At 68.3% G+C, this 56,757-nt stretch carries 55 protein-coding genes (1 of these 55 only partly in view); 15 read left to right on the top strand and 40 right to left on the bottom strand.

Annotated elements, in window-relative coordinates:
* The 8 genes in view from VXD91_RS06105 to mqo are tightly spaced (at most 55 nt apart) and all read right to left on the bottom strand, a layout consistent with a single transcriptional unit that may run on beyond the window.
* Positions 1-903: the 5' portion of an alpha/beta hydrolase-fold protein gene (locus VXD91_RS06105; protein WP_212811799.1), read on the bottom strand. 465 nt of this gene lie to the left of the window's left edge; the window shows 903 of its 1,368 coding nt (coding positions 1-903); the start codon lies at positions 901-903; its stop codon lies off the left edge, out of view.
* A 33-nt stretch (positions 904-936) separates the two neighbouring features.
* Positions 937-2,472 (bottom strand): MFS transporter, encoded by a 1,536-nt coding sequence (locus VXD91_RS06100; RefSeq protein ID WP_244872949.1) that lies wholly within the window; start codon positions 2,470-2,472, stop codon positions 937-939.
* Between the two features lie 55 nt (positions 2,473-2,527).
* Positions 2,528-3,757, bottom strand: a complete 1,230-nt coding sequence (gene cobA, locus VXD91_RS06095; RefSeq protein WP_346414926.1) for a uroporphyrinogen-III C-methyltransferase — start codon at positions 3,755-3,757, stop codon at positions 2,528-2,530.
* Between the two features lie 22 nt (positions 3,758-3,779).
* On the bottom strand, positions 3,780-5,144 hold the full coding sequence (locus VXD91_RS06090; protein ID WP_346414925.1) for a cobyrinate a,c-diamide synthase: 1,365 nt from the start codon (positions 5,142-5,144) through the stop codon (positions 3,780-3,782).
* Between the two features lie 19 nt (positions 5,145-5,163).
* Positions 5,164-5,778: a cob(I)yrinic acid a,c-diamide adenosyltransferase gene (gene cobO / locus VXD91_RS06085; protein WP_346414924.1), complete on the bottom strand. Its 615-nt coding sequence runs from the start codon at positions 5,776-5,778 to the stop codon at positions 5,164-5,166.
* A gap of 10 nt (positions 5,779-5,788) precedes the next feature.
* Entirely contained in the window at positions 5,789-7,636 is a 1,848-nt protein-coding gene (locus VXD91_RS06080) for a magnesium chelatase subunit D family protein (protein WP_346414923.1), read from the bottom strand.
* A complete protein-coding gene (locus VXD91_RS06075) occupies positions 7,636-8,103 on the bottom strand; it encodes a GNAT family N-acetyltransferase (protein ID WP_346414922.1) in 468 nt (155 codons plus the stop codon). The genes VXD91_RS06080 and VXD91_RS06075 overlap by 1 nt, the downstream gene beginning before the upstream one ends.
* Before the next feature lie 6 nt (positions 8,104-8,109).
* Positions 8,110-9,606, bottom strand: coding sequence for a malate dehydrogenase (quinone) (mqo, locus tag VXD91_RS06070; protein ID WP_346414921.1), 1,497 nt, complete (start codon positions 9,604-9,606; stop codon positions 8,110-8,112).
* Between the two features lie 141 nt (positions 9,607-9,747).
* Between mqo and VXD91_RS06065 the strand changes: the two genes are divergently transcribed.
* Both VXD91_RS06065 and mtr read left to right on the top strand, forming a co-directional pair.
* A complete protein-coding gene (locus VXD91_RS06065) occupies positions 9,748-10,782 on the top strand; it encodes an alpha/beta hydrolase (RefSeq protein WP_244881357.1) in 1,035 nt (344 codons plus the stop codon).
* A gap of 4 nt (positions 10,783-10,786) precedes the next feature.
* Positions 10,787-12,163, top strand: a complete 1,377-nt coding sequence (gene mtr / locus VXD91_RS06060; RefSeq protein ID WP_346414920.1) for a mycothione reductase — start codon at positions 10,787-10,789, stop codon at positions 12,161-12,163.
* Here mtr and VXD91_RS06055 read toward each other — a convergent pair.
* The 5 genes from VXD91_RS06055 to VXD91_RS06035 are packed head-to-tail and all read right to left on the bottom strand — an operon-like array spanning position 12,160 to position 17,698.
* Positions 12,160-13,263 carry a HoxN/HupN/NixA family nickel/cobalt transporter gene (locus tag VXD91_RS06055; protein ID WP_346414919.1) on the bottom strand — a complete coding sequence of 368 codons (1,104 nt, stop codon included), beginning with the start codon at positions 13,261-13,263 and terminating at the stop codon, positions 12,160-12,162. The two genes, mtr and VXD91_RS06055, sit on opposite strands and share 4 nt — an antisense overlap.
* 15 nt (positions 13,264-13,278) lie before the next feature.
* Positions 13,279-16,515, bottom strand: a complete 3,237-nt coding sequence (locus VXD91_RS06050) for a DEAD/DEAH box helicase (RefSeq protein WP_346414918.1) — start codon at positions 16,513-16,515, stop codon at positions 13,279-13,281.
* Positions 16,516-16,570: 55 nt separating this feature from the next.
* A complete protein-coding gene (locus tag VXD91_RS06045) occupies positions 16,571-17,107 on the bottom strand; it encodes an alpha/beta hydrolase (protein ID WP_346414917.1) in 537 nt (178 codons plus the stop codon).
* A 43-nt stretch (positions 17,108-17,150) separates the two neighbouring features.
* A complete protein-coding gene (locus tag VXD91_RS06040; RefSeq protein WP_346414915.1) occupies positions 17,151-17,492 on the bottom strand; it encodes a hypothetical protein in 342 nt (113 codons plus the stop codon).
* Between the two features lie 23 nt (positions 17,493-17,515).
* A complete protein-coding gene (locus VXD91_RS06035; RefSeq protein ID WP_318984332.1) occupies positions 17,516-17,698 on the bottom strand; it encodes a hypothetical protein in 183 nt (60 codons plus the stop codon).
* Positions 17,699-17,851: 153 nt separating this feature from the next.
* Between VXD91_RS06035 and VXD91_RS06030 the strand changes: the two genes are divergently transcribed.
* The 4 genes from VXD91_RS06030 (at position 17,852) to VXD91_RS06015 (ending at position 22,515) form a co-directional block, all read left to right on the top strand.
* A complete protein-coding gene (locus VXD91_RS06030) occupies positions 17,852-18,511 on the top strand; it encodes a response regulator transcription factor (protein WP_212811813.1) in 660 nt (219 codons plus the stop codon).
* 1 nt (position 18,512) lies between these two features.
* The gene (locus VXD91_RS06025; RefSeq protein ID WP_346414914.1) at positions 18,513-19,886 is read left to right on the top strand and encodes a HAMP domain-containing sensor histidine kinase; all 1,374 of its coding nucleotides are present in this window, start codon (positions 18,513-18,515) and stop codon (positions 19,884-19,886) included.
* A complete protein-coding gene (locus VXD91_RS06020; RefSeq protein WP_346414913.1) occupies positions 19,883-20,812 on the top strand; it encodes a TAXI family TRAP transporter solute-binding subunit in 930 nt (309 codons plus the stop codon). The genes VXD91_RS06025 and VXD91_RS06020 overlap by 4 nt, the downstream gene beginning before the upstream one ends.
* A 104-nt stretch (positions 20,813-20,916) precedes the next feature.
* Positions 20,917-22,515 carry an amino acid permease gene (locus VXD91_RS06015; RefSeq protein ID WP_346414912.1) on the top strand — a complete coding sequence of 533 codons (1,599 nt, stop codon included), beginning with the start codon at positions 20,917-20,919 and terminating at the stop codon, positions 22,513-22,515.
* Here VXD91_RS06015 and VXD91_RS06010 read toward each other — a convergent pair whose 3' ends face one another.
* The 10 genes from VXD91_RS06010 to VXD91_RS05965 form a co-directional block, all read right to left on the bottom strand.
* Complete coding sequence (locus VXD91_RS06010; RefSeq protein ID WP_346414911.1) at positions 22,516-24,006, bottom strand: cobyric acid synthase; 1,491 nt, start codon at positions 24,004-24,006, stop codon at positions 22,516-22,518.
* A gap of 1 nt (position 24,007) precedes the next feature.
* The gene (gene map, locus VXD91_RS06005) at positions 24,008-24,865 is read right to left on the bottom strand and encodes a type I methionyl aminopeptidase (protein WP_212811818.1); all 858 of its coding nucleotides are present in this window, start codon (positions 24,863-24,865) and stop codon (positions 24,008-24,010) included.
* A 25-nt stretch (positions 24,866-24,890) separates the two neighbouring features.
* The gene (locus VXD91_RS06000; RefSeq protein WP_212811819.1) at positions 24,891-25,472 is read right to left on the bottom strand and encodes a DUF1707 domain-containing protein; all 582 of its coding nucleotides are present in this window, start codon (positions 25,470-25,472) and stop codon (positions 24,891-24,893) included.
* A gap of 31 nt (positions 25,473-25,503) precedes the next feature.
* The gene (locus VXD91_RS05995) at positions 25,504-27,318 is read right to left on the bottom strand and encodes a penicillin-binding transpeptidase domain-containing protein (RefSeq protein ID WP_212811820.1); all 1,815 of its coding nucleotides are present in this window, start codon (positions 27,316-27,318) and stop codon (positions 25,504-25,506) included.
* Positions 27,319-27,505: 187 nt separating this feature from the next.
* The gene (locus tag VXD91_RS05990; protein WP_212811821.1) at positions 27,506-28,360 is read right to left on the bottom strand and encodes a GNAT family N-acetyltransferase; all 855 of its coding nucleotides are present in this window, start codon (positions 28,358-28,360) and stop codon (positions 27,506-27,508) included.
* A gap of 71 nt (positions 28,361-28,431) precedes the next feature.
* Complete coding sequence (gene ispG / locus VXD91_RS05985) at positions 28,432-29,598, bottom strand: flavodoxin-dependent (E)-4-hydroxy-3-methylbut-2-enyl-diphosphate synthase (protein ID WP_212811822.1); 1,167 nt, start codon at positions 29,596-29,598, stop codon at positions 28,432-28,434.
* Positions 29,599-29,607: 9 nt separating this feature from the next.
* Entirely contained in the window at positions 29,608-30,843 is a 1,236-nt protein-coding gene (locus VXD91_RS05980) for a M50 family metallopeptidase (protein ID WP_212811823.1), read from the bottom strand.
* Positions 30,840-32,000, bottom strand: coding sequence for a 1-deoxy-D-xylulose-5-phosphate reductoisomerase (gene dxr, locus VXD91_RS05975; RefSeq protein ID WP_212811824.1), 1,161 nt, complete (start codon positions 31,998-32,000; stop codon positions 30,840-30,842). Before dxr ends, VXD91_RS05980 begins: the two co-directional genes overlap by 4 nt.
* Before the next feature lie 91 nt (positions 32,001-32,091).
* Positions 32,092-32,892 (bottom strand): DUF4097 family beta strand repeat-containing protein, encoded by an 801-nt coding sequence (locus tag VXD91_RS05970; RefSeq protein ID WP_212811825.1) that lies wholly within the window; start codon positions 32,890-32,892, stop codon positions 32,092-32,094.
* A gap of 44 nt (positions 32,893-32,936) precedes the next feature.
* The gene (locus tag VXD91_RS05965; protein ID WP_212811826.1) at positions 32,937-33,440 is read right to left on the bottom strand and encodes a histidine kinase; all 504 of its coding nucleotides are present in this window, start codon (positions 33,438-33,440) and stop codon (positions 32,937-32,939) included.
* Positions 33,441-33,605: 165 nt separating this feature from the next.
* On the opposite strand from VXD91_RS05965, the gene VXD91_RS05960 reads away from it, so the two are divergent.
* On the top strand, positions 33,606-33,860 hold the full coding sequence (locus VXD91_RS05960; protein WP_212811827.1) for a DUF2631 domain-containing protein: 255 nt from the start codon (positions 33,606-33,608) through the stop codon (positions 33,858-33,860).
* Between the two features lie 65 nt (positions 33,861-33,925).
* Here the strand turns inward: VXD91_RS05960 and VXD91_RS05955 are convergent, their stop codons facing one another.
* The 4 genes from VXD91_RS05955 to VXD91_RS05940 are packed head-to-tail and all read right to left on the bottom strand — an operon-like array spanning position 33,926 to position 37,200.
* A complete protein-coding gene (locus VXD91_RS05955; RefSeq protein ID WP_346414909.1) occupies positions 33,926-34,669 on the bottom strand; it encodes a YoaK family protein in 744 nt (247 codons plus the stop codon).
* A gap of 55 nt (positions 34,670-34,724) precedes the next feature.
* Positions 34,725-35,147 carry an FHA domain-containing protein gene (locus VXD91_RS05950; RefSeq protein WP_318984613.1) on the bottom strand — a complete coding sequence of 141 codons (423 nt, stop codon included), beginning with the start codon at positions 35,145-35,147 and terminating at the stop codon, positions 34,725-34,727.
* Positions 35,148-35,188: 41 nt separating this feature from the next.
* On the bottom strand, positions 35,189-36,826 hold the full coding sequence (locus tag VXD91_RS05945; protein WP_318984325.1) for a SulP family inorganic anion transporter: 1,638 nt from the start codon (positions 36,824-36,826) through the stop codon (positions 35,189-35,191).
* On the bottom strand, positions 36,823-37,200 hold the full coding sequence (locus tag VXD91_RS05940; protein WP_318984324.1) for a metalloregulator ArsR/SmtB family transcription factor: 378 nt from the start codon (positions 37,198-37,200) through the stop codon (positions 36,823-36,825). The genes VXD91_RS05945 and VXD91_RS05940 overlap by 4 nt, the downstream gene beginning before the upstream one ends.
* 147 nt (positions 37,201-37,347) lie before the next feature.
* Between VXD91_RS05940 and VXD91_RS05935 the strand changes: the two genes are divergently transcribed.
* Both VXD91_RS05935 and VXD91_RS05930 read left to right on the top strand, forming a co-directional pair.
* Complete coding sequence (locus tag VXD91_RS05935) at positions 37,348-38,688, top strand: hypothetical protein (RefSeq protein WP_318984323.1); 1,341 nt, start codon at positions 37,348-37,350, stop codon at positions 38,686-38,688.
* 25 nt (positions 38,689-38,713) lie between these two features.
* On the top strand, positions 38,714-39,253 hold the full coding sequence (locus VXD91_RS05930) for a TetR/AcrR family transcriptional regulator (protein ID WP_212811831.1): 540 nt from the start codon (positions 38,714-38,716) through the stop codon (positions 39,251-39,253).
* Between the two features lie 4 nt (positions 39,254-39,257).
* Here VXD91_RS05930 and rlmN read toward each other — a convergent pair whose 3' ends face one another.
* Positions 39,258-40,355, bottom strand: a complete 1,098-nt coding sequence (gene rlmN / locus VXD91_RS05925; protein WP_212811832.1) for a 23S rRNA (adenine(2503)-C(2))-methyltransferase RlmN — start codon at positions 40,353-40,355, stop codon at positions 39,258-39,260.
* 94 nt (positions 40,356-40,449) lie between these two features.
* Here rlmN and VXD91_RS05920 point away from each other — a divergent pair, with 94 nt between their 5' ends.
* A complete protein-coding gene (locus VXD91_RS05920) occupies positions 40,450-41,415 on the top strand; it encodes a DMT family transporter (protein WP_346414908.1) in 966 nt (321 codons plus the stop codon).
* On the opposite strand, the gene VXD91_RS05915 is transcribed toward VXD91_RS05920, so the two are convergent.
* The 4 genes from VXD91_RS05915 to VXD91_RS05900 form a co-directional block, all read right to left on the bottom strand.
* Positions 41,306-42,178, bottom strand: coding sequence for a phosphatidate cytidylyltransferase (locus tag VXD91_RS05915; protein ID WP_020102016.1), 873 nt, complete (start codon positions 42,176-42,178; stop codon positions 41,306-41,308). The two genes, VXD91_RS05920 and VXD91_RS05915, sit on opposite strands and share 110 nt — an antisense overlap.
* Positions 42,179-42,208: 30 nt before the next feature.
* Positions 42,209-42,766: a ribosome recycling factor gene (gene frr / locus VXD91_RS05910; RefSeq protein WP_212811834.1), complete on the bottom strand. Its 558-nt coding sequence runs from the start codon at positions 42,764-42,766 to the stop codon at positions 42,209-42,211.
* A gap of 40 nt (positions 42,767-42,806) precedes the next feature.
* On the bottom strand, positions 42,807-43,562 hold the full coding sequence (gene pyrH, locus VXD91_RS05905) for a UMP kinase (RefSeq protein ID WP_346414907.1): 756 nt from the start codon (positions 43,560-43,562) through the stop codon (positions 42,807-42,809).
* Positions 43,563-43,688: 126 nt separating this feature from the next.
* The gene (locus VXD91_RS05900; RefSeq protein WP_318984321.1) at positions 43,689-44,378 is read right to left on the bottom strand and encodes a class I SAM-dependent methyltransferase; all 690 of its coding nucleotides are present in this window, start codon (positions 44,376-44,378) and stop codon (positions 43,689-43,691) included.
* A 45-nt stretch (positions 44,379-44,423) separates the two neighbouring features.
* On the opposite strand from VXD91_RS05900, the gene VXD91_RS05895 reads away from it, so the two are divergent.
* The gene (locus tag VXD91_RS05895; protein ID WP_318984320.1) at positions 44,424-44,849 is read left to right on the top strand and encodes a MarR family transcriptional regulator; all 426 of its coding nucleotides are present in this window, start codon (positions 44,424-44,426) and stop codon (positions 44,847-44,849) included.
* Here VXD91_RS05895 and VXD91_RS05890 read toward each other — a convergent pair.
* From VXD91_RS05890 to VXD91_RS05875, 4 genes are all read right to left on the bottom strand, one after another.
* Entirely contained in the window at positions 44,846-45,295 is a 450-nt protein-coding gene (locus VXD91_RS05890; RefSeq protein ID WP_318984319.1) for a DUF350 domain-containing protein, read from the bottom strand. The genes VXD91_RS05895 and VXD91_RS05890 overlap by 4 nt on opposite strands.
* A 19-nt stretch (positions 45,296-45,314) precedes the next feature.
* A complete protein-coding gene (locus VXD91_RS05885; protein WP_020102022.1) occupies positions 45,315-46,478 on the bottom strand; it encodes a glutathionylspermidine synthase family protein in 1,164 nt (387 codons plus the stop codon).
* Positions 46,478-47,083 (bottom strand): hypothetical protein, encoded by a 606-nt coding sequence (locus tag VXD91_RS05880; RefSeq protein ID WP_318984612.1) that lies wholly within the window; start codon positions 47,081-47,083, stop codon positions 46,478-46,480. Before VXD91_RS05880 ends, VXD91_RS05885 begins: the two co-directional genes overlap by 1 nt.
* Positions 47,084-47,299: 216 nt before the next feature.
* The gene (locus VXD91_RS05875) at positions 47,300-48,706 is read right to left on the bottom strand and encodes an amidase (RefSeq protein WP_346414906.1); all 1,407 of its coding nucleotides are present in this window, start codon (positions 48,704-48,706) and stop codon (positions 47,300-47,302) included.
* Positions 48,707-48,996: 290 nt separating this feature from the next.
* Here VXD91_RS05875 and VXD91_RS05870 point away from each other — a divergent pair, with 290 nt between their 5' ends.
* Entirely contained in the window at positions 48,997-50,730 is a 1,734-nt protein-coding gene (locus tag VXD91_RS05870) for a hypothetical protein (protein ID WP_226521645.1), read from the top strand.
* 50 nt (positions 50,731-50,780) lie between these two features.
* On the opposite strand, the gene VXD91_RS05865 is transcribed toward VXD91_RS05870, so the two are convergent.
* Positions 50,781-51,875 carry a substrate-binding domain-containing protein gene (locus VXD91_RS05865; RefSeq protein WP_318984316.1) on the bottom strand — a complete coding sequence of 365 codons (1,095 nt, stop codon included), beginning with the start codon at positions 51,873-51,875 and terminating at the stop codon, positions 50,781-50,783.
* Between the two features lie 158 nt (positions 51,876-52,033).
* Between VXD91_RS05865 and VXD91_RS05860 the strand changes: the two genes are divergently transcribed.
* Positions 52,034-52,492 carry a MarR family transcriptional regulator gene (locus VXD91_RS05860; protein WP_318984315.1) on the top strand — a complete coding sequence of 153 codons (459 nt, stop codon included), beginning with the start codon at positions 52,034-52,036 and terminating at the stop codon, positions 52,490-52,492.
* A 64-nt stretch (positions 52,493-52,556) separates the two neighbouring features.
* On the opposite strand, the gene fmdA is transcribed toward VXD91_RS05860, so the two are convergent.
* The gene (gene fmdA, locus VXD91_RS05855; RefSeq protein ID WP_029118377.1) at positions 52,557-53,810 is read right to left on the bottom strand and encodes a formamidase; all 1,254 of its coding nucleotides are present in this window, start codon (positions 53,808-53,810) and stop codon (positions 52,557-52,559) included.
* A gap of 127 nt (positions 53,811-53,937) precedes the next feature.
* Between fmdA and VXD91_RS05850 the strand changes: the two genes are divergently transcribed.
* Complete coding sequence (locus tag VXD91_RS05850) at positions 53,938-54,222, top strand: zinc ribbon domain-containing protein (RefSeq protein ID WP_318984314.1); 285 nt, start codon at positions 53,938-53,940, stop codon at positions 54,220-54,222.
* A gap of 89 nt (positions 54,223-54,311) precedes the next feature.
* Here VXD91_RS05850 and tsf read toward each other — a convergent pair whose 3' ends face one another.
* Positions 54,312-55,127, bottom strand: coding sequence for a translation elongation factor Ts (gene tsf, locus VXD91_RS05845; protein WP_020102030.1), 816 nt, complete (start codon positions 55,125-55,127; stop codon positions 54,312-54,314).
* Position 55,128: 1 nt separating this feature from the next.
* Positions 55,129-55,950, bottom strand: coding sequence for a 30S ribosomal protein S2 (gene rpsB / locus VXD91_RS05840; RefSeq protein ID WP_318984313.1), 822 nt, complete (start codon positions 55,948-55,950; stop codon positions 55,129-55,131).
* Positions 55,951-56,239: 289 nt separating this feature from the next.
* On the opposite strand from rpsB, the gene VXD91_RS05835 reads away from it, so the two are divergent.
* Complete coding sequence (locus VXD91_RS05835) at positions 56,240-56,719, top strand: M23 family metallopeptidase (RefSeq protein ID WP_318984312.1); 480 nt, start codon at positions 56,240-56,242, stop codon at positions 56,717-56,719.
* Positions 56,720-56,757 lie beyond the last annotated feature (38 nt).

The raw sequence follows: 56,757 nt of genomic DNA, 5'->3' as shown, positions 1-56,757 counted from the left end.
CTGCACCGCGCAGGTGCCGCCCATGGACCAGCCGACGATGCCCCACTTCTCCGGCTCGGGACTGACGCCGAAGTTCGAGATGAGATACGGAACGACCTCTTTGGTCAGGTGGACCGACGAATTGCCGTGGCTGCCGTTGACGCATTCGGTGTCGTTGTTGAACGAGCCGGTGGCGTCGGCGAAGACGAACACCGGCGCCTCACCGCCGTGGGCCGCCGCGTAGTTGTCGATCGTGGCCTTGGCGTTGCCCGCCCAGATCCAGTCCGCCGGGGTGTTCAGCTGCGAGCCGATCATCATCACCGTCGGCAGCTGCGGCGGCGGATTGCTCGCGAACCATGCCGGTGGCAGGTAGACGAGTTCGGCGCGGTGCGTGAAGTTCGATTCCTGCGAGGTGGTCACGATGGGCACCACGACACCGCGCGGCGGCCGGATGCCTTTGAGCTGCATGGCCGTGACCGTCCAGCGGTCCACCTCGTCGGGCACCTTGCCGACGGTGAACTTGTGCCACGCCACGTACGCGGTCGGGAAGTACCCGACCCAGACATTCATCATCAGCAGCGCGCAGAGTGCGCACAGGGGCACCGCGAGCAGGGCCACCCCGCGGCGCCGCCAGGGGGATCCGCGCCAGCCGAGGATCAGGACCGTGGCGGCGAACCCGCCGAGCGCCGTCCAGATCCACAGCAGTACCGGGGCCGGGTCGCCGGCGATACCGAGCGAAGTGATGTACCAGTACAGACCGGCCGCGCACGCGACGCCGACCGCGAGTGCCCACGGCAGCCGGCTGATGCTCCACTGCCGCGACCGTCGCCCGACCGCACAGCACAGTGCCGCGAAAGTCAGTAGCTGGATCAGAAACGGAAGCCACCCATGCGTCAGCGACGCATGGGTGACGAACGAAGGCACGCCGATCCTCCAGGAAGCTACGTCGAGATCGAGCTACAGCTCGCCGGCGTCCAGCGCTTCCTTGGTGTCCTGCGCCGCCGCAACCTCGTCGGCGGTGTAGGTGATGAACAGCGACACCACGCCGACGATCACCGCCACCGCAGCGACCCAGAGCAGGCCGTAGGTGTAACCGTGGTCGAGTGCCGTGTGCTGCGCGGCGTTCATCTTGGCGACCGGACCGGTGGTCCCGCCGAGGTACAGCGTGCGCGACGTGATGACGGCCTGGATGACGGCCAGCACGACCGGCCCACCCAGGTTCTGCAGCATCAGCGCGATGGCCGACAGCGGACCGATGTCGCTCAGCGCGACGCCGGCGATGGCCGAGACGGTCAGCGGCACCACGATCATGCCGATACCGAAACCACCGACGGTGATCGGGATGACGAGGTTCGGGAAGTACGGGATACCGCCGTTGAGGGTGGACCCGTAGATCATCGCGGCGAGCACCAGGATGCCGCCGGCGATCACCAGCACGCGCGGCGAGAACATCGCCACCAGCTGCGACGACAGGCCCAGACCGATGCCGAGCGCGATGACGAACGGGATGAAGCCGATGCCGGCCTTCAGCGCGCTGTAGCCCATGATGTCCTGCACGTACAGGCCGATCAGGACGGTCAGCGTGAACATCACGCCACCGGCGAGGAAGACCGCGGCGAAGGTGGCCACGCGGTTGCGGTCCCGGAACAGGCTGAACGGCACGACGGGGTGCTCGGCGCTGCGCTCGACGAACAGGAACGCCAGGAACAGCACGGCCGCCGCGGCGCCGGAGCCCAGCGTCAGCGGGGACAGCCAGCCCTTCTCCGGCCCCATCGAGAAGCCGAACACCGCCGCGGTGCAGGCCAGGGTCGCCAGGATGGCGCCGGCCGCGTCGAGCTTCATGCGCTCGCGGGACGTCTCGGTCAGCGTGGTGCGGGCCAGGTAGATCATGACGAGGCCGATCGGCACGTTCACCAGGAACGCGTAGCGCCACGAGAACACCGTCAGCGCGCCGCCGACGACGAGGCCCATCACCGAGCCGACGCCGGTCATGGCCGCGAAGATCGCGGTGGCGGCGTTTCGGGCCGGACCCTTCGGGAAGGTGGTGGCGACGAGCGCCAGGCCGGTCGGCGAGGCGATCGCCGAACCGACACCCTGCAGCAGCCGGGCGATGACCAGGGTCGTCTCGTCCCACGCGACACCGCACAGGATGGAAGCGATGGTGAAGAGCGCGACACCGACGATGAAGGTGCGCTTGCGGCCGATGGTGTCGCCGAGGCGGCCACCGAGCAGCATCAGACCACCGAACGTCAGCACATAAGCAGTGATCACCCAGCTGCGGCCGGCATCGGAAAGCCCGAGCTCGTCCTGAATCTTAGGAAGGGCAACGATGGCGACGGTGCTGTCCATCGTGGCCAGCAGCTGCATGCCACCGATGGCGATGACCGCGGAAAGAAAGCGGGGGGACGGAAGCCAAGCTGGATACCAGCTCTTTCGTTCGTCCTCGGTCTGCCCCACGTGAATCGTGAGCGGTTCGCGGCGGCTGTGTGCCATGGCGGTGCGCTCAGCGTCGTTGAGAGCCGTCATGGAAAGCTACCTTACAGTAATCTTAAGATTTCTTTAACCCTGCGAAGGCCGCGACGTCCCCGATCACGATGATCGCGGGGGGTCGGATACCCTCGGAACGGATGTCCTCCGCCGCGTCGACGAGCGTGGTCTGCAGCGTCTGCTGTGCCGCCGTCGTCCCGTGTTGAACCACCAGTACCGGTGTTTCCGCAGGTCGGCCGCCTTGCAGCAGAACCTTCGCGAAAAGCTCGATGCGCTCGACGGCCATCAGCAGCACGATCGTGCCGCGCATCGCGGCTAGTGCGTCCCAATTCACTAACGATTCCGGGTGCCCGGGCGCGACGTGGCCGCTGACCACCACGAATTCGTGCGTGACGGCCCGGTGGGTGACGGGAACGCCGGCGAGAGCCGGAACCGCTATGGCGCTGGTCACACCGGGTACGACGGTGACCGGAATGCCGGCGTCGGCGCATGCCAGCACCTCTTCATAGCCGCGCGCGAAGACGAACGGGTCACCGCCTTTGAGCCGGACCACGAACTTGCCTTCCTTGGCCCGGTCGATCAGGACAGCGTTGATCGCGTCCTGGGCCATCGCCCGGCCGTACGGAATCTTGGCGGCGTCGATCACCTCGACGTGCGGGCCGAGTTCGGCGAGCAGCTCCTGCGGGGCCAGCCGGTCGGCCACCACCACGTCGGCGTGGGCCAGCAGCCGGCGACCGCGGACGGTGATCAGCTCGGGGTCCCCCGGGCCACCGCCGACGAGCGCCACACCGCGGTAGCTGTCGGGTTCGGCGGCGTCGCCGATGGCGCCGCGCTGCAGCGCCTCGTGGATGGCGGTACGCAGCGCCGCCGAGCGCCGGTGCTCACCGCCGGCCAGCACACCGACCGTCAGGCCGTCGTACTCGAAGGACGCCGGGGTCACCGCCGACCCTTCCTGGCCGGCGTCGGCGCGGACGCAGAAGATGCGGCGGCGGTCGGCCTCGTCGGCCACCGCGGCGTTGACGGCCTCGTCGTCGGTCGCGGCCAGGACGTACCAGGCGCCGTCGAGATCGTCGGTCTGGAATTCCCGCGAGATAAGGGTGATGCCGGTGCCGTCGGGGTTGTCGACGAGTGCTTCGACCACCGGGGTGGCGGCGGGCGCCACGACGTGGACGTCGGCGCCGCTGGCGATCAGCAGCGGCAGGCGCCGCTGGGCGACGCTGCCGGCACCCACGACCACGACCTTCTTGCCGGACAGATGCAGCCCCACGAGGTAGGCATGCTGGGACGTCATTTTGCTCCTCGCGTGCGCAGTATCACTCGGCGAGTTTAGTTGCCGCCGATACGAACCGACGCACCGAGTGCGGATGCGCGGCCGGATGGGTGTGCAGGTAGCCCGCGTGCACGCCGCCGCGGACGGCCCCGTCGTGCACGGTGGCCTGCCCAGCGCCCCGGAAAACCCAAGCCGGCGGCTGCTGCTCGGCGAATTCGACTGTGGTGCGGTGAAATTCGTGACCGGTGACGCGCTCCCCCGCAGCGTGCATGCTGGAGTCGACCGTTGCCACGGCATCGCGGTAGCCGAGGGTCAGCCGTTCGGTGAAGCGCGCCGAGCCGGACAGCACGCCACACATGGGGTGCCCGTCGAGGTCGTCGACCAGGTACGTGAGCCCGGCACACTCGGCATGCACCGGCGCGCCGACGGCCGCCAGCGCGACAATCTGTTCGCGGACAACGGCATTGGCCGACAGTTCCGCGGTGAACTGCTCGGGGAACCCACCGGGTATGACGAGCGCCTGCGTGCCGTCCGGCAGCGGGTCGGTGAGGGGGTCGAAGGCCACGACCTCGGCGCCGGCCATCTCGAGCAGCTCGGCGTGCTCGGCGTACCCGAAACTGAAGGCCTTGCCGGCGGCGAGCGCGACGGTTGCGGCCGGACCGGACTCCAGCTCGGGAGCCCACTGCGGTTCAAGAGTGCCGATCCCGGCACACCGGGCCACCGCCGCGGTGTCGACGTGGCGGGCGACGAGCTCGGTCATGACCTCGACGGCCTCGTGCGCCCGGCGGCCGTGTTCGACGGCGGTGACCAGGCCGAGATGCCGCGACGGAATCTCCAGTCCGCTGTTGCGCGGGATGGCGCCGAACACCGGGACGCCCGCCTGTTCGCAGGCCTGGCGCAGGACCTCTTCGTGCCGCGGCGAGCCGACCTTGTTGAGGATCACCCCGGCGATCCGCACGGCTCGGTCGAACGTCGAAAAGCCGTGCAGCAGAGCGGCAATGCTCTGGCTCTGTCCCCGGGCATCGACGACCAGCACCACCGGCGCGCCGAGCAGCCCGGCGACGTGGGCGGTCGACCCGGGCGCCGGCGACATCGGCTGCTCGGTGATGCGGCCGTCGAACAGGCCCATGACGCCCTCGATGACGGTGACGTCGGCACCCGCGCTGCCGTGCCGGTAGAGCGGACCGATCAGGTCGGCGCCGACGAGGACCGGGTCGAGGTTGCGGCCCGGCCGGCCGGTGGCCAGTGCGTGATAGCCCGGATCGATGAAGTCGGGGCCGACCTTCGCGGCGCTCACCGTGTGGCCGGCGCGGCGCAGGGCACCCATCAGGCCGGTGGCCACGGTCGTCTTGCCGCTGCCCGACGCCGGCGCCGCGATCACGACCGCTGGGACGGGATTCGTGGTCACTTCGTCCCCGCGGGAGAACTCACCATTCGATGCCGCGCTGGCCCTTGCGGCCCGCGTCCATCGGGTGCTTGACCTTGGTCATCTCGGTCACCAGGTCGGCGGCGTCGAGGAGCTGCGGCGGGGCGTCGCGGCCGGTGATGACGACGTGTTGGGTGCCGGGGCGCTGGGTCAGCGTCGACACCACCTCGTCGATGTCCAGCCAGCCCCACTTGAGCGGGTAGGTGAACTCGTCCAGTACGTAGAAGTCGTGCTGCTCGGCGGCCAGCCGCCGCGAGATCTCGGCCCAGCCTTCGACGGCCGCGGCGGCGTGGTCCTCGTCGGAGCCCTGCCGGCGCGTCCACGACCAGCCCGAGCCCATCTTGTGCCACTGCACCGGTCCCCCGATGCCCTGCTCGTCGTGCAGGCGGCCGAGCGTCTGGAATGCCGCTTCCTCGCCCACCTTCCACTTGGCGCTCTTGACGAACTGGAACACCGCGACGTCGAACCCCTGGTTCCAGGCGCGCAGCGCCATCCCGAAGGCGGCAGTGGACTTTCCCTTGCCCGGCCCGGTGTGCACGGCCAGGATCGGCGCGTTGCGCCGCGCCTTGGTGGTCAGTCCGTCGTTGGGGACGACGAGTGGTTGTCCTTGTGGCATAACAGTTTCCTTACGCGGCGGCTTGCCCGGCCCGGACCACACGGGCCAGGTTGTCGGCGCGCAGCTGCGCCAGTTGCACGGCGGCCGCACCGAGCTGGCCGGCCAACTGCTGCGCCAATCCCAGTCGAATATAAGAGGTTTCGCAATCGACGACGACGGCGGCCGCACCCTCGGCGACGAGGAGGCCCGCTGCGGTCCGGGTCCGGCCGAGTGGATCGGGGCCACCAGTGGCGCGGCCGTCGGTCAGCACGACCACCAGCGGGCGACGGGCCCGGTCCCGGGTCTTCTCGCGCAGCACGACATCCCGCGCGGCCAGGAGCCCCTGCGCCAGCGGCGTTTTCCCGCCGGTGTCGAAACGGGCCAGGCGCCGGCTCGCGATGTGCACCGACGACGTCGGCGGCAACAGCAGGGCGGCCTCGGCGCCGCGGAAGGTGACGACGGCGACCTTGTCGCGGCGTTGGTAGGCATCACGCAGCAGGGACAGCGTCGCGCCGCTGACCGCGGACATGCGGTCCCGCGCGGCCATCGAGCCCGACGCGTCGACCACGAAGATCACCAGATTGCCTTCGCGCCCTTCGCGAATCGCGTGGCGGACGTCGGTGGGGCCCACCTGCAGGCGCCCGGCCTGTGGCCTGCGGTCGGCCGCGGCGAGCAGCGTGCCGAACACATGCACGCCGTGTCCGGCCTGGGCATCGTCGGTCGCCGAGATCGGGGTGCCGGTGCGGTTGCGCGCCCGCGACCGCCGGCCGGGAGCGCCCTCCCCGACGCCGGGCACCACCAGCGCCCGGGTCCGGAACGTCGCCGACGGCGGCGCACTGGGCCGCGACGCACTGCCGGGCCCGGCCGAGTTTCCTTGCGGCGCCGCCTCTTCCGAGCTGTCCGCGGAGACGCCGCCGCCCGGCGGATCGGGTTCGGGATCCGGCTCCGGCTGAGATTGCGCTTCGGCTTCGGCCTGCGCCATGGCGTCGTCGAGCTGCTGCGGGTCCAGGCCCGGGTCGTCGAAGGGGTCGCGACGGCGCCGGTGCGGCAGCGCGAGTTCCGCGGCGACCCGGACGTCTTCCGCATCCACCGCGGACGCGCCGCGCCAGGCGGCGTGGGCGACGGCCGTGCGGGCCACCACCAGGTCGGCACGCATGCCGTCGACGTCGAACGCCGCGCACAGCGCCGCGATCCGGCGCAACTCGTTGTCCGGCAACGACACCGACGCCACCGCGGCACGGGCCTTGGCGATCCGGCCGGCCAGCTCGGCGTCATCGACGGCGTACCGCTCGGCGAAACCGGCCGGGTCGGCCTCGTAGGACATGCGGCGCCGGATCACCTCGACCCGGACGTCGACGTCCCGGGAGGCGTAGACGTCGACGGTCAATCCGAAACGGTCGAGCAGCTGCGGACGCAGCTCGCCCTCCTCCGGATTCATGGTGCCCACCAACATGAATCGGGCCTCGTGCGAATGCGAGACGCCATCACGCTCGATGTGCACGCGACCCATGGCGGCGGCATCCAGCAGCACGTCGACCAGGTGGTCGTGCAGCAGGTTCACCTCGTCGACGTACAGGACGCCGCCGTGCGCGCGGGCCAGCAGGCCCGGTGAGAAGGCGTGTTCGCCGTCGCGCAGCACCTTCTGCAGATCGATCGACCCGACCACGCGGTCCTCGGTCGCCCCGATCGGCAGCTCCACCAGTCGGGCGTCGGCGTCCACGGCGGCAAGTACCTCGGCCAGACCACGCACCGCGGTCGATTTCGCGGTGCCCTTCTCCCCGCGGATCAGCACACCGCCGATGTCGGGACGCAACGCACACAGGATGAGCGCCAGCCGGAGCCGGTCCTGGCCCACCAGCGCGCTGAACGGATAGGTCACTACTGCTGCCCCGCTCCCAGACCTGGTCTGATCATCGGCACATGCGGTATGCCGTCCTCCAGAAATTCCTCACCGTCGCGGACGAATCCGTGGCGGGCGTACATGTCCTCGAGATAGGTCTGGGCGTCGATCCGGCAGGGGTAGGTACCCACCTCGGCCAGGGCCGCCTGCATCAACCGAGTGGTGTGGCCCTGCCCCCGGTCGGCGCGTTTGGTACACACCCGGCCGATGCGGAACACCTTCTCACCGCCGGGATGTTCCTCCATCAGCCGCAGCGTCGAGATGACTTCTCCGTCAGGGCTTTCCAGCCAGAAGTGCCGGGTTTCCGCCAGCAGGTCGCGGCCGTCGAGTTCGGGGTACGGGCACGCCTGCTCGACCACGAAGACCTCGACCCGCAACTTGAGCAGCTCGTAAAGCGTTGCGGCATCGAGATCCTTGGCCCAGCTGCGCCTCGGCGCGACCGTCATGCGCGATCAGGCCGGCTGGTCGAGCTTGAGCACCTTGGTCCCCCAGTCCCACACCTCGCGGTACAGCTTGGGTTCGCCGGACAGGCTCACGCCCAGCGACGGCACCATCTCCTTGAGCTTGGGCAGCCAGGTCTGGTAGCGGTCACCGAAGCAGCGCTCGAGCACCTCGATCATGGCCGGCACCGCGGTGGAGGCGCCCGGCGACGCACCGAGCAGACCGGCGATCCGGCCGTCCTCGGCGGTCAGGACCGTGGTGCCGAACTCCAGCACGCCACCGATGCCCTTGCGGCGGATCACCTGTACCCGCTGACCCGCGACATCCAGCTCCCAGTCGGAATCGACTGCGCTGGGGGCGAATTCGCGCAGCGAATCGACCCGCTCACCCTCGCTGAGGGCCAGCTGCTCGAGCAGGTATTTCACCAGGCCAAGCTCGGTGACGCCGACGCCGAGCATCGACGCGAGGTTGTTGGGCTTGACCGACAACGGCAGGTCGGTGATCGAGCCCTGCTTGAGGAACTTCGGCGACCAGCCGGCGAACGGTCCGAACAGCAGCCAGGACTGGCCGTTGATGATGCGGGTGTCCAAGTGCGGCACCGACATCGGCGGGGCGCCGACCGATGCCTGGCCGTACACCTTGGCCTGGTGCTTGACCGTCAGGTCCTGGTTGTCGGTGCGCAGGAACGCGCCGCCGACCGGGAAACCGCCGAAGCCCTTGGCCTCCGGGATGCCGGCCTTCTGCAGCAGGTGCAGCGCACCGCCACCGGCGCCCAGGAACACGAACTTGGCGTTGATCTTCTGCCGGTCGCCGGTGCGCCGGTTCACGACGCCCAGCTTCCAGCTGCCGTCGGACTGCTTGCTGAGGTTGGTCACCTCGTGCCCGAACAGCGTCTCCATGCCGCGCTGCGCGGTGAACCCGATGAGCTGCTTGGACAGCGAACCGAAGTCGACGTCGGTGCCGTCGGTGGTCCAGTTCAGTGCGACCGGGTCACTGAAGTCGCGCTGCTCGGCCATGAACGGCAGCCGGCGGGCGAACTCGTCCTTGTCGTCGATGTACTCCATGGTGGAGAAGAGCGGGTTGGTCACCAGCGTCTCGCGACGCTTACGCAGGTAGTCGATGTTGTCGGCACCGTGCACGAAGCTGACGTGCGGGATGGGGTTGAGGAAGCTCTTGACGTCCGGCAGCACGCCGTTCTCCACGGCGTACGCCCAGAACTGCCGCGTCACCTGGAACTGCTCGTTGACGGTGACGGCCTTCTTGATGTCGATGGTGCCGTCGGAGTTCTGCGGCGTGTAGTTGAGCTCGCACAGCGCCGAGTGGCCGGTGCCCGCGTTGTTCCACGGATCGCTGCTCTCGGCGGCGGCGCCGTCGAGGCGCTCGATCATGGTGATGGACCACTCCGGCTCGAGCAGCCGGATCAGTGCCCCGAGGGTGGCGCTCATGATCCCCGCGCCCACGAGGACGACGTCGGTCTGTGCGCTCCCAGCTACGTTTGCATTCGACACGTGATCGCTCGTCCTTCGCACTCGGGTTACCCGCCGGTATTGACGGATGCTCGGTGCTCAAGGTTATCGCGACCGCTTTCGCCGCTGACGCGCTATCTCCTCCCATCGACCATGATGTTCGTCGCAGTTAGGGTTGAACACGTGACGCCGCAGGAGCCACAGGGACAACCCGAGTGGCAGCCGGACGTGCTGCCCGGGTACTGGCAGCAGACCATCGCACTGGGTCCCGACCCCGACGGCGAGGGCGACCTGGTCGCCACCGTCGTGCGGCGCGGTCAGCCGGGCCGGGCCGAGCACGCCGTGCTGGTGGTCCACGGCTACACCGACTACTTCTTCCACACCGAGCTCGCCGACCAGTTCGCCGCCCGCGGCATCGCCTTCTACGCCATCGACCTGCACAAATGCGGGCGCTCGCGGCGCCCCGGACAGACCCCGCACTTCACCACCGATCTGGCGTCCTATTACGACGAACTCCGTCGGGCGCTGCAGCTCGTCGGCACGGACACCGCCGGCGCACGGGTGTGCCTGTACGGCCACTCCGCCGGCGGACTGATCGCGACGCTTTTCACCGACCGCCTGCGCCGCGACGGCGCGCTGGCGGCGCACCGGGTGACGGGCCTGATCCTCAACAGCCCGTTCTTCGATCTGCACGGGCCGGCCGCGCTGCGCTCGGCGCCGGTGTCCGGCACGCTGCGGGCCCTGGCCCGGTTCCGCAAACTGGCGGTGATCCGCAAACCGACCGAGGGCGGCTACGGCACGAGCCTGCACCGCGACCACGGCGGGGAATTCGACTACAACCTGGACTGGAAACCGTTGGGGGGCTTCCCGGTCACCGTCGGCTGGATCAACGCCATCCGCCGGGGACAGCTGCAGCTGCATCGCGGCCTCGACGTCGGAGTGCCGAACCTGATCCTGCGGTCGGACCACACCGTCGCCGAGACCACGACCGCCGCCGGCATGGAGCGCGGCGACGCGGTGCTGGACGTCAGCCAGATCGCCCGCTGGGCAGGGTGCGTCGGCAACCGCAGCACCATCGTCCCGGTCACCGACGCCAAACACGACGTGTTCCTGTCACTGCCGGAGCCGCGTGCCGTCGCGTTCGGCGAGCTGAACCACTGGCTGGATTGGTATCTCTCCCAAGCGGTCTCCCGCACCACCCAACACGAACAGGCCTGACGTCATGGAGCACTACGACCTGACCATCATCGGAACCGGCTCGGGCAACAGCGTGCTCGACGAGCGGTACGACGGCCTGAAGGTCGCGATCTGCGAGCAGGGCAAGTTCGGTGGCACCTGCCTGAACGTCGGCTGCATCCCGACCAAGATGTTCGTCTACGCCGCCGACGTGGCCCAGACCATCCGGCACAGCGCCACTTTCGGCGTCGACTCGCACATCGACGGGGTGCGCTGGCCGGACATCGTCGAGCGCGTCTTCGGCCGGATCGACCCGATCGCGGCCGGTGGCGAGGACTACCGCCGCGGCCTGCCGAACGTCACGGTCTATGGCAGCCACACCCGCTTCGGGCCGACGCTGCCCGACGGCACCTACACGTTGCGGACCGCCGACGGCGACGAATTCAGCTCCGACCGGGTGGTCATCGCCGCGGGCTCGCGCAGCTGGATTCCCCCGAACATCGCCGGCTCCGGTGTCCCCTACTTCACCAGCGACGACATCATGCGCATCCCGGCGCTGCCCGACCATCTGGTGATCATCGGCGGCGGCTTCATCTCGGTGGAGTTCGCGCACGTGTTCTCGTCGCTCGGATCGAAGGTGACGATCGTCCTGCGTGGCGACCGGCTGCTGCGGCGCTGCGACGAGGAGATCTGCCGGCGGTTCAGCGCGGTGGTCGGCAAGAAATGGGACCTGCGCACGCAGGAGAACGTCGTCGGCGCCCAGCGCGACGGTGACGGCGTCGTGCTCGAGTTCGACGACGGCGAGACCCTGCGCGCCGACGCCCTGCTGGTTGCCACGGGCCGGGTGCCCAACGGCGACCTGCTCGATGTGCACTTGGCCGGGGTGGGTCTCGACGACGACGGCTACGTCGTCGTCGACGAGTTCCAGCGCACCACGGCGCGTGGGATTTTCGCGCTGGGTGACGTGTCGTCACGCCACCAGCTCAAGCACGTGGCCAACCACGAGGCGCGGACGGTGAAGGAGAACCTGCTGCGCGACTGGGACGGCGAGCTGGTGGCCAGCGACCACCGGTTCGTTCCCGCCGCAGTGTTCACCGATCCGCAGGTCGCGATGGTCGGCATGAACGAAGCCGAGGCGCGGGCAGCGGGTTTCGACGTCGTGGTCAAGGTGCAGGAGTACGGCGACACCGCGTACGGCTGGGCCATGGAAGACACGACGGGCATCGTCAAACTGATCGGCGAGCGCGGCACCGGACGGATCCTGGGCGCGCACCTGATGGGTTATCAGGCGTCGTCGCTGATTCAGCCCCTGATCCAGGCGATGTCGTTCGGGCAGACGGCGCAGGACGTGGCCCGCGGGCAGTACTGGATTCACCCGGCGCTGCCCGAGGTGATCGAAAACGCGCTGCTGGGCTTGAGCTAGCTGTCAGCCGGGCTGAGCCGGGCCGTCCACTTCTCCTCGATCCGGCCCCACCGCCACACCAGCAGTGCCACCACCCAGGTGACGACGAACAGCCCGACGATGCCGAATCCGACGGTGTTCAGGTCGATTCCGCCAATCCACGCCCAGACGCCGCCGGACCAGCCCAGCTCCTCGGCCAGCAGGCCCAGCAATTCGATGGTGCCGATCACCAGGGCCACCATGACCGACAGTCCGGTGATGGTGATGTTGTAGTAGACCTTGCGCACCGGCCGGGCCAGCGCCCAGCCGTACGCGACATTCATGAACGCGCCGTCGATGGTGTCCAGCAGGCTCATCCCCGCCGCGAACAGCACCGGCAGACAAAGGATTGCGTACCACGGCAATCCGGCCGAGGCGCCGGTCCCGGCCAGCACCAGCAGCGCCACCTCGGTCGCCGTGTCGAAGCCGAGGCCGAACAGCGCGCCCAGCGGATACATCTGCCACGGCTTGCTGATGGCGCGGGTGAACCGGCGCAGGATGCGGTTCATGAACCCGCGGTTGTTCAGTTGATGTTCGAGTGCGGCCTCGTCGTACTCACCGCGGCGCATCCGCATGAACACCTGCAGGATGCCCACCAGGACAACGACATTGATGGCCGCGATCAGGTACAGGAAGAAGCCCGAGACGCCGGCGCCGATGAGCCCGGTGTACCGGTGCAGCATCGACGAATCGTCCTGCAGCGGACCGACGATCGACGTGATGCCCAGCGACAGCAGCAGGGCCAGGCCGAACACGATGGTCGAATGCCCGAGCGAGAAGAAGAATCCGACGCTGAGTGGCCGGCTGCCACTGCGGCCGTGGGGGGCAACGGCGTTGTCCGCCATGAGCTTGCGGGTGGTGTTGTCGATGGCGGCGATGTGGTCGGCATCGAACGCGTGCCGCAGGCCCAGGGTGTACGCGGTGAGTCCGATTCCGATGCCGAGCGCCGTCCCGCCGACGGTGTGATGCTCGGGTACGACGACGAGGATCAGGGTCCCCCAGCCGATGACGTGCAGTGCGGCGATGACGCCGAACATCGCCGCCAGTCGCCCCCAATCCTGACCGGACAACGAAAGCCGCATGCGGTTCAGTCTCCCTCAGCCCAGCAGTTCGCGTATGTCGGAGGCGGTAATTGCGGTGCCGAACATGTCACCGTCGTCGATCACGGCGGCGAACAGCGCGCGCTTGCGCTCCTGCAGCGCGATCACTTTTTCCTCGATCGTGTTCTCGGACACCAGCCGATAGACGTTCACCGGGCGCTGCTGGCCGATGCGATGTGCGCGGTCGACGGCCTGCGCTTCGGCGGCCGGGCTCCACCACGGGTCGCACAGGAAGCAGTAGTCGGCGGCGGTGAGATTCAGTCCGAAACCGCCGGCTTTGAGACTGATCAGGAACACCCTGGTCCGGCCGGCGCTGAAGTCGTCGATGGCCTGCGCCCGGGCCCGTGCGTCCACCGACCCGTCCAGGTAGCTGTACTCGATCCCGGCCGCGTCCAGGCGGTCACGCAGGATCGCCAGAAAACCGGTGAACTGGCTGAACACCAGCGCGCTGTGGTTCTCGGCGACCAGCTGGTCCAGTTGTTCGATCAGGAAGTCCACCTTGGTGGACCCGGCTTCCATGGTCTCGGCATCGACGAGCCCGGGATGCAGGCTGAGCTGCCGCAACAGCGTGAGAGACCGGAAGATCTGGAAGCGGTTCTTCTCCCACTCCCCCAGCAGGCCGAGCACCTTCTGCCGCTCGCGCGCCAGGCGGGTGTCGTAGATCTTGCGGTGTCTGGCCGACAGTTCGATGGCCAGCACCTGCTCCTGCTTGGGCGGCAGCTCCTTGACGACCTGATCCTTGGTGCGGCGCAACAACACCGGCTTGATGCGCCGCCGCAGCAGCGCCAGCCGTCCGGGCTCGCCGTCGGACTCGATGGGCTTACGGAAGTAGCGCTCGAAAATCTTCGGGCTGGGGAACAGACCGGGCACCGTGATCGACAGCAGCGACCACAGCTCCATCAGGTTGTTCTCCATCGGCGTGCCGGTGATGGCCAGTTTGAACGGCGCATCGAGACGGCGCGCGCACTGGTGCGTCTTGCTGTGATGATTCTTGACGAATTGCGCCTCGTCGAGAATCATTCCGGCCCAAGCGATTTCCCGATACCTGTCGTTGTCGATCCGCAGCAGCGTGTAGGTCGTGACGACGATGTCGGCCGCGGCGACCTGCTCGGCGATGGGCACCGCGCCGCGGGCCTCGGTACTCGAGACCACGACGGTGGTGAGCCCGGGCGCGAACTTCGCACACTCCGCCGCCCAGTTGGATGCCACGCTGGTCGGCGCGACGACGAGAAACTTGCCCGCGCCCTGCTCGACGGCGCGACAGATCAGGGCCAGGGTCTGCACCGTCTTGCCGAGACCCATGTCGTCGCCCAGCACACCGCCGAGTCCGTTGTCCCACAGGAACGCCAGCCAATTGAGCCCGTCGCGCTGATAGTCGCGCAGCTCGGCCTGCAGTCCGGCCGGCGTGGGCACCGAAACCGGCGGCTGCGCCGCGGCCAGCCGCGCCATGTTGTCGCGCCACTGCGCCAGTTCCCTGTCGACGACGCCGAGGCCCAGCAGCTCGTCCCACAATGTCGCGTTCAGCGATGACGCGTTGACCCGGTCGCCGTCGAGCTCCCCCAGCGCCTGGGCCTCTTCGATCAGGGCCCGGAGCTTGAGCAGTTCGGGGGTGTCGAGCCGGAAGTAGACGCCGTTCGACAGCAGCATGTGGGTGGCACCGGACGCCAGTTCGGCGATGACGGCCGACAGCGCCACGGGGTAACCGTCGACATCGATGGTGATGTGCAGGTCGAACCAGTCCTGCGCCGGCGCCTCGTCGGAGGACGCGGTACCGAACCCCAGTTGCGCCCCGGCGACCGAGCGCCGGAATGCCGCGGCCCGCTCATCGATCTCGACGATCAGCTGCTCGTACCCGGCGAGCTGCGGCAGCACCTCGTGGCACAGCACCGCGATCTGCGGCAGGGACAGCCGGCGCGACAGCAACAGCGAAGCCAGCGGGTCCTCCTGCGCCGACAGTCCCGAAATCAGTTCCAGCGCGGGCGCGATGGCCCGCCACATCGCATCCTCGGCGGCGTTGTCCCGGATGCCGCTCGTGCGGGTAACGCCCGCCGCGTCGAACTCCTGGCGCCGCCCGTTCACCTCGTACCGGGTGCGCCACTTCACGCGGCCGTCAACCTCGTCGACCGTGATGCTCAGCACGGGCAACGGCCCCACGATGTCCGGTTCGGCGAACAGACCCTCCGGCATGTCGACGGGCACCGTCCGGCGCAGCTGCGGCAGCACGTCCGTCGCGAACTCCGAGAGCGCCTCGGGCGGAATCTGTACCTTCTCGTCGTTCGCGATCAACTTGAGCAGCGTGGGACCGGGTACCGGCGCGAAAGCCCCGAGATGCAGGATGCCGTCCACCAATTGATGGACGCCGTGGGGTGTGGGTGCGCCCACGAGTCCGACGCCTTCGGGCGCCCGCGGCTCGCCGTCGACGACGAGCACCGTCGACATCTGCGCACCGCCGGTGTCGGAGACGGTGAAGTCCAGCCGCAACTGGACGTCCTTGGCGAGCTCCACAGCCCGGATGCCCGCTCCCGGAACGAGCGTGACGCCGGCCTCGACCGCCGCGTCGAGATCGTTCCAAAAGCTCTGTCCCACAGCGGAAAGCACCAACTGGTCGCTGCTGTACGGATAGTAGCCGGGGACGGCGAGCACCAGCGCCCGCAGCGCGCTGTACTGCTGCCGGTCGAACTCGCCCGGGTCGGCGGTGTCGAACAGACGCCGCCAGCTGATCCCGCTCTTGATCCAGTTTCCGCGCTTGCCGACCGTCAACGTCCGGAGCGTCGCGATGGGCGTCGTGTGATACCGGCCCGCCGGCAGCATCCCGAACTCGAGCGCCAACGGCTTACCGGCGGCGTCGGTATCGGCATCGGTCATCTCGTGCAACAGCGAACCCAGCACCACTTGCCAGCGTTGCGGGGCCGTCCGGTCAGGTGCGCTCGGGATCGCCGCCAACAGCAGCGCGACGGCATGCTTGCAGTAGCGACCCACCGGGCAGGTGCAGACCGTGTACTCGATCTCCAGGCCGGTGCGGGGACCCGACAACGCCACTTCGACGTCGTAGTACTCGGACTTCGAACCCAGGCACGAGCCGGTGAGCGTCCCGTCGACGGCGTCGTACCGAGCAGCGACCACCCGACCCTGGTTCGCGTAGGTCTCGCCGCGCGCCAGCGTCTGGGCGTTGAAGGCGCGAAGCACCTCGTGGGGCGCGAGCGCCAGCCCGGCCGTCGAGTCCGTGCCTTCCATGTCGTCACGATAACGGCCGGGGCCGACAGGGCGCTTTGCTCGCCCTAGTGGGCGGTCACCAGGTACTGCTGCGCAGCACGATCTCGTTCGCCACCTGGGCGGTGAACTCCTCGGCACTGCGCCGGCCCATCAGCTCCGACAGCCGGAACTCGCCGTAGATGAAGCGTTGTCCGGCCTGCGCCCGCGCCCGGGCATCGGCGCTGGTTACGACGACGGTGGTGTTGATCTCCACCGGCGGGCACCCGTCGCCCGCTGCCCCGTCGGCGCGCGGATGGCTACCGTCGACGGCCACCAGGGCGGTGAACCGGTCCAGCCGCGTGGCCGCCAGCCGCCAGGCCAGCTCGCCCGCGCTGCGGTCGGCGAACAACAACGCCCACTTCACCCCGAGCGTATCCAGTATGCCGACAACCGAATTCACGGTCAGCCGGTCGTCGGCCTCGATCACCACGGTGCGCAGCGAAGCGGTGTGGAGCAACTCGCACAGGGCGCCCGTCGCCTGCTTGGTCGTGAGCATGACGACTGTCGTGGCGGCGTCGGGGCCAGACACGTCGACGGTGGCGCCGAAACCGTCGACGGTCGGGATGATTGGCATGACGCCACCGTAGCGAACGTAACCGGACCGCAGGTACCGATATTCAGCAGCCGCCACCACCGCCGCCTCCGCAGCCACCGCCGCCCCCGCAACCTCCACCACCGCAGCCGCCGCCCCCGCCGCAGCCGCTCGAGCCACCGCTGTCCGAGAACCCGGCGCCCCACCCGCCGTCGAAACCCGCGCCCACGCCATAGGCCGCAGCACCCCGGCGGCCCGCACCACGGCGGCGCGCTGCACGACGACGGCGCGAGCGCCAGACCGCGAAGATGTGCATTCCGAGGATGGACCCGACGACCAAAAGGGACACGATCATCGGCACCCACGAAGAATCACTGTCGGCGGTGTCCGCCATTCCGATTTCGGCTACGACGCTGACAACGTTCATGGTTTCGTCCGCTCTCTTGCCGCTCAGGCCGTCGGCCGCGAGTACAGCGTGTCCGTCATGACGACGACATCGCAGGAATGGCCGGCCAGTGCCACGGCGAACGTGAATTCAGTTGGGCTCCACCCGGACCCGAGGGAACCGAAAGCAACGAGTACGCCGGCCACGACGGCGACCGTCGCCTGGGCGAAATAGGTGTTCGGGTACATCGTGACCTCCTCAGGTCTGTTGGTGAGCACATGGTTTCCGCGCACCGGGTCCACCGGAATACTCCGCGGCGCGCGCCGGGCCTTTCCTTGCACGATCCTCAGATTCACTGCGAAATCAGCGGGTTCACCGAGCCCGCGCCCTACCATCGGCCCATGCGCGTGCTGCTCGTCGAGGACGATCAGGGGGTCGCCGCTGCGCTGGTCGAGCTGCTGGAACAGACGGGGCTCACCGTCACCCACACCACCCGCGGCGACGACGCGCTCAATCGCGTCAAGGGCTGCGACCTGGTGTTACTGGATCTGGGCCTGCCCGACATGGACGGGCTGGACGTCCTTCGCACACTGCGCCGGGCATCGACCGCGCCGGTCATCATCATGACGGCACGCGACAGCGACGGCGCCGTGGTGCTGGGGCTGCGCGCCGGGGCCGACGACTACCTGGTCAAGCCCGTCCGAAAGGCGGTGCTGCTGGCCCGGATCGAGGCCGTTATGCGGCGAGTGCAGCGCAGCACCGGTCCCGTCGCGCGCCCGCCCGTGGTGGCCGGGCCGGTGACCATCGATCGCGACCGGCACGAGGTGACCGTGGCCGGCCAGACACAGGCGCTGACCAAGACCGAGTACCAGATTCTGGCCACGCTGGCTGCCCGTCAGGGTGAGGCGGTCAGCCGTGAAGAGGTGATGCTCGAGTGCTGGGGCACCGCGGTGGTGGGCCGCTCCCGGTCCCTGGATTTCTTCGTGGGCCAGATTCGGTCCAAGCTGGCCGGAATACCGCTGCACACCGTGCGTGGCTTCGGTTACCGGTTGGATCACTGACGTGGGTCTGCGGGTTCGTGCGCTGCTGATGACGCTGCTGCTCATCGCGACGGCGGCGTTGGCGATCCCGCTTGCCCTGAGCCTGGCCGACCACCGCACCAACGTGCTGCACACCGAACGCGAGCGGCAACTGACGACGCTGGCCGACGTCGCTGCCAGCGCGGGCGCACTCGACACCGAACTGGTCGAGCGTTACCACCGGGTGTACGGCGAAGGCGTGCTGATCGTCGACGCGGACGGCCGGACGCTCGCCGCCGCCGGGTTGTCGGTCACCGATCCCGGGGTGACGACGGCCGCCGAGCGCGCGTTGTCCGACGCTCCCGCCGCACCGCGGAGCCGGATCATGCCGTGGGACCGGCGACCGATGCTGCAGGCCAAGGGAATTCGGCGCAACGGCGAGCTGGTCGGAGCGGTGGTCCTGGGCGTCGACCCGGCCACCGCCGCACACGACATCACCGTGGACTGGTTGTGGATCGCGGCGGGCTGCATCGTGTTGCTCGGGGTTGCGGCCGTCACCGCGCAGAGCGTGACCCGGTGGGTGCTGCGGCCGCTGGTCGGGCTGGAGCGGGCCGTCGAGGACATGGCCGGCGGCATCGCCGGCCAGCCGGCTCACGTGTCGGGACCGCCTGAGCTGCGGCGCTTCACGTCGGCGTTCAACGCCATGGCGCAGGCGGTGCACGCCTCGCTCGATCATCAACGCCGGCTGATCGCCGACGCCTCCCACCAGTTGCGCAACCCACTGGCCGCCGTGCGGCTGCGCGCCGACACCCTCGAAGACCACGTCGCCGCATCGGGGCGCCCGACCTACGACTCGATGTCGGCGGAGCTGGACCGGTTGGAGAACCTGCTGGCCCAGTTGCTCCGCCTGGCGCGCGCCGAGGAGGCCAGCCACAGCCACCGTTCCGGTCTGGTTGCGGCAGTGCAGGATTCGACAGATCTGGACAGCGTCGTCGAGCAGCGGCTGGACTTCTGGCAGACCTCCGCAGACGCCAATGGCCAGCGACTGCGCTTCGAGACCGCCCACCCCCACCTCGCCGTCCAGATGCCGCGCCACGATGTCGAGCAACTCTTGGACATCGCACTGGACAACGCCTTGCGCTACTCCGGCACGGGCACCACCGTCACCGTATCGACGGTGCCCACCGACGCCGGCATCGATCTCACCGTCAGCGACAACGGCCCCGGCCTACCCGCCGACACCGTCGCGCAGGCGGCCACTCGGTTCTGGCGCGGGCACGACGACAGCCAGGGCACCGGCCTCGGCCTGGCCATCGCCACCGAAATCGCCGCCGCACACGGCGGATCGGCGTCGGTCGAGCGGTCCCCCGACGGCGGTCTCGCGGTCCGCTATCAACTGCCGGCGAGCACATCATGACCCTGACCCGGCGCGCGTTCCTCGCCTCCTCCGTCGCTGCGGTCGCCGCGGCCTGCCTGCCGAACAACACCAAGGGCACCATCCGGCTGGCCGCCGGGGATCGCGGCGGCCTGTACCTCGCGGTGGGCGAGATCTTCGCCCAGCGCCTACGGGTTCGGTATCCCGGCATCACGGTCACCGTGATGCCCACCGCCGGCAGCGTCGACAATCTCGAGCTCCTGCGGTCGGGCCAGGCGGACATGGCACTCGCGCAGGCCGACGTGGTCGAGCAGCAGTTGCGAACCCGGCCGGCCACCGATGTCCCGCCTGCGGTCGCGCGAGTCTACGAGAACTATCTGCAGCTGGTCGTCCCCGACCACTCCGCCATCCGGCAGGTGAATGACCTTGCCGGACTGACGGTTTCCACCGGACCGTCCGGCTCCGGCGTCGCGGCCATCACCACGGTGCTGTTTCGCGCGGCGAACCTGGCCGACCGGGTCCGGCGGGTCGACCTGCGCCTGAACGATGCGGTGGCCGCCCTCGGCAACCACACCATCGACGCGCTGGTCTGGTCCGGCGGCATCCCCACACCCGCCATCGCCGAGCTCGACAAGACGCTGCCGCTGCGCATCCTGGACCTGACGCCGTGGGTCGCACCCATGACGGAACTGGCGTCCTACCCCTACCTGCTCCTGCGGGCGCCGATCGGCGCCTATGTGCCGTCCAGCGTGTACACCATCGGCTCCCCCGATCTGCTGCTGTGCCGGCCCGGCCTGCCGAACGCGCTGGCGGCGGCCGCGGTCGATGTCTTGGCGAACGACGCGACGCAGCTCATGCCGCCGGAAGTCCGCGGGTTGCAGTACCTGCAGCCGCCGTCGATGATCCAGACCGGCCGAATCCCGTTGCACCCCGGCGCCATCGAGGAATACCGCATCCTGCACGGCTGAGCGCGGGCCGAAACTTCGCCGTAACGCCAGGACCCGTTGGCCAGCGCGAAACCCGGACTGACCCTATTGTTCTTCAACATCCGGGGGCGCCTAAGGAGGCCACAGTGCCAGAAGGACACGAAGCACTTACCGAAGACGAGCTGCTACTGGCCAAGCTCGGATACAGCCAGGAACTGCAGCGCTCCTGGTCCGGGTTCAGCAATTTCGCCATCTCGTTCTCGATCATCTCCATCCTCTCGGGGTGCTTCACCTCGTTCGGGCTGGGCTGGAACAACGGCGGACCGGCCGCGATCGCCTGGGGCTGGCCGATCGTCGCGGCATTCATCCTCGTCATCGGCCTCTGTATGTCCGAACTGGTGTCGGCCTTCCCGACCTCCGGCGGAATCTATTGGTGGGCAGCAAAACTCGGCGGCGCGAAAGCCGGCTTCTACGCCGGCTGGCTCAACCTCATCGGACTGGTGGCCATCCTCGCGTCCGTGGCCTACGGCTGCGCGACGTTCATCGACCTCACCTTGGGCACTCTCAGCGCCGATTGGCTGGCGGGATACAGCCTCACCCGGACCTTCGTCATCTTCGTTGCGATCCTGGGCATCTCGGCGCTGATCAACATCTTCTCCAGCCATCTGCTGGCGATCATCAACAACGTCTCCGTATGGTGGCACGTCTTCGGTGCGGCCGCGGTCATCGGCATCTTGATCTTCGTGCCGAGCCACCACGCGAGTTTCTCGGACGTCTTCGCCAAGACGATCAACAACAGCGGCATGTTCGGCGGCGCCACCTCGGGCGCCGGTTGGCTGTTGGTGGTGCTGCCGATCTCGGTGATCCTCACGCAGTACACGATCACCGGCTACGACGCGTCGGCACACCTGTCGGAGGAAACCAAGAGCGCGGCGGGTGCGGCCGCCAAGGGCATCTGGCGGTCCATCTTCTACTCGGCCGTCGGCGGCTGGATCCTCTTGCTGGCCTTCCTGTTTGCCGTCCAGGATTCCGACGCGGTATCCAAGGGCGGCGGCGCGGTGGCCGCCATCTTCAACCAGGCCATGAGTTCGAACTGGGCGACGGCAGTGCTGTTCATCTCGACAGCCGGCCAGTTCTTCTGCGCCGTCGCCTGCCAGACCAGCGCATCCCGGATGCTGTTCGCCTTCAGCCGGGACCGCGCGGTACCCGGCCATCGGTGGTGGTCGGAGGTCAACAAGCACCGGGTTCCGACACACAGCGTCACGATCACCGCGGTCGTGGCCGCCGCACTCACGCTGCCGGCCCTGGTCAAGGTCGATATCAACGGCACGCCCACTCCGGTGGCGTTCTACGCCGTCGTCTCCATCGGGGTCGTCGGGGTCTACCTGTGCTTCGCGGTGCCGATCTACTACCGCTGGCGTGCCGGCGATGAATTCCAAACGGGCAGTTGGAATCTGCGCGGCCACCATCGCTGGATGGCACCGGTGGCGCTGGCCGAGATCACGATCACCTCGATCATCGCGATGTTCCCGACATCCCTCGGCGGCGTGCCGTGGGACCCGAGCTTCGAGTGGAAGTTCGTGAACTACACGCCGTTGCTGGTCGGTGGTGTCCTGGTCTTGCTCTACATCTACTGGCACGTGTCGGTGAAGAACTGGTTCACCGGCCCCATCAAGCAGGTCGAGGAGCCCATAGAACCGACGGCGCCGACAGCACCGGCCGAGCCCGTGGGCGAGCCGAGCTGATCACGCGAGCAGGCTGCCGGTGATCATCGGCCGGGCCGGCGCACCGGACTCGACGAGCTTCAGCACCGCGTCGACATCCACATGTGCGGCAAGCAGATCGGCCATCACGTCGAGTTGCGCGTCGCGCAGCGCAGCGACGTTCACGTCGTCGGCCACGACGAACCCGTCCTTGCCACAGCCCGTGGCGACCTCGGTGAGCCAGGCCCGCCGCACGGCGTCGTTGTCGAGCAGCCCGTGCCAGTGGGTGCCGTACACCTGACCCCGCCGGATACCGACCCCCAGCCAGTCCAGCTCGGCGCACCGCGCGACCCGGCCATGGTGAATCTCGTAGCCGTACAACGGGGTATCCCAGTGTTTCAGGGTCTTGTCGGCGTCGAACTCGATGTCGGCATCCAGCAGACCCAGTCCGGGCACCCGGCCCGCAGCGGACTCGACGGTGTCGTGGATCGTCGTGCACAGCATCTGGAACCCACCGCAGACGCCGAGCACCGCATGCCCCGACCGGGCATGCGCGACAACGGCTTCGGCGAGTCCACGGTCGCGCAACCAGTTCAGGTCGGAGACCGTCGCCTTGCTGCCGGGCAGCACCACCACATCGGCGCCGGCCAGCTCGGCCGCGGTATCGACCCAGCGGACGTGCACCCCCGGCTCGCACGCAAGGGCCTCGACGTCCGTGGAGTTCGAGATGCGGGGCAGACGCACGGCGGCCACGGTCAGGACATCCCGGCCGCGCGGCGCCGTCGGCCGGCCCAGCTGTCCGCGTGGCGTGACCGACAGCGAGTCCTCGGCGTCGAGCCACAGGTCGTCGGAATACGGGATCACGCCGTAGGTCGGGCGGCCGGTGAGCGACTCCAGTTGCCGCAGGCCGGGTTCCAGCAGCGCCGGGTCGCCCCGGAACTTGTTGACGAGGAATCCGGCGATCAGTTTCTGGTCCGCAGGTTCCAGTACTGCCACCGTGCCGTAAAGGTGCGCCAGCAGCCCGCCGCGGTCGATGTCGCCGACGACGACCGCCGGCAGGTTCGCGGCGCGGGCCAGGCCCATGTTGGCCACGTCGGTGGCCCGCAGGTTGATCTCGGCGGGCGAGCCGGCGCCTTCGCAGATCACCACATCGAATTCGCTTCGCAGCGCGGCCAATTCGTCGGCCACGACGCCGGCCAGCTGCGTCCGGCGGGTGAAGTAGTCCCCCGCCGCCACCGTGCCGGCGACGACGCCGCGCACCACGAGTTGTGACGTCCGGTCCCCGCCCGGCTTGAGCAGGACCGGGTTGAACCGCACGCTCGGCGCCAGCCCGGCCGCCCGGGCCTGCATCGCCTGGGCGCGCCCGATCTCGCCGCCCTCGACCGTGACGGCCGAGTTGTTGGACATGTTCTGGGCCTTGAACGGCGCGACCCGCACGCCCTTGCGGGTCAGCAGCCGGCACAGGCCGGCCACCACCATCGACTTACCGGCGTCCGATGTGGTGCCGGCGACCAGCAGAGCCCCGCCGGTCACATCACGGCAGGGTCAGGATTTCGGCGCCGTCGTCGGTCACCACGAGGGTGTGCTCGAACTGCGCCGTCCACTTCTTGTCCACGGTCGCGACGGTCCAGTCGTCGTCCCAGATCTCGTAGTCCAGCGAGCCGAGGTTGATCATCGGCTCGATGGTGAAGGTCATGCCCGGCTCCAGCACGGTGTCGACCTCGGGCTTGTCGTAGTGCAGCACGATCAGGCCGTTGTGGAACGTCTCGCCGATGCCGTGCCCGGTGAAGTCGCGAACCACGTTGTAGCCGAACCGGTTTGCGTACGACTCGATGACGCGGCCGATCACCGACAGCTGCCGCCCCGGCTTGACGGCCTTGATGGCCCGCATGGTGGCTTCGTGGGTGCGCTCGACCAGCAGGCGGTGCTCCTCGGACACGTCGCCGGCCAGGAAGGTGGCGTTGGTGTCGCCGTGCACGCCGTCCTTGTAGGCGGTGACGTCGATGTTGACGATGTCACCGTCCTCGATCACCGTCGAATCGGGGATGCCGTGGCAGATGATCTCGTTCAGCGAGGTGCAGCAGGACTTGGGAAAACCCTTGTAGCCCAGCGTCGACGGGTACGCGCCGTGGTCGAGCATGTACTCGTGCGCCACCCGGTCCAGGTGGTCGGTCGTGACGCCGGGTGCGACGGCCTTGCCGGCCTCGGCGAGCGCCTGGGCCGCGATGCGGCCGGCGACGCGCATCTTCTCGATCACCTCGGGCGTCTGCACCCAGGGCTCGCTGCCTTCGCGCACCGTCGGCTTCCACGCGTACTCGGGGCGCGGGATCGACTTGGGCACCGGCAGGGTCGGAGACACCTCGCCGGGGCGAAGCGCGGTTCGAACAGACATCGTCCCAGCTTAGCGAGCGCCGGAGTTATCGGTCGCCGCGGCCGAACCACGTCCGGCGCGGCCCGCGGATATCGACCGACCCGAAGACCACCCGCCCGGTGAGGATGACGTGCGGGGTGCCGTCGGCGGGCGCGTCCTTGCGATGGTCGGTGGCACTGCCGACCGCCACCTCGACGTCGTCGATGGAGGCGCTGGCGCCCTCGGGCAGCCGGAGATCCAGAGAGCTGAACTTGAGATCGAGTTCGATGACCACGATGGGCCCGCCGAACCGGGCCCGGGTCAGGTCCAGGTCGATCGAGCCGACGCGGCGGACCAGCGCTAGCCGGGTCGGCACGACCCACTCACCCTGCCGCTTGAGCGACCCCATGACACCGCGCAGCTCGACGCGGTCGGCCGAGCCCGTCACGATCGCGTTGGGCGCGGGCAGGTCGCCGACCAGCACCGCCAGCTCGCCCTGCTGACGGGCAAGAGCGACCAGCGCGGACCGCTCGGAGAACTCGTCCATGTCGATGAGCCCCAGGGCCACCGCGTTGTGCAGCCGCCGGAGCGTGCCGTTGCGGTCGGCGTCGGAGACGCGCAGGACCGCGATCTCGTCGCTGTTGGTCACCCAAACAGGCTACTCATGTCAGGGGCTTCGGTCAGGCCAGGTAATCGGGCGGCAGGCCCTTGAACATGTCCCGGCACATCCGAACCGCCGTCTCCGACCCGCCACCGCCGACGATGAGGGCCGCGAAGGCCATGTCACCGCGGTAGCCGGCGAACCAGGCGTGCGAACCACCCTGGAACTCGGCTTCCCCGGTCTTGCCGCGCACGTCGCCGCTGCCGCGCAGATCCTTGGCTGTGCCGTTGGTCACCACCAGCTGCATCATGGGCCGTAGACCGTCGACCATCTTGGGCGTGATCGGCGCCGTATTGCCGGAGACGGTAGTCGGGCGGCCTTCGATCAGCCGCGGGAGCGGGGTCTTTCCGGCCGCGACCGTCGCCGCCGCCAGTGCCATGCCGAACGGGCTGACCACCACCTTGCCCTGGCCGAAGCCGTCCTCGGTGCGCTCGGCCAGGTTCACGGTGGGCGGCACCTTCCCGGTGACGGTGTCGATGCCGGCGACCTGGTAGTCGGCGCCGATGCCGTACTGCGCGGCCGCGTTCGTCAGGGCGCGCGGCGGCATCCGGCTGGCCAGTTCGGCGAAGGTCGTGTTGCACGAGTTCGCGAAGGCCCTCGACATCGGGACGACGCCGAGGTCGAACCGGTCGTAGTTCGGGATGGTGCGATGCCCGATGTCGATGGTGCCGGGGCAGCCGAGCAGCGTGTTGGGCCCGGCCATGTCGGTCTCGATGGCAGCGCCGGCGGTGACCATCTTGAACGTCGACCCGGGCGGGTAGAGGCCCATGGTGGCGGTGGGGCCGTCGGCGTCGGCGGCCGCGTTCTGGGCCACGGCCAGGATTTCGCCGGTCGACGGCTTGATGGCGACGATCATCGCCTTGCGGCCCACCATGTTCACCGCATCCTGGGCCGCGTTCTGCACGTTGCGGTCCAGGCTGATGGTGATCGACGGGGCCGGCTTACCCGGGACCTCGTTCAGGACGTCGATGTCGGCGCCGTTCTGGTTGACGCTGACGACGCGCCAACCCGGCTGGCCGACCAGCTGATCGGCGACCTGCTTCTTGACCTCGGTGACGATGGCCGGCGCGAATCGGGGATCGGTGGGGACCATCTCCGGCTGCGGGGTGATCACCACACCGGGCAGATGGCCGAGCAACCCCGACACCTTGTCGTTGTCCTCGCGGCGCAGGGTGATCAGGTTGAGCGGTCCGGTGGACGAGCTGGCCTGTTCGGCGAGCCGCTGGGCGTCCATGGTGTTGTCGAACTGCCGCAGCACGTCGGCGACCACGCGGGAGGTCCGCATCAGCTCGCCCGCCGCGGACCGGGCGTTCAGCGCGTAGTTGTAGTGGTACCCCGGTACCAGAACGTTCGTGCCGCCGAGTTCGTTGACCGAGGCGCGGATCGGCTGGTCGGCGCGCAGCTGGAAGCTCTGGTGCTCCCCCAGGTTGGGATGCAAATCCGTGCTGCCCCAACGGACTTGCCACCGGCCGTCCTGCCGGATCATGTTGAGCTGTCCGGTGTAGGCCCAGGTGCGGTCCTTGGGCAGGTGCCAGGTGTACCGGTAGGTGATCTTGCCGGTGTCCTGGGTGTACTTGGAGCCGAGCACCTGCGCGTCGAGCTTGGTCGCCTGCAGGCCGGACCAGGCCTGGTTGATCGCGGTGCGGGCCTCGTTGGGCTTGTCGGACAGGTCGGCGGCGGCACCGGTGTCGCCGCGGCCGAGCGCGGCGAAGAACGCCTGCGCGGTGGGCTCGGGGCCGTTGGGCTTCGGGGTGCAGGCCGTCATCGCTCCTGCGACCGCCACCACCGACAACAACGCGGCCGAGCGTGAAACGGATGATGTGTGCGTTGCCATTGGGGCTGATGTTAGAAGTGTGACCAGCCCGTGGCATGGAGGCACACCGAGATACAACCGTGACAGTTTTGTGAGCTACGCCGGATTGCGAGCCTTGCCGGCCCCCGGCGGGCGACCTCGAGATCGACGTTCCACACCGCCCGCCCGGCGTGTCGCGTGCCCAACGCGCATGTCGGGCGCGAAAACGTCAGTCCAGCAGCACGGTGGCGTACGTACCCAGCTGGCTGAACCCGATACGCCGGTAGATCGCCCGAGCCGGGGCGTTGAAATCGTTGACGTAGAGGCTGGGCGTCCGGCCGCTGCGCAGCACCGCCGACGCCAAGCTTGCCGTGCCGGCGGCACCGAGACCGCGGCCACGCCAGTCCGGGTGTACCCACACACCCTGGATCTGACCGACCCGCGACGTCTGGGCGCCGATCTCCGCCTTGAACACGACCTGGCCGTCCTCGAACCGCGCCCAGGCCCGGCCCGCGGCGATCAGTCCCGCCAGCCGGCGGCGGTAGCCGCGGCCGCCGTCGCCCATCCGCGGGTCGACACCCACCTCACCGATGAACATGTCCACTGCCGCAACGACATACGCGTCCAGCTCGTCCATCCGGACCGGGCGCACCGCGGGGTCGACGGGGCACTGCGGAGCGTCGGACAGAGTCAGCAGCGGCTGGCAGTCGCGGACCTCGCGGGCCGGGCCCCACACCTGGGCCAGCTGCTGCCACATCGGCAGCACCAACTCGGCGCGGCCCACGAGCGACGAACACCGCCGCGGCGCACTCATGACCTTGTCGGCGAACACCATCATGTCGGCCGCGGTACCCCGCATCGGAATCAGGTTCACCCCGGCGAAGCACAGCGACTCGGCGGGCCGGCTACGCGTCCACAGCTCACCGCCGATGGCCACCGGATCGAGGCCGTGGTCGCCGACGCGAGCCGCCACCATGCAGGTGCCGACCGGATCCTCGTCGAAGACCTGCTGCACCTGGGCGACCTCGCGCACCACTGAGATCCGGCGCGCATCTGCGATCCGGAACAGCGGAGGAGCCGACATTCACCGACCTTCTGCGAGTGTGACCTGGTTGCTAGTTGGGGCTGTCCGTGACCGTAGTCACAGAACTGTGCTCAGCTTACGGTTACGACGGGCGAACCGCTCGCATCGGTTCCCGACTCGGCGGCGATTCGCATCGCCTCTTCGATCAGGGTCTCGACGATCTGCGACTCGGGCACGGTCTTGATCACCTCGCCGCGCACGAAAATCTGGCCCTTGCCGTTGCCGGACGCCACGCCGAGGTCCGCCTCGCGTGCCTCGCCCGGCCCGTTGACGACGCAGCCCATGACGGCCACGCGCAGCGGCACGTCGAGCCCGTCGAGGCCGGCCGACACCGCGTTCGCGAGCGTGTAGACGTCCACCTGGGCACGTCCGCAGGACGGGCACGACACGATCTCCAGGCCGCGGGGCCGCAGGTTCAGCGACTCCAGGATCTGGTTACCGACCTTGACCTCTTCCACCGGCGGTGCGGACAGGGACACCCGGATGGTGTCGCCGATGCCCTCGCTCAGCAGCGCCCCGAACGCGACGGCGCTCTTGATGGTCCCCTGGAACGCCGGACCGGCCTCGGTCACGCCGAGGTGCAGCGGGTAGTCGCACTTCGCGGCCAGCTGCCGGTAGGCCTCGACCATGATCACCGGGTCGTTGTGCTTGACGCTGATCTTGATGTCACCGAAGCCGTGTTCCTCGAACAGCGAGGCCTCCCACAGCGCCGACTCGACGAGCGCCTCCGGGGTCGCCTTGCCGTACTTCTCGAGCAGCCGCGGGTCCAGCGAACCGGCGTTGACGCCGATGCGGATCGGGATGCCGGCAGCACCGGCGGCCTTGGCGACCTCCTTGACCCGGCCGTCGAACTCCTTGATGTTGCCCGGGTTCACGCGCACCGCGGCGCAGCCGGCGTCGATCGCCGCGAAGATGTACTTGGGCTGGAAGTGGATGTCGGCGATCACCGGAATCTGGCTGTGGCGAGCGATCTCTGCCAGCGCGTCGGCGTCCTCCTGCCGCGGACAGGCCACGCGCACGATGTCGCAACCGGACGCCGTCAGCTCGGCGATCTGCTGCAGCGTGGCGTTCACGTCGTGGGTCTTCGTGGTGCACATCGACTGCACCGCGATCGGGTAGTCGCTGCCGACGCCGACGTCGCGCACCATCAGCTGACGAGTCTTGCGGCGCGGCGCCAGGGTCGGCGGGGCCGGCGGTTCACTGCCGACACCCGGCATACCCAAACCGATGGAGGTCATCACGGTCTCCTACTGGAAGATTCGAATGGGGTTCACAAGGTCTGCCGTCACGGTCAGCAGCATGTAGCCGCCGATCACCACCAGCACGACGTAGGTGGCAGGCATCAGCTTGAGGTAGTTCACGGGCGCCGCGGCGACTTTGCCACGGGACGCGCGAATCATATTGCGCAGCTTCTCGAAGACCGCGACCGCGATGTGTCCACCGTCGAACGGCAGCAGCGGCAGCAGGTTCACCGCGCCCAGCACGAAGTTCAGCTGCGCCAGGAAGAACCAGAACATCACCCACAGGCCGCGGTCGACGGTGTCGCCGCCGATGATGCTGGCCCCGACGACGCTGATCGGGGTCTCCTTGTCGCGCTCGCCGCCGCCGATCGAGTGAATCAGGGCACCGACCTTGGTCGGGATCTTCGCCAGCGACTTGCCCAGTTCGACGGCCAGATCGCCGGTGAAGGTGAACGTCGCGGGCACTGCGGTCAGCACGTTGTACTGCGTCGGTCCGGGCTGCGGCGCCGCGGTCACGCCGATGGCACCGACCGTTGCAGCGGTGTCGGAGTCCTTGTTCGTGAATCGCTGCGTCTGCTCGACGTTGACGGTGGTGGTGAACGTCTGGCCGCCGCGTTCGTAGACGACGGGGACAGTGCCGCTCAGGCCACGGATGGCCTTCGCCATCTCCTCGAAGGTGCTGACCGGCTTGTCGCCGACCTTGACCACGGTGTCACCGGCCTTCAGGCCCGCCGCCGCGGCGGGGCCGGCGCCCGGGTGCGGGCACGGCCCGAACAGGTTGTCCCCCGTCTTGGTGATCTGCGGTGCCACACAGGCGGTCTCACCGATCACCGCGGTCGTCGTCGGGTGCAGGTTGGGCAGGCCCCACGTGACGGCGATGCCGTAGATCAGCACCAGGCCGATGATGAAGTTCATCGCCGGTCCGGCGAACAGGACGGCGACGCGCTTCCACACCTTCTGCTTGTACATCGCGTAGGGCTCGTCCTGCGGCGCGATCTCGTCGACCGACGTCATGCCCGCGATGTCGCAGAAGCCGCCCAGCGGCACGGCCTTGAGGCCGTATTCGGTGGTGCCGAGCCGGTTGGGCCGGTGCGTGGACCACAGCGTCGGGCCGAAGCCGACGAAGTACCGCCGCACCTTCATCCCGGTGGCCCGGGCGACCCACATGTGACCGCACTCGTGCAGGGCCACCGAGACCAGAATGGCCAGCGCGAAGAGCGCAATACCGATCACGAACATCATCGGGCGGGCACAACCTCCTGTGCGACGATGCGCCGCGCCCGGTCCCGGGCCCAATCCTGCGCATCGAGTACGTCATCCACGGTACTGGGTTCGGCGGCCCATTGATCCGCAGCGCCCAGCACTTCAGCAACGGTCCGCACGATCGCCGGGAACGTGATCCGGCCGTCGAGGAACGCGGCCGCGGCCTCTTCGTTGGCGGCGTTGTAGACCGCGGTCAGGCAACCGCCGCGGGTACCCGCCTCGCGGGCCAGCCGGACCGCCGGGAAGACGTCGTCGTCCAGAGGCTCGAACTCCCAGGTCGACGCCGTGGTCCAGTCGCACGCCGAGGCGGCGCCCGGGACGCGGGCCGGCCAGCCCAGCGCCAGCGCGATGGGCAGCTTCATGTCGGGCGGACTGGCCTGCGCGAGCGTCGAGCCGTCGGTGAACGTGACCATCGAATGCACGATGGACTGCGGGTGCACCACGACGTCGATGCGGTCGTAGTCGATGCCGAACAGCAGGTGGGTCTCGATGAGCTCGAGCCCCTTGTTGACCAGCGACGCCGAGTTCAGGGTGTTCATCGGGCCCATGGACCAGGTCGGGTGGGCACCGGCCTGCTCGGGCGTGACGGCCTCGAGGTCCTTGGCCGCCCAACCGCGGAACGGTCCGCCCGACGCAGTGAGCACCAGGCGGGCCACTTCGTCGGCGGTGCCACCGCGCAGGCACTGGGCCAGCGCCGAATGTTCGGAGTCGACGGGCACGATCTGGCCAGGCTGCGCCGCTTTGAGCACCAGCGGGCCGCCGGCGACCAGCGATTCCTTGTTCGCGAGGGCAAGCCGGGCACCCGAGTGCAGTGCGGCCAGCGTCGGCTTCAAACCGAGCGCGCCGACCAGAGAGTTGAGGACGACGTCGGCCTCGGTGTCCTCGACCAGCCGAGTGGCGGCGTCGTCACCCGCGTAGGTGACGTCGCCGATGCGCCCGGCTGCGGCCGGGTCGGCAACGGCGATGTTGGTGACGCCGGTCTCGGCGCGCTGCCGGGCCAGCAGTTCGGCGTTGCCGCCGCCGGCCGCCAGGCCGACGATCTCGAACCGGTCGGGGTTGGCGGCGATCACCTCCAGCGCCTGGGTACCGATCGACCCGGTACTGCCGAGCACCAGGACTCGTAGCCGCTCACTCACGTCTCTATTGTGCCGCCCCGGCCTGGCTTCGGCGCCGTCGGTGGCACATCCAGATCAGCAATGACGGATCGCCGCGACGAGGCGTACCGCGTCAGGCAGGCACGGTCGTGGCGCGGCGGATGGTGATGTCGCCCGAGGCGGTGCGGGCGTGCACGATCAGCCGCCGGTCGTCGTGCTCGGGGCCCGCGGCGGGAGTCAGGTCGCTGCGCACGGTCCCCGACCGGCTGTCCAGATCGAGGTTCGCGGCGGTCCCCTGGGCCACGCCGACCTCGACGTCACCGCTGGCGGTCGCGGCGGAGATCGATCCCGACTCGGCGCCGGCGACGGTCAGCGATCCGGATGCGGTCCGGCTGTCGACGCTCCCGCGCAAGGTCGCGACAGTCGCCGAACCGCTGGCCGCCTGGAACTTCAGGCCGCCGTCGAGGGCGTCGATCGACAGCTCCCCCGACGCCGTGGCTACGTTGGCGTTGCCCGACAGGCGGCGAACGGCAACGTCACCGGAAGCGGTGGCGGCCTTGATGTTTCCCTCGACAGCGTCGAGCGCAGCGGTGCCACTGGCAGCGTCGAACCGGCAGTCGCCGATCGTTCCGTCGACCCGCAGGTCCGCTGACGACACCGCGACAGCGAGCCTCGACAGCGACGGCACCGCGATGTCGACGTTGACCGCGCCGCGCGACAGCGACAACAGTTTCTTGCCCACGGTCACCGTCAGCGCGCCGTTGGCGAAATCGATGTGCGCCTGCTCGGCCGCTCGGACGTCGGCGGCCCGCAGCGGGTCACGCGGCGTCACGCGCACCTCGGTGTCAGCGCGATCGGCGGCGGTGATGCGCACCGCGCCGGCACCCAGTTCGATCGTGGCGGTGATGGGTCCGGGCGTGGGAAAGGTTCGCATTGTGGTCTCCGATCGATGGATGGGTTTTCTTCGGTTCGGCGTCGTCAGCGGACCCAGCCGGTGACGGTGTTGCCGCGCTTCCGGTCACGTGGCGCCGGCCCGCCGAGCGCCGCTCCGACCGCGCGAACCAGCCAGGCGTTGACCGACAGGCCGTCACGCCGGGCGGCGGCGTCCACGCCGCTGCGCAGCCCCTCGGGCAGCCGGAGGGTGACGCGCCACGTGCCGCCGTCGTCGCCGGCCGGGACTGCGGCGTCCCCGTCAGGCAGCTCCGCATCGGCGCCGGCACTGCGTGGATCGGCTTCGGCCGGCAGCCCGGTCACGGCGAATTCCGGGTCTCGACCGCGCAGGCGCACGTCGACCGACGCGGGCGCCAACTCGCGGGTGATGTGCTCGGCCGCCTCCGACAGCGCCTCGAGCAGCGCGAGCCGCAAGGCGGAGTCCAGCGGCGCGGTCAGCCGTTCGGCGAGTTCAGCGGCTTCCTCGCCGCCGGCCGCAGCGGCGATTTCCAACTCCAGCCGAACCCCGTCGACATACGGTTGCAGATCCATGACACCAATATGACACCATTGTGGTGTCACAACAAGCGTCATTTTGCCGCCACACATCGCGGCGCCCGCGCCGACGACACCCACCCGCAGCGCTCCTCCGCACGAATACGACCGAGCGTCGTATGTAAGAATGTCGGCAATCCACCGGATCGTTAAGGAGTAGCCGTGGCCACCACCGAGGTCGAACGAAGCACCGGAGTCGACGTAGAGGACGTCCCCTCTGCCGAGTGGGGCTGGTCCAAGATGAACCGCGGCGTGATTCAGGCCGGTGGCATCCTGTCGGCCATCTTCCTGCTGGTGATGCTGCGCGGTAACCACGTCGGCCACGTCGAGGACGCCTGGCTGATCGGCTTCGCCATCCTGATCATGGTGATCGTCGTGCGCGGCTGGTGGCTGCGTCGTCGCGGCTGGATCCGCTGACCTCGATCTTTTACGGCAAAGGCCACGAACTCTCGCGAGTTCGTGGCCTTTGTCGTTGACGCGTTCTAGGCGGCGGCCTCGGGCTCCCGGTGCCGCTTGTCCGAATGGAAGAACGTCACGAGTGTCGTTGCGCCACAGATCAATCCGACGGTGCCGATCAGCTGCGGGCCGGTGAGGCGGTCCGCGAGCCCGCCACCCACGCCCGCGCCGATCATGAACGACCCCACCAGGGCGAGATAGCCGAGCCAGTCGTAGACGGTGCCGTTGCCGCAGATGTGGCGTTCCAGCCCCTGTCCCAGCTTGACGACCGTGCCGGTGACGTAGCTGAGCGGTACCGCTACCTCACCGTTCTTGACGAAGCTGGTGTTCAGCGCGCCCACCGAGAAACAGATGATCAGGATTCCGGTGAAGTTGACGTCCTCGTAGTACCAGCCGTCCTCATAGAGCTCGACGACCGACGCCACCAACAGGCCAACGGTCACCAGGGCCGTCGCGCCGTGCGGATGGTTCTGCCAGTACTTGCGCCGCAGGACCGACGCCACGAAGACCCCCGCGAGGAAGCAGGCCATCAACCACAAGGCCGCCTGCGGCCCGGCTCCGGACACCTTCTGCCGTTCGGCGACGTCGAACCAGCCGAGCACGGCCCGTTCGGTGTTGCCCGTCATGAACGTGACGAAGTATCCGGCGCTGTGCAGGAACGCGACCGCGCCGATCATGCCGGCCAACCACGACAGCAGCCACGACAACCGTGCCTCCGGTCCGATCGCGGCTTCCTTGCTCACAACCCTGTCGGGCGACTGCTCATCCACCGGCACATTATGTACGGCACGGATCGACGGACGGCCCCGATCGGTGCCGGCGCGGTCACCGGCCTTGGGGCAGGCAGGTGAAGCTGAGCCGGAACTTACCGATCTGGATTTCGTCGCCGCTGGTGAGCGGGAGGGACTGAACCTGGGTCCCGTTGACGTAGGTGCCATTCAGGCTGCCGGCGTCGATGATCCAGTATTCGTCGTCGAGCCAACGGATTTCAGCGTGGGTGCGGCTGACGGTGACGTCGTCGAGAAAGACGGCGCTGTCGGGGTGCCGGCCGGCGGCGACGACGTCGTCGGCGAGCAGGAACTGACCGCCGGGACCGGGGCCGCGGGTGATCACCAGGACACCCGAGCCCGGCACCACCTCGGACGCTTTCCGTTGCGCGGCATGGCCGTTGGCGCGCTCGTCGATCACGCGGTGGATGGCGGTGGTGTGGACGGTGACGTCGTCGCTGGGCCGCGCGTGGTCGGTCAGGCTCATCTCGGGTTCCTTCGTCTAGATGGGTTTTCGCGGCGCTACCGGGTGGTGTGGCTGCGGGCGTGGGCGATGGCATCGTCCAAGTTCTCGATGAGATGGTTCTCGTGGCGCAGGGAGTCGATGATCCCGACACCGGCGAGGAGGTCGCGATGCTCGGGCCGGACGCCCTTGATGATCACGGTGATACCCCGCGCCTCGAGTTCTTCGACGATCTGCGTCAGGGTGTGCGCACCCGTGGCATCGAGCATGCCGAGTTGCGACAGCCGGATGATCACCACCGACGTCTCGGGATGGTTGCCATCGGTGATCGCGGCCGAAAGCCGTTCGGCCGCACCGAAGAACATGGCCCCGTCGAGCCGCAGCAGCGCGATGCGCTCGTCGCCCGGCACATACGGCCCCGGCAAGTCCTCGCGGGTGACGCTGCTGCGCCGGGCCAGGGTGCGCAGCGCGAACAACGCCGTGGCCGCGATCCCGATCTCGACGGCCTGGATCAGGTCGAAACAGACTGTGACGGTTGCGGTCAGCACAAACGTCAGCGCGTCCGAACGCGTCGACCGCAGGATCCGCATGACCGTGTGCGGCGAGATCATCCGGAACGCCGTCACCATCAACACGGCCGAGAGCGCCGCGAGCGGAATGGCCCCGACCAGTCCGCTGACGAGGTACACCACGGCGAGCAACACCAGCGCGTGCACGATGGCCGCGACGCGGGTTCGTGCGCCGGACCGCACGTTGACCGCGGTGCGGGCGATGGCGCCGGTGGCCGGCATACCGCCGAACACCCCGGATGCGACCGACGCCAGCCCTTGTCCCACCAGTTCGCGGTTGGGGTCGTAGGGCCCGGTCGGGGACATCGTCGCCGCGACCCGCGCCGACAGCAGTGACTCGATGGCGGCCAGCGCGGCGATCGCCAGTGCCGCGCCGAACAGGGAGTGCAGCACCGCCAGGCCGGCGTGCGGCCAGACGGGAGCGGGCAGCCGCGACGGCAGCGCCCCGATGCGGGGCGCGGACATTCCGGTACCGGCCACCAGTGCGGTCGCCACAACAACGGCCACCAGGGACGCCGGTACCGCGGGATGCAGCCTGGGCAGCCCGATCATCAGGACCGCCACCAGCGCTGTGACGAGCAGAGCCGGCCGCGCCGCGCCCATCTCGATATGCGAGACGACGACGCCCGCGGCCACCAACGGGGACCGTCCGGCCGGTGCCGCCTGCCCGAATGCGGCCGGCACCTGCTGCAGGAAGATGATGACCGCGATGCCGAGGGTGAATCCTTCGATCACCGGCCACGGAATGAACGTCACCGCGCGCCCTACGCCGGTGAGGCCGGCCACCACGACGATGATCCCGGCCAGGATGGTGACCGCGGCGATGCTGCCCAGTCCGTACTGCGCGACGATCGGCGCCAGCACCACCGTCATCGCCCCGGTCGGCCCCGACACCTGAACGTGCGATCCGCCGAACACCGCGGCCACCAGACCCGCCACAACCGCCGTGACGAGACCGGCCGCCGCACCGACACCCGAACTGATGCCGAACGCCAGCGCGAGCGGCAACGCGACCACTCCGACCGTCACGCCGGCGAGGACATCGCGGCGCCACGAACGGCTCAGGCCGGCATAGTCCGCGCGCGACGGCAGCAGCCGGGTGATGCGGTCGGCGGTGAGCGTGGTCATCGGCTGGTGCCGATCGGCGGCAACGAGCCGACGGCATCGAGCTGATCACGTTGGGCGGCAAGGGTATCGGCCAGGAAGGTCCGCGCGATGAGCAGCAGTTCGGCGATCTTCGGATGCGCCAGCGTGTAGTACACCGCGTTGCCGGCCCGGTAGCCGCTGACCACGTGATGACGTTTGAGCACGGCCAGATGCTGGGAGAGCAGTGTCGGTTCGATATCGCTGGCCGCGTGGATGTCGCTCACCGGAGTCGGGCCCTCGGAGGTCGACAGGATCTCCAGCACCCGGATGCGCGCCGGATGCGCCAGCGCTTTGAAGAGGTTCGCCTTGATCTCGTACAGCGGCCGTTCGGGACCGTCGAGCACGCTGTCGACCATCTGCGGCACCCCTATTTGATGGATTGAAGAAATTCTCAATCCATCATAGCGTGCCAGGCCCTCCCGACCCATTCGCCAGATGACCTTCCCCCAGACAACTCACAGGCTCGCGCAGCGAAATATTGTGGGCTGGGTAACATTCGCGACATGACCGTAGCCGACAACACGATCGACCTGGGAGATCAAGCCTCCTTCACCGGCTTACGGGCGCTGGGCCGCGGCCCGCTCATCCAATACACCTGGATCTACGAACATCCGGTGAACCTGGATGGCCTGCGCCGCCTGCACCGCAACCTGGGTAGCGGCGGCCTGCTGGGCCGCCGCATCGAGCGGTCGCCGCTGCCGTTCGGCCGCCACCGGTGGGTCCGCTCCACCGGACCGGTGGACCTCGACATCGCTCCCGGGACGCGGCCCGTCTCCGAGATCAACGACTGGGTCAACGAACGCGGCCACATCCCCGTCGACCCCGAGCACGGTCCGCCGTGGCACCTCGGCGTGCAGCAACTCGAAGGCGGCGGCGCGGCCGTGTCGCTCGTGGTGTCGCACACCGTCGGTGACGGCCTGGCCATCGCCGAGGCCGTCGCCGACGCGGTCAACGGGTCGCCGCGCGATCTCGGCTACCCGATCGCCGGGGCCCGCACGCGGCGCGAGGCCCTGCGCGAAGACCTCCGCCAGACGGTGCGCTCGATGCCCAGTTGGTTCAAGGCCGTGGTCGGCGCGGTCAAGATCGCCCGCGACCAGAAGGGCGACCTGGCGGCGTCGGCCAAATCGGTGAGCGCGCCGGTGTCCAGCGGGATCACCACCCCGGTGACGCCGCCGTTCGTCGTCGTCCACATCGGCATCGACGAGTGGTACCAGCGCGCGAAAGCCCTCGGCGGCACCAGCAACGTGCTGTTCGCCGCGCTCGCTGCCCGGCTCGGGCTGGTGGTGGGCCGGTTGGGCGACGACGGCCGCGCCATGCTGTCGTTCCCCGTCAACATCCGCACCGAGGGCGACACCCGGGGCAATGCCCTCAGCACCATCACCGTGATGGCGGATCCCGAAAAGGTCAGCACCGACCTGTCCGAGTTGCGCAGCGACGTCAAGCGCGAACTGGCCGGTGTCGACGAGTGGACCCGCATGATGCTCACGCCGCTTCCCCTCACTCCCCTGGTGCCGAAGTTCGCGGTGCGGCGGCTCGAGAAGATGGTGCTCAAGGTCGGCAAGCCCATCGGTTGCTCCAACCTGGGCCAGTTCCCGCCCGCGTTCAACCGGCCCGACGGGACCGACGCCGACAATTTCCACGCCCGCCTGGTCGAGCCGGGCCTGACCCCGGTGGACCTCGAGCGCCTGAACGGCCACCTGTTCCTGGTGTTGTGCCAGACACCGACGTCGATGATCGTGACGGTCACCGCATGGGAACCGGGCGAGACGAACACCAAAGCGGCACTGGCTGATTCCACCCGCAAAGCGCTGGCCGAACTCGGACTCACCGGAACCGTCGACTAAGTTACCGGGTAGTACCATCGGTTTCGTGGACAGCACGGCGAGCAATCAGGGCAGCTCCGTCGAGGACGCCTCGACCCCGAGCCGAATCCTGGTGGCCACCGCGGAAGTGCTTGCCCGTCAGGGCCAGACCAAGCTCAGCCTGTCCGAGGTCGCCACGCAGGCCGGCGTCTCGCGCCCCACCCTGTACCGCTGGTTCGCCTCCAAGGAGGCGCTGCTCGAGTCGTTCGGACGGTACGAGCGCGACTTGTTCGTCGACGGCATGACCGCGGCCACCGAAGGGCTGCGCGGCAACGAAAAGCTCGATGCCGCACTGCAATTCATCGTGCAGTACCAGAAGACCTATTCCGGCGTACGGGTCATCGACATCGAACCGGAGGCCGTGCTCGCCCAGCTGCCGAACGTCGTGCCGACCATGCGTGCCCGCCTGCAGAAGCTACTGTCGGGGCCGAACGCCGAGCTGAAGGCCGCAACGGCCATCCGGATCGCGGTGTCGCACTACCTCGTCCCGAGCGACGACACCGAGCAACTACTGGCGCAGCTGCGGCACGCCGTCGGTTTGCGCTAGCCGGCTAGCCCTCGGCCGCCAATTGCCCACAGGCAGCGGCGATTTCGCGGCCGCGAGTGTCGCGCACCGTGCACGACACCCCGGCAGCCTGTACCCGGCGCACGAACTCCCGCTCGACCGGCTTGGGACTCGCGTCCCACTCGCTGCCCGGGGTCGGGTTCAGCGGAATCAGGTTCACGTGCACCAGCGGGCCGAGCGCGCGGTGCAGCTTCTTGCCCAAAAGGTCTGCGCGCCAAGGCTGGTCATTGACGTCGCGGATCAGCGCGTACTCCACCGACACCCGGCGACCGGTGACGTCGGCGTAATACCGTGCGGCCTCGAGAACTTCGGAGACCTTCCACCGGTTGTTGACCGGGACCAGCGTGTCGCGCAGCTCGTCGTCGGGGGTGTGCAGTGACAGCGCCAGCGTCACGCCCAGCTTCTCGTCGGCGAGTTTGCGGATCGCGGGGGCCAGGCCGACGGTCGAGACCGTCACCGACCGGGCGCTGATCCCGAAACCCTCCGGCGGCGCCGCGGTGATCCGGCGCACGGCGGCCACGACGCGGTTGTAGTTGGCCAGCGGTTCCCCCATGCCCATGAAGACGATGTTGGACAGCCGGCCGTCGTGCTCGTTGCGCATGGCGGCCGACGCCGCGCGGACCTGCTCCAGGATTTCGGCGGTCGAGAGGTTCCGCTTCAGGCCGCCCTGACCGGTGGCGCAGAACGGGCACGCCATGCCGCAGCCGGCCTGCGACGAGATGCAGACGGTGTTGCGCTGCGGGTAGCGCATCAGCACCGACTCGAACGTCGTGCCGTCCACCGCGCGCCACAGGGTCTTGCGGGTCTCCCCGGCGTCGCACTGAATCTGCTTCGCGGGGGTGATCAGGTCGGGGAACAGCGCCGAGGCCACCTGATCGCGCACCGATGCCGGCAGATCGGTCATCTCGTGCGGATCGGCGATCAACCGCCCGTAGTACTGGTTGGCCAGTTGCTTGGCCCGGAACTTCGGCAATCCCAGCTCGGTGACGGCCGCCACGCGTCCCTCGGCGTCGAGGTCGGCCAGGTGCCGCGGCGGCATGCCGCGGCGCGGTGCATCGAACACCAGAGGAAGGGAAACGGCCATAACGGGCTTCAGTATCGCACCGACGGCACCCCCGGGACGAAATCACAGCCGAAAATCGTTGGACTCGGCGTCTATGAACACTCACCATGAGCCCATGCCGCCCCGTCCCGCGTCGCTCCTGGCCTTCGTCTACGCATTGGGTTATCCCATTGGTGCCCTTGCGGTTTCGGCTCTGACGCCCATGGCGACGCTGGTGTTCCGATTCGGGCTGGCCGCCGCCATCCTGTCCACCTGGGCCCTGGCGGCGCGTGTGAAATGGCCCACTGGCACGCGGCTGGTGCACGTCGTGATCAGTGGCCTGCTCACGCAGGCCGTGCAGTTCATCTGCCTGTACCTGGCACTGATGCACGGCGCTCCGGCGGTGCTGGGTGCCGTCGTCATCTCGATGAACCCGGTCGCCACCGCGCTGCTGGCCGCGGTGTTCCTGGGCGAGCGCCTGACCGCCATGCGCGTCGTCGCCCTGATCCTCGGCGCGCTGGCGGTGCTGGCCGCGTGCGCCCAGCGGCTGCTGATGGTCGGCGGCGTCGACGCGGTGATCGTGTTGCTGGTCGTCTCGCTGCTGGCGCTGGCCTCCGGCGGCGTCTACCAGCAGCGGTTCTGCCGCGGCGTGGATTTCCGCGCCACCGCGGCGGTGCAGAACGCGGCGTCCTTGGTCCCGGTGGCGATCCTGGCCGCCGTCATGCCGTGGACGGTGACCAACGTGCACACCGCGGTCCTCGCGGTGGGGGCTGTGGTGCTGCTCAACGCGACGTTGTGCATGACGATGTACGTGCGGGCCATCGATCGCTACGGCGCCGCCGCGGTGGCCATGCTGTTCGCGGTCATCCCGGCCATCGCCGGCGTGCTGTCGTGGCTGCTGCTGGGCCAGCGCCCGGACCTCGGTGTGGTGGTCGGTCTGGTGCTCGGCGCGCTGGCCTGCTGGCTCAATTCGCGGGCCGTGGCGCGGACCGTCAGGCCAGCAACTCCAGCACCAGCCACGCCGCCACTCCAGACGGCAGAATCGAGTCGATCCGGTCCATCAGACCGCCATGACCGGGGAGCAGAGTGCCCATGTCCTTGATCCCGAGGTCGCGCTTGACCTGCGACTCCACCAGGTCGCCGAGCGTGCCGGTGATGACGAGCATGATGCCCAGCGGCACACCGACCCACAGCGGCCGGCCCGCCAGGTAGTGCACCGACAGCACCGAGACGACGATGCTGAACAGCAGCGACCCGCTGAAGCCCTCCCAGGACTTCTTCGGGCTGATCGCCGGCACCATCGGGTGCTTACCGAACAGCACGCCCGCGGTGTAGCCGCCGATATCGGAGGCCACGACGCCCAGCATCATGCAGAACACCTGCATGGCACCCTCGTGGTAGCCGCCCTGGTGCGGGTAGATCAGCAGCGCCGTGAAGGCGCCGAACAGCGGTACCCAGGACGCCAGGAAGATCGTCACCGACACGTCGCGTGTGTAGTTGACCGGCGCCGCTTTGAGCCCGCCGGACAACAACCGCCAGATCATGCACAGCGCGACCGTGGCACCGAACGCCCCGAGGGCGCCGGCTTCCCGGTAGGGCCACGTCAGCCAGATCATCGCCTGGCCGCCGATCAGCAGCGGGATCACCGGGACGGCATAGCCACCCTCACGTAGCCGGCGCACCACCTCGTGCGTGGCCAGCGCGACGGCCAGAGCCACCAGCGCCACCCACAGCTGCGGGACGAACAGCAGGGTGGCGATGACGGTGCCGCCGAGGAGGACGCCGACGGAGATGGCGGCGGGCAGATTGCGCCCGGCGCGCGATGTCTTCTTGGGCTCCCCCGTGGGGGTGGTTTCGGTGGCCACGAATGTGCGGATGCGGACGGCTGGAGATCCTCAGACCTCGAGCAGTTCGCCTTCCTTGTGCTTGACCAGCTCGTCGATCTGAGCCGTGTAGGTGGCGGTCGTCTTGTCCAGATCCTTCTCGGCGCGCGCGACCTCGTCCTCGCCGGCCTCGCCGTCCTTCTTGATCCGGGACAGCTCGTCCATCGCCTTGCGACGGATGTTGCGCACCGACACCTTGGCGTCCTCGCCCTTGCCCTTGGCCTGCTTGACCAGTTCCCGGCGGCGTTCCTCGGTCAGCTGCGGGATCGAGATGCGGATGACGCTGCCGTCGTTGCTCGGGTTGACGCCGAGGTCCGAGTTCCGGATGGAGTCCTCGATGGCCTTGAGCTGGTTGGCCTCGTACGGCTTGATGACGACCAAGCGCGCCTCGGGGACGTTGATGCTCGCCAGCTGGGTGATGGGCGTCATCGAGCCGTAGTACTCGATGTTGATCCGGTTGAACATGCCCGGGTTGGCCCGGCCGGTACGGATCGACCCGAGGTCGTCACGGGCCACCGCGACGGCCTTGTCCATCTTCTCTTCGGCATCGAAGAGGGTTTCCTCGATCACTTCATCTTCTCCCGTCAGTCCCGCTCGCCCGGCCCCAGCCCTAGCTGGAAACCAGCGTTCCGATCTTCTCACCCGCGACCGCGCGCGCGATATTGCCTTCGGTCAGCAGATTGAAGACCAGCATCGGCATGCCATTGTCCATGCAGAGGCTGAACGCGGTGGCATCGGCGACCTTCAAGTCGCGTTCCAACACCTCACGATGGGTGATGCTGGTGATCATCTGGGCGTCGGGCACCTCACGCGGGTCCGCGGTGAACACGCCGTCGACGGCCTTGGCCATCAGGACCACCTCGGCACCGATCTCCAGCGCGCGCTGCGCGGCGGTGGTGTCGGTGGAGAAGTACGGCAGGCCCATGCCCGCGCCGAAGATGACCACGCGGCCCTTCTCGAGGTGCCGGCGCGCCCGCAGCGGGATGTACGGCTCGGCGACCTGTCCCATGGTGATGGCGGTCTGCACGCGGGTGTCGATGCCTTCCTTCTGCAGGAAGTCTTGCAGCGCAAGGCTGTTCATCACGGTGCCGAGCATGCCCATGTAGTCACTGCGGGTCCGCTCCATGCCGCGCTGCTGCAACTGCGCACCGCGGAAGAAGTTGCCGCCACCGATGACGACGGCGACCTGGGCACCGGCGCGGACCACCTCGGCGATCTGCCGGGCGACCAGAGCGACGACGTCGGGGTCCAGGCCCACCGCGCCGCCGCCGAACATCTCACCACCGAGCTTGAGCAATACCCGCTTGTAGGCCGGCCGGATCAAACCCTGGCCACCGTTGTCTGCCTCGTTGTCTGGGCTGCCCATCAGACTCCTTCGGTCCCCACAAGTCACAACTGCCCCGGCGATCGGCAGCGGCTCCATCCTGCCTCATGGCGATCGCGCCGGAGGCAAGGAGGGTGGAACCCGATGGGCGGGCGGCTACCCGACGGACTACCCCAGGTGCGCCTGTAACAACCACGCGCGAACCGACTTGAGTCCGTTCGGCTCGTCCCTTACGTCGACGTCGGCGAAACCTCTGCCGGGTGCGCCGGTCGCGCCGAAACCGTCGGGCATGTTGCCGTGGATGCGGGCCGGGGAGATGTCGTCGATCACCCAGTACTTGCCGACGACGTCGCGCAGCTCGTCCTCGGTCACCGGGTTGGCCGGGCCGGCGGGCATGCCGCCGCGGTCGAAGACGAGAACGATGTAGGTGGCGCCGGGCGCGGCGGCCCGCACGATCGAGCGCTGGTAGCCGTCCCGGAGTTCGACGGGCATGGAGTGGAACAGCGTGCTGTCGATGATGGTGCCGAAGCGGCCGTCGTACCCGGTGAAGTCGCTGATGTCGGCGACCTCGAAGCTGGCATTGTGGGCGCCGCGCCGGGCAGCTTCGGCCCGGGCCAGTTCGATGGCGGTGGCCGACTGGTCCAGACCCACGGTCGTGAAGCCGCGCTCGGCCAGATAGATCGCGGTGGCGGCCTCGCCGCAACCGGCGTCGAGGACGTCGCCGTGCACCTTCCCGGCGTCGATCAGCGCGGCGATCTCGGGCTGCGGCACGCCGATGCTCCACGGCGGCCGGGCACCCATCTCGGGAGCCTCACCGCGGTACGCGCTTTCGAACATGGCATCTGTGGGTCTGGTCATACCTCCGGTTTATCAACGAGATTGATATATGTCAATATAATTGACATGTTCGAAGGTGAAGACGCTCCCCTGGGCTATCTGCTCAGCCGTATCGCCAACGCGCTGCGCGCCGAGATCACCGCCAACGTTCTCGAACCGCTCGGCCTGAGCTTCCCGCAGTACGTCTGCCTGCGCATATTGGACAACCGCTCCGGCATGTCCAATGCCGAGATGGCCCGCTTCATCGGGGTGTCACCACAGGCGATGAACATCGTGGTGCGCGCGCTGCAGGACCGCGACCTGATCACCCGGCCCTCGACCGTCGCAGCCGGACGCTCCCGGCCCACCGAGCTGACCCGGGCCGGCCGCACCCTGCTGGGCAAGACCGACGCCGGGATTCGCGCCGCCGACGACGCGCTGCTGGCCAACTTGAGCCCGGCCCAGCGCCGGCAGTTCCGCGAGACGCTGACGAGCCTGATGCCGCCCGACTAGAGGATCGCGGCGGCGACGATCAGGCCGAACGCCAGGTACGCGGCCGCGACATCGAGCACGACCGGGGAGAACTTCTCCTCGTGGAGCATCTCGCCGATGTCGAGGCCTTTGACGGCGCCGATCAGGCGCACCGAAAGCGCCTGTGCGGCAATGCCGATGAGGCCGAAGACCAGCGTCTTGATCAGGCCGCCGGCCAGGTCGCCCGTCGAGCTGTAGATGGCGAGCACCACGATGAAGGCCATCGACAGCACACCCGAGGCGGCCACCGCCGCGGCATTCGGCCGGCCCGAGCGGACCAGCTCGCGCAAGGGTCCCGGCGTGGTCCAGTCGATCACGAAGAAGCCGAGGATCATCAGCGCGCCGCCGACGATCGCGTACAGCGCGATCGCCGACGCGCCGTGTCCGACGATGGACCAGTAGTCGTTGCCAAGAGCGGTCAGGGTCATGAAGTTCGTTTCCTTCCGGTCACTGCGGGATGCGGTGGGGCACAAAGGCTGCGCCGTTGTCGGTGACCAGACCCGAGGTCTCGCGGATACCGAGGCCGGCCGATTCGTCGCCGACGATCCAGGCGCCCAAGGCGGGACGCATGTCGTCGAACTGCGGTAGCGGGTCGAGCAACTGGTACACGTAGCCCTCTTCGCCGTACACGCCGCCGGTCTGTGTCTCGTAACCCGCGCCGACGATCGTGACGTTCGCCCCCTCGCGCCCGAGTTTGGGCTTGCGGACGTATTCGGTCAGCTCGTGCGGATCGTCGATGTACGCCGGCAGCAGATTCGGGTGCCCCGGGTACATCTCCCACAGCACCGCCAGGATGGCCTTGTTGCTGAGCAGCGACTTCCACAGCGGCTCGATCCACATGGTCTCCGGCAGGGATTCGGCTGCGTACTTGCCGAATTCGTCGTCGAGCACCCATTCCCAGGGGTAGAGCTTGAACAGCGTCGAGATCGGGGCGTCTTCCAGATCGACGAAGCGATTCAGGTCCCGGTCCCAGCCCAGTTGCTCGATGGCCAGGCCGACGGTGTTCATCCCGGCCTCGGCGGCGCACTCCTGCAGGTAGGCCAGCGTCACGTTGTCCTCGCCGCTGGTGTCCGCAGAGGACCAGGTGAAGTGGGCTTCGTTGCCGGGCAACCGATCCTGGATTTCCTTCCACCGCTCCACCAGCTTCTCGTGCAGCGAGTTCCACTGGTCGTCGGCGGGAAAGACATCGGTCTTCCAGTACCACTGCAGAATCGCGGCTTCGAGCAGCGACGTGGGGGTGTCGGCGTTGTACTCCAGCAGCACCGGGGGCCGGCGGCCGTCGTAGCGGAGATCGAAGCGACCGTAGAGGTGCGGATCGCTACGGCGCCAAGACTTTTCGATGTGCGGCCAGCTCCACTCCGGCAACCCGAAGTCGCGGTAGCGCTCGGTCAGCACGATGTTCTCGACGGCTTCCAGGCACATCGAGTGCAGCACCTCGACCGAGGCCTCGATCGAGAGCACCTCGTCCATGTCGAACACGTAGTGCACCGACTCGTCCCAGTACGGACGGTCATTCCCGTGTGCGTCGGTGGCCGGGGTGTCGAAACACATGCCCTGGCTGGCAACGATCTGCTGCCACCCCGGTCGCGGGGCGTGACGTTCGCGCCGCATCAGCTACCGGAGCTTCCGTGGCTCGACGAACCGAAGCCGCCGCGCGATACCGACGACCCCGACTTCGAGATGGAGGTGCCGGATTTCGTTGTGGCCGTAGTGCCTTTCGGCAGGGTCAGGGTGCCACCGTGGGCGATGCTGCCGACGCCGGAGTTGGAGCCGCCGTAGTAGTACCGGTACGGCGATCCCATGTACAAGAACGTGCTGCCGCCGCCGTAGTTGGTGCCGCTGCTGCAGTAGCTGTCCGGCACCACTTCGTTGCTGCCGTCCTTGACGCAGGACGCGCTGATCTGATCATCGCGATGGAAGATCGCGTAGCCGGCGGCGACCACCGCCACCACGCCGACGCCGACCGCCGAACCGATGAGGACCTTCTTGCCGGTGGCCGCGCGCTTGCGCGCCTTCTCGGCTTTGACCCGCTCGATCTCTTCTTCGGCTTCGCGCGCCCTCTTGGCCTTGTCGCGGGCCCGGGCCTCGGCGACGGTCGGCTGCCGCGGCTTGGCGGTGGCCGGGTCCTGCCAGCGGACGGAACCCTGCGGTTCTGCCGGGGGTGCCGGCGGCGTGAAGTCCGGTGTCGGATTCGGGGTGGGACCCGCCGGGGGCACCGGCGGCGAACTCGGCTCGGACCCGGGCGCGGGCTCCGGCCCGCCGCCTTGAGCCGACGACTTCCACGGCTGCCTTTCAGCCCCGTTCTCGGGCCCGACAGTCATGCACACCCCCAATTGACGCAACCTGTGAGACAGCATAAGGCTGGCCGCCCGACAAAGCGGCCGTTGCCGCTGCTTGCGTCGAGCAAAAATAGCCCCGCCGGCCGGTCGACGTCAGCGCGCCGCGAGCGACGGCCAACCGATTTCCCGCTCGAGCTCGAACGCCAGTGCCAGCAGCGTCGCCTCCTGCCCCGCCGCCGCGCCGAACATCATGCCGACCGGCAGTCCCGACGCGGACCGGGCCAGCGGCAGCGAAACCGCCGGGGCGCCACTGGCGTTCTGCAGCGGCGTGAAGCCGACCCAGTCGATGAGCCGCGACATGACCTGGTCGAAGTCGGCAGTCGGGTCCAGGTGCCCGATCGGCGGGGTGACCTCGCTGAGGGTCGGGGTGAGCACCACGTCGTAGTCGCGGGCCAGGCGCGCCGGAATGCGCCGTGACGCGGCCAGCCGGGCGATGGCGGCCGGCACGCGGTGCAGATTGCGCGCCGCCTTTGCTTCCAGTCCCAGGGTCAGGTTGTCCAACTTGCCGCGATCGAAGCTGGGGCCGAAGGTGCGTTTTCCACTACGGACCAGCGCAAAGGCCAGGAAAGACCAGTAGAGCAGGAAGTCGTCGCGGAACCGCTCCGGTGCCGGGTTGCCGATCTGGGTGACGCGATGGCCGAGCTCCTCCAGCCGGGCCGCGGTCTGCATGGTCAACTCCCGGATCTCGGGGCCGGCGTCCCGGCCGATCGAGCTCGTGCACACCGCAATACGCAGCCGGCGCCGGCCGGGCGCGGTGACGTCGCCGATGGCCGGCAGTTTCGGGTTCCGGTAGACGCGCTCGGCCTCCCGGTAGAACGCCGCGGTGTCCCGGACGCTGCGGGTGAGGACGCCGTTGGCGACGATCTGCAGCGGCATCCGGGTCTCACGGTCCAGCGGCAAGCGGCCACGGGTGGGCTTGAGACCGACCAATCCGTTGCAGGAAGCCGGGATTCGGATGGAACCGCCGCCGTCGTTCGCGTGGGCGATGGGCACCACGCCGGCCGCGACGAACGCCCCCGACCCGGACGACGACGCCCCCGCGGTCACCATGGTGTCCCATGGGTTGCGCACCGGGCCCAGCCGGGGATGCTCGGCCGAGGCGCTGAAACCGAACTCCGACAGCTGTGTCTTCCCGAGGGCCACCAGCCCCGTCGAGAGGTACAGGCGCGCCCACTCCCCGTCGGCCGGCGCCGGCCGGGGCGCCCAGGCATCGGCGCCCTGCATGGTGGGCCAGCCGCCGACCGCGACGTTGTCCTTGATGAACGTCGGTACCCCGTCGAAGAATCCTCCGAAAGGTCTTGGTGCACTCGCCTTTTCAACAGCCTGCTCGAAGGCTTCGTACGCCATGCCGTTCAGTTCGGGCTGCGCCTTCTCGGTCCGGGCGATCGCCGCCTGCACCACCTCGACCGCCGATACCGCACCGCTGCGGATCGCGTCGGCGACACCGACCGCGTCGAGGTCGCCGAGGGCGTCGTCACCGAATGTGCTGATGGGTGTCATGGCACCCACGGTACCAAGCAGTACCACCAGCCCGCCTTACCCCCAGATTTCACGTTGTGAGTCCGGACACCGGCTGCGTGCACCGTGGAACGCGCTGCGTAAACGCCCAGTTTCCCCGGCGTAACTTTCCATTTGAACTAGTGCCATATGGAAGTAACTGGTGCTAATTTCCGTTCGACCCGGCTGCTGCAGGTCGCAGACCGGTCCGGTCATCGGCGCCCGTATCCGACCTGCCTGCCTGATGCATTGCATCACTGGCGATTACGACGGATTCGACAGGAAACGCGTTCATGACTACCGAGCAATCCCTAGACGAAGTGCACGGCCAACCGATGGCCGCCGCCCGCGTCGGCCCTTGGTCCCGCTTCGTCACCTGGGCCAACCAGGACACCATCGAGGACTTCTCACTTCGCTACGCGCCCAAGTCTTTTCGCAAATGGTCGCCGATGGCATGTGCCGTGGCCGCCCTGGGTGGCATCGCCTACCTCGCCGACTACTCCATCGGCGCATCGATCGCCGTCACCCACGGCGCGGCCAGCGCGGTCGTCGCGATCCTGGTCGCCGCGGTCACGATCTTCCTCACCGGCATCCCGATCGCGTACTACGCCGCCAAATACAACATCGACATGGACCTGCTCACGCGCGGAGCCGGTTTCGGATACTTCGGCTCAACCCTGACGAGCCTCATCTACGCCAGCTTCTGCTTCATCTTCTTCGCGCTCGAAGGCGCGATCATGGCGCAGGCGATGAAATTGGCGTTCGGCATTCCACTGGCCGTCGGCTACATCATCGGCTCACTGATCATCATTCCGCTCGTGCTCTACGGCATGACCGCCCTGGCCAAGTTCCAGGTCTGGACCCAGCCGTTGTGGCTGATCCTGTTCGTCGCCCCCATCGCCTTCATCGCGACCGCGGATCCGGCGGGCTTCCACGGGTTCCTGAGCTGGGCGGGCAACGGCGGCAGCGAGCAGGTCACGGCCATCGGAGTCGGTGCGGGCGCCGGCGTGGCATTGTCACTCATCGCCCAGATCGGTGAACAGGTCGACTACCTGCGCTTCATGCCCGAGAAGTCGGAAACACCGCCGTTGCGCTGGTGGGCCGCGGTGCTCGCCGCCGGACCCGGCTGGGTGATTCTCGGTGCCGCCAAACAGATCTGCGGCGCCTTCCTGGCCTTCTACGTCGCGGGCAAGGTCGGTTTCGCGGCCGCCACCGAACCCATCGAGCAGTTCCTCGGCGGCTTCGGCTCGGTCATCCACAACGACGCCCTCGCCCTCGGTCTGGCCACGCTGATGGTGTTGCTGTCACAGGTGAAAATCAATGTGACGAACGCATATTCGGGCTCGTTGTCCTGGTCGAACTTCTTCAGCCGGGTGCTGCACGTGCACCCGGGCCGGGTGGTGTACCTCGGTCTGCACATCGCCATCGCGCTGGCACTGATGCTCAGCGACATGTTCGCCGTGCTCAACACCATTCTCGGGTTCTACTCGAATGTCGCGATCGCCTGGATCGGCGCGATCGTCGCCGACCTCGTGATCAACAAGCCACTGCTCAAGCTCAGCCCGTCATACGTCGAGTTCAAGCGGGCCTACCTCTACAGCATCAATCCGGTCGGATTCGTCTCGATGCTGGTCGGTTCGGTTTTCTCGATCATGGCCTTCTACCACGCTTTCGGAGATTTCCTCGCGGCCTGGTCGCCCTACCTGGCGCTGACGCTGTCCTTCGTGCTGTCACCGGTGATGTGCATCGCGACCAAGGGCAAGTACTACCTGGCGCGGCGCAATCCGCTTCGTGAGGAGATCGAGAAGGAACCGCTGTGGGCGGGCCAGACGCTGCTGGACGTCGTCGACCAGAAGCGGTACGAGCTGCCGGACATGGTCCACGACTGCCCCTTCCACCACGGCACCGTGTCCTCGCTGACCTGCACGCTCACCAAGGACTGCCATGACATGTGCAAGAAGGACGGCTACACGGATTCCACCAGCGCGGAACTACTGAAAACTGCGGTGACACCGCAGTCGAGCTGACGCACCGTCATGGCCTCGCCCAGAGCACCGGGCGGGGCCATGGCTGTCGGTCAGGGGGTGAGTTCGGCGATCACATCGAATTCGAGTTGGTCCGCGCTGGCGAGGTACACGGGTTGACGAGTATGAGCACCACGCATGACGACCTCGCCGCGCGGACCCTGGTAGGCGACATTGGAGCGCGCCCGGTCGATCGCGGCCACCTCCAGGCTGCGGGCCGTCTGCGCCAGGGCGGTGAGCAACAACAGTCCCTCGTAACAGGATTCACCGATGTTGTTGAGCGCCGGGGCCGCACTGCCGAACCGCTGCAGATAGTGCGAGCCGAACCCCATGTTCACCTCGGTGGGCAGGCTCTCGAAGTAGCCGCACGCGGTGTACAGACCGGTGGTCGCCCCACTTCCACTGGCGCACAACACATCCTCACCGATCATCAACGACAGGCGCACGACACTCTGGTCCAGGCCGGCGCGGGCGAACGCGCGATTGAACGCCGCGTTGTCCGCACCCACCATCAACACCAGCACCCCGTCGGCGTCCGAGGCGGTGATGACGTCCAGCATCGTCCGGAAGTCTCGCCCGCCCAACGGAACGAATGCCTCGCCGACGAACTCGAGGCCCGACCGCCACATGTAGTCCTTGGTCACGCGGGCGGTCTGCCGCGGCCAGATGTAGTCGTTGCCGACAATGCACCAGCGTTTCAGCCCGAGGTGCTCACGCAACCACGTCAACGCCGGAAACAGTTGCTGCTCCGGCGTTTCCCCCACCATGTACACGCCGTCGGTGCTCTCGCCACCCTCGTAGAACGTGGTGTACACGTAGGGCACCCGCCCGGCCGTCTGCGGGGTGATGACCCGCCGCGCATTCGACAGGTGCCAGCCCACCACGGCGTCGATCTGCTGCTGGGCCACCAGGCGGCCCAGTTCGTCCGCGAGCTCGTTCAACGGCGCGCCGGCGTCGACGGGATGAATGCGGACCGGCCGGTCCAGGATGCCGCCGGCGGCGTTGATGTCCTCGGCGGCCAGTTCGGCGCTCGCCTCGCACGACGGTCCGAACATCCCGGCGGGCCCGCTCAACGGCACCACGAGCGCAATGTCGACCGCATCCCGGTCGGGGCGCGCGGGAATCGTCGCAGGTTTCGGATTCACCATCACCTCACCTTGGGAGACCAGCCCAGCCCTGCCACCTCAATCGCGACGACCACGACGTCCGGCGGCCGGGTGGCCAGAATTCATTTTGAAGATACCTTCCGATCAGCGCTGTTTCACGGCGAGACGACAGGTCCGACCACGGTAGGCTGGGCGCCACCATGGAGATGAAGCCCGGCGCCCGTGCTGACACCATCGAGGAACTCGCTCGACTGGTGAAGTCGGTCGCCTTCGAACTGGACCGCGTCGTGACCGATCACCTGGGCGGTCTGACGGTGCGTCAGTGGCACGTGCTGGCCGCCCTCGAGGGTGGCGCCGGAAAACCGATGACGGCACTGGCCGAGGTGACGCTGCTGCCCGGGCCGAGTCTGACCCGGCTCGTCGACGGGATGGTCGACGACAATCTGGTGCTGCGCAAGGCCGATGTGGTCGACCGCCGGCGGGTGCTGGTCTACCAGACCCGCCGGGGCAACGCGCTGTACCGCCAGATCCGGGATCGGCTCAACAAGTCCGAACAGCTGGCCGCGCTGTGCACGTCAGCGTCGCTGCAGCCCGAAGCCCTGACCGAGCTGCTGGGCGTCCTGCAGGGTTCGAGCTCCCCGGCAGAACTGCGCGGCTGACACCGGCACCCGCCAAACAGCCAGTCCCCCAAGGTAATCGGGGAACTGGCTGCCGGCTGCGGGATCAGAAACTGGCGTGTGGCGCGCCCATTCCAGGATCGATCTGGTAGGGCCCCGACGCCGACGGCGCCACCGGGAAATCGAAGATCGCCGTCGGGATGTACACCGTCGCACAGGAATTCGGGATGTCCACCACGCCGGAGAGCCGGCCCTCGATCGGCGCGGACCCGAGCAGCAGGTAGGCCTGCTCCGGGCTGTAGCCGAACTTCGTCAGGTAGTCGATGGCGTGCAGACACGCGCGCTGGTACGCCAGATCCGAGTCGAGGTACTTCTGCTCGCCGTCGAGCGTCACCGAGGTGCCGGAGAACGCCAGCCATTCCGAGTACTGCGGGTCGGTGTTGCCGGGCATGAAGATCGCGTTCTCATGCACGCCGTAGGTTTCCATGCCGCCCTTGATCAGGTCCACGTGCAGGTCCATGAACCCGCCCATCTCGATCGCGCCGCAGAACGTGATCTCGCCGTCGCCCTGCGAGAAGTGCAGGTCGCCGAACGACAGGTTCGCCCCGGGGACGAACACCGGATAGAACACCCGGCTGCCCTTCGTGAGGTTCTTGATGTCCTGGTTTCCGCCGTTCTCGCGAGGCGGCGCGGTGCGGGCGGCCTCGGCGGCAGCCTTGGTGAAGGCATCGCCGCGCAATGAGCCCAGGATCGCGTCCTGCGGTTCGGGCGGCAATGCCAGCGGCGGCACGCGGTCGGGATCGGTGGCGATCAACGCGCCTTCGCGGGCGTTCCATTTGGCCAGCAGTGCCGCCGACGGCGCCGTGCCCATGAGGCCGGGATGCACGATGCCGGTGTACTTCACATGGGGCACGTGGCGCGAGGTGGCCTTCTGCCCCGAGAAGTCCCAGATCGCCTTGTAGGCGTCGGGGAACTGGTCGGTGAGGAACCCGCCGCCGTTCTGCTTGGCGAAGATGCCGGTGTATCCCCAGCCCTGCCCCGCCAGCGGCCCCGAGTCTTCCTGCGGAATGGGCCCGACGTCGAGGATGTCGACGATCAGCAGGTCACCCGGCTCGGCGCCCTCGATCGCGAACGGCCCGGACAGGCAGTGCACGCCCTTGAGTGGCGCGTTGAGGATGTCCTCGGCCGAGTCGTCGTTGTGGATGGCGCCGTCGAACCACTCGCGGCAGTGCGCCCGGAAGCTGTCCCCCGGCTTGACGGTGACGGCCGGCGGGATGTCCGGGTGCCATCGGTTGTGGCCGACCAACTGTTGGTCGGTGAACTTCTTCGCCGAATCCAAGGGGAACAGCAATTCCGGCACATTGACCTCCTAGCGACACAAACACACTTGCTTCCGAATGGAAGTATTCAATACTGAAGGTGTCTCGTCTGCGGTTCGGGCAAGTTACATCCGGATGACGTTGGCGGATAGGGCTTATGGTGTCGTTGTGCCTACCTACGTATTCCGGTGTGGACAGGGTTGCCCGGACTTCACCGAACAACATTCGATGGCGAGCGTGCCCGCCGATACGCCGTGTCCGAGCTGCAGCGGCGCGGCCAGGCGCCGAATCGGAGCGCCCGCCCTGGGTGCCGGCAACTCGCCGGGCATGCGGGCGCAGGACGCCACCCGCGCCACGGCGGACCGCCCTGATGTCGTCCAGAGCCTGCCCACGAGTCGCCGCCGCGCGCCGGTGACCACGAATCCGTTGCACCGCAAGCTCCCCCGGCCCTAGCCGGACAAAGCAAAACCCCGCGCACTCCGGGATCGCCGGGTTTGTGCGCGGGGTTTTGTCAGTGAGCAGCGGGTGTGCTGCCCAAGTTCTTACTGCTGGCCGACCTCGAACCGCACGAAGCGGGTCACGGTGACGCCGGCCTCGTCCAGCAGGGCCTTCACGGTCTTCTTGTTGTCGGACACCGACGGCTGGTCGAGCAGCACGACGTCCTTGTAGAAGCCGGTGACGCGGCCTTCGACGATCTTCGGCAGTGCGGCCTCGGGCTTGCCCTCTTCCTTGGCGGTCTCCTCGGCGATACGACGCTCGTTGGCGACCAGGTCGGCGGGCACGTCCTCACGGGTGAGGTACTTGGCCTTCAGCGCGGCGATCTGCAGCGCGACCGCGTGAGCGGCCTCTTCGGAAGCACCGTTGTACTCGACCAGCACACCCACGGCCGGCGGCAGGTCCGCGGCACGCTTGTGCAGGTAGGTCTCGACGGTGCCGTCGAAGTAGGCGACCCGGCGCAGTTCGAGCTTCTCGCCGATCTTCGCGGACAGGTCCGCGACCAGCTGCTCGACGGTGGTGCCGTCGACGGTGGCGGCCTTGAGGGTCTCCACGTCGTTGGCCTTGGCCGCGACGGCAGCGGTGAGGATCTGGTCCGCGAGAGCCTGGAATTCGGCGTTCTTGGCGACGAAGTCGGTCTCGGAGTTCAGCTCGATGAGGGCGCCGTCCTTGGCGGCGACCAGGCCCTCGGCGGTGGCGCGCTCAGCGCGCTTGCCGACGTCCTTGGCACCCTTGATGCGCAGGACCTCGACGGCCTTGTCGAAGTCACCCTCGGTCTCAACCAGTGCGTTCTTGCAGTCGAGCATGCCGGAGCCGGTGAGCTCCCGCAGTCGCTTTACGTCAGCAGCGGTGTAGTTAGCCATCTCAGCTTTCTGTGGTGGTGGTTTCGGTGGCGGCTTCCGGAGAAGACGCGGTCTCGGTTCCTGCCGTGGCCCCGGCGAGCAGTTCCTGCTCCCACTCGGCGAGCGGCTCGGCGCCTTCGGCCTCGGTCTTGGCACCCGAGCGGGCCTGCAGCCCCTCGGCAACCGCGGAGGCGATCACCTTGGTCAACAGCGCGGCGCTGCGGATGGCGTCGTCGTTACCCGGGATCGGGTAGTTGACCTGGTCGGGATCGCAGTTGGTGTCCAGGATCGCGATGACCGGGATGCCGAGCTTGATGGCCTCGGAAACGGCCAGGTGCTCCTTGTTGGTGTCGACGACCCAGATGGCCGACGGAACCTTCTGCATGTCCCGGATACCGCCGAGGCTGCGCTCGAGCTTGTTCTTCTCACGCGTCAGCATGAGGATTTCCTTCTTGGTGCGACCCTCGAAGCCACCGGTCTGCTCCATCGACTCGAGTTCCTTCAGGCGCTGCAGGCGCTTGTGAACGGTCGAGAAGTTGGTGAGCATGCCGCCCAGCCAGCGCTGGTTGACGTAGGGCATGCCGACGCGGGTGGCCTCGTCGGCGATGGACTCCTGGGCCTGCTTCTTGGTACCGACGAAGAGCACGGTGCCGCCGTGGGCAACGGTCTCCTTGACGAATTCGTACGCCTTGTCGATGTAGGTCAGCGTCTGCTGCAAGTCGATGATGTAGATGCCGTTGCGGTCGGTGAAGATGAACCGCTTCATCTTGGGGTTCCAGCGACGGGTCTGGTGCCCGAAGTGTGCGCCGCTGTCCAGCAGCTGCTTCATGGTCACTACGGCCATGTTGGTGCCTCACTCAGTTATCGGTTGTCGTCCGGCATCGGGTGATTCCGGACCCTGGCGTCTGCTGCGTGCCGGACCCGACTCGGTTGTCCGAGGTGGGACCGCCCGGCATGCGGTGGCGACCCGAGATCGAGCCGCTGTGCAGGCGCGCGAAGTCAACCCACGAATGCGGATTGCAACGGGAAGTTTACACGGTTCCCGGGGATGCTTTTGTCCACAGTGCGCGGGTTGTCCACAGATCGGGTTTCTGGGGGTGCCGAAGCCGCCGCCGAAGCGCTGAACTGGCCTGATGCGGATTCTACTGGCGCTCCTGCTCGCCGGACTCGGCTCGACCGGCGTGGCGCACGCCACCGACGACCGGCTGGACTGGCCGCTGCGGCCGCGACCGACCGTCGTGCGCACGTTCGACGCGCCGCGGCCGAACTGGCAGCGCGGGCACCGGGGCGTCGACCTCGCCGGTGCCGCCGGCCAGACGGTGTACGCCGCCGGCCCGGGCACCGTGGTGTTCGCCGGGGAGCTCGCGGGCCGGCCGGTCGTGTCGGTCGCTCATCCGGGAGGGCTGCGGACCAGCTACGAGCCCGTCCGGGCGGCGGTGCGCGCCGGCGCCGTCGTCGCCGCGGGTTCGCCAATCGGCACGCTGCTGGCCGGGCACCCCGGCTGCGCGAATTGTCTGCACTGGGGCGCCATGTGGGGCGCGTCGTCCGACGCCGACTACGTCGATCCCCTCGGCCTGCTCGCCGAGACCCCGATCCGCCTCAAGCCCCTTTGACCGCGAGCGGCCATTGCTCCTATGTCAAGCAGCGAGTG

It is taken from the genome of Mycobacterium sp. SM3041 (genome assembly GCF_039668335.1).
Classification (GTDB): Bacteria; Actinomycetota; Actinomycetes; order Mycobacteriales; family Mycobacteriaceae; genus Mycobacterium.
Note: the sequence above shows the minus strand (reverse complement) of the source record. Positions and strands in the feature narration are given on the sequence as shown.

Bases quoted from the DNA above. Each gene is read 5' to 3' on its own strand.
- VXD91_RS05980 (WP_212811823.1), bottom strand. From the start codon at position 30,843: ATGATGTTCGTGATCGGTATTGCGCTCTTCGCGCTGGCCATTCTGGTC.
- VXD91_RS05920 (WP_346414908.1), top strand. From the start codon at position 40,450: ATGCCGCCCCGTCCCGCGTCGCTCCTGGCCTTCGTCTACGCATTGGGT.
- VXD91_RS05890 (WP_318984319.1), bottom strand. From the start codon at position 45,295: ATGACCCTGACCGCTCTTGGCAACGACTACTGGTCCATCGTCGGACAC.
- VXD91_RS05935 (WP_318984323.1), top strand. From the start codon at position 37,348: ATGACCGTAGCCGACAACACGATCGACCTGGGAGATCAAGCCTCCTTC.
- mtr (WP_346414920.1), top strand. From the start codon at position 10,787: ATGGAGCACTACGACCTGACCATCATCGGAACCGGCTCGGGCAACAGC.
- tsf (WP_020102030.1), bottom strand. From the start codon at position 55,127: ATGGCTAACTACACCGCTGCTGACGTAAAGCGACTGCGGGAGCTCACC.
- VXD91_RS05940 (WP_318984324.1), bottom strand. From the start codon at position 37,200: ATGGTCGACAGCGTGCTCGACGGTCCCGAACGGCCGCTGTACGAGATC.
- VXD91_RS06040 (WP_346414915.1), bottom strand. From the start codon at position 17,492: ATGAACGTTGTCAGCGTCGTAGCCGAAATCGGAATGGCGGACACCGCC.
- VXD91_RS05870 (WP_226521645.1), top strand. From the start codon at position 48,997: ATGACTACCGAGCAATCCCTAGACGAAGTGCACGGCCAACCGATGGCC.
- VXD91_RS05865 (WP_318984316.1), bottom strand. From the start codon at position 51,875: ATGGTGAATCCGAAACCTGCGACGATTCCCGCGCGCCCCGACCGGGAT.
- VXD91_RS05875 (WP_346414906.1), bottom strand. From the start codon at position 48,706: ATGACACCCATCAGCACATTCGGTGACGACGCCCTCGGCGACCTCGAC.
- VXD91_RS06050 (WP_346414918.1), bottom strand. From the start codon at position 16,515: ATGGAAGGCACGGACTCGACGGCCGGGCTGGCGCTCGCGCCCCACGAG.
- VXD91_RS06035 (WP_318984332.1), bottom strand. From the start codon at position 17,698: ATGTACCCGAACACCTATTTCGCCCAGGCGACGGTCGCCGTCGTGGCC.
- VXD91_RS05835 (WP_318984312.1), top strand. From the start codon at position 56,240: ATGCGGATTCTACTGGCGCTCCTGCTCGCCGGACTCGGCTCGACCGGC.
- VXD91_RS05900 (WP_318984321.1), bottom strand. From the start codon at position 44,378: ATGACCAGACCCACAGATGCCATGTTCGAAAGCGCGTACCGCGGTGAG.
- VXD91_RS05965 (WP_212811826.1), bottom strand. From the start codon at position 33,440: ATGGATCTGCAACCGTATGTCGACGGGGTTCGGCTGGAGTTGGAAATC.
- rlmN (WP_212811832.1), bottom strand. From the start codon at position 40,355: ATGGCCGTTTCCCTTCCTCTGGTGTTCGATGCACCGCGCCGCGGCATG.
- cobO (WP_346414924.1), bottom strand. From the start codon at position 5,778: ATGCCACAAGGACAACCACTCGTCGTCCCCAACGACGGACTGACCACC.
- ispG (WP_212811822.1), bottom strand. From the start codon at position 29,598: ATGACCTCCATCGGTTTGGGTATGCCGGGTGTCGGCAGTGAACCGCCG.
- cobA (WP_346414926.1), bottom strand. From the start codon at position 3,757: ATGACGTCCCAGCATGCCTACCTCGTGGGGCTGCATCTGTCCGGCAAG.
- VXD91_RS05990 (WP_212811821.1), bottom strand. From the start codon at position 28,360: ATGTCGGCTCCTCCGCTGTTCCGGATCGCAGATGCGCGCCGGATCTCA.
- VXD91_RS05860 (WP_318984315.1), top strand. From the start codon at position 52,034: ATGGAGATGAAGCCCGGCGCCCGTGCTGACACCATCGAGGAACTCGCT.
- VXD91_RS05995 (WP_212811820.1), bottom strand. From the start codon at position 27,318: ATGGCAACGCACACATCATCCGTTTCACGCTCGGCCGCGTTGTTGTCG.
- VXD91_RS06075 (WP_346414922.1), bottom strand. From the start codon at position 8,103: ATGACGGTCGCGCCGAGGCGCAGCTGGGCCAAGGATCTCGATGCCGCA.
- VXD91_RS06055 (WP_346414919.1), bottom strand. From the start codon at position 13,263: ATGCGGCTTTCGTTGTCCGGTCAGGATTGGGGGCGACTGGCGGCGATG.
- VXD91_RS05895 (WP_318984320.1), top strand. From the start codon at position 44,424: ATGTTCGAAGGTGAAGACGCTCCCCTGGGCTATCTGCTCAGCCGTATC.
- map (WP_212811818.1), bottom strand. From the start codon at position 24,865: ATGTCTGTTCGAACCGCGCTTCGCCCCGGCGAGGTGTCTCCGACCCTG.
- VXD91_RS05885 (WP_020102022.1), bottom strand. From the start codon at position 46,478: ATGCGGCGCGAACGTCACGCCCCGCGACCGGGGTGGCAGCAGATCGTT.
- VXD91_RS06045 (WP_346414917.1), bottom strand. From the start codon at position 17,107: ATGCCAATCATCCCGACCGTCGACGGTTTCGGCGCCACCGTCGACGTG.
- VXD91_RS05945 (WP_318984325.1), bottom strand. From the start codon at position 36,826: ATGACCACGCTCACCGCCGACCGCATCACCCGGCTGCTGCCGTCGCGC.
- VXD91_RS06100 (WP_244872949.1), bottom strand. From the start codon at position 2,472: ATGGCACACAGCCGCCGCGAACCGCTCACGATTCACGTGGGGCAGACC.
- VXD91_RS06030 (WP_212811813.1), top strand. From the start codon at position 17,852: ATGCGCGTGCTGCTCGTCGAGGACGATCAGGGGGTCGCCGCTGCGCTG.
- VXD91_RS06020 (WP_346414913.1), top strand. From the start codon at position 19,883: ATGACCCTGACCCGGCGCGCGTTCCTCGCCTCCTCCGTCGCTGCGGTC.
- VXD91_RS05970 (WP_212811825.1), bottom strand. From the start codon at position 32,892: ATGCGAACCTTTCCCACGCCCGGACCCATCACCGCCACGATCGAACTG.
- pyrH (WP_346414907.1), bottom strand. From the start codon at position 43,562: ATGGGCAGCCCAGACAACGAGGCAGACAACGGTGGCCAGGGTTTGATC.
- rpsB (WP_318984313.1), bottom strand. From the start codon at position 55,950: ATGGCCGTAGTGACCATGAAGCAGCTGCTGGACAGCGGCGCACACTTC.